The organism is Paraburkholderia caffeinilytica (assembly GCF_003368325.1).
In the GTDB taxonomy this organism is placed as follows: Bacteria; Pseudomonadota; Gammaproteobacteria; order Burkholderiales; family Burkholderiaceae; genus Paraburkholderia; species Paraburkholderia caffeinilytica.
This window is the reverse complement of sequence record NZ_CP031466.1, coordinates 2,007,224-2,064,894: the sequence shown is the minus strand read 5'-3', so window position 1 is coordinate 2,064,894 and position 57,671 is coordinate 2,007,224. Positions and strand designations below refer to the sequence as shown.

At 63.4% G+C, this 57,671-nt stretch carries 46 protein-coding genes (2 of these 46 running past the window's edge); 15 read left to right on the top strand and 31 right to left on the bottom strand.

What is annotated here, in order from left to right; all coding sequences use genetic code 11:
* Positions 1-114: the 3' end of a heavy metal response regulator transcription factor gene (locus DSC91_RS09185; protein WP_007176723.1), read on the top strand. It extends 573 nt beyond the left edge of the window; only the last 114 of its 687 coding nucleotides appear in the window; the start codon falls outside the window, past its left edge; it ends in the stop codon at positions 112-114.
* Positions 111-1,535 carry a heavy metal sensor histidine kinase gene (locus DSC91_RS09180; RefSeq protein WP_115777831.1) on the top strand — a complete coding sequence of 475 codons (1,425 nt, stop codon included), beginning with the start codon at positions 111-113 and terminating at the stop codon, positions 1,533-1,535. Before DSC91_RS09185 ends, DSC91_RS09180 begins: the two co-directional genes overlap by 4 nt.
* Here the strand turns inward: DSC91_RS09180 and dinB are convergent.
* From dinB to DSC91_RS09155, 5 genes are all read right to left on the bottom strand, one after another.
* Positions 1,532-2,698, bottom strand: coding sequence for a DNA polymerase IV (gene dinB, locus DSC91_RS09175; protein ID WP_115779765.1), 1,167 nt, complete (start codon positions 2,696-2,698; stop codon positions 1,532-1,534). The genes DSC91_RS09180 and dinB overlap by 4 nt on opposite strands.
* A 279-nt stretch (positions 2,699-2,977) precedes the next feature.
* Positions 2,978-3,631 carry a hypothetical protein gene (locus DSC91_RS09170; protein WP_115777830.1) on the bottom strand — a complete coding sequence of 218 codons (654 nt, stop codon included), beginning with the start codon at positions 3,629-3,631 and terminating at the stop codon, positions 2,978-2,980.
* A gap of 435 nt (positions 3,632-4,066) precedes the next feature.
* Complete coding sequence (locus DSC91_RS09165; protein WP_115777829.1) at positions 4,067-4,645, bottom strand: YceI family protein; 579 nt, start codon at positions 4,643-4,645, stop codon at positions 4,067-4,069.
* Between the two features lie 48 nt (positions 4,646-4,693).
* Positions 4,694-5,257: a YceI family protein gene (locus DSC91_RS09160; RefSeq protein WP_115777828.1), complete on the bottom strand. Its 564-nt coding sequence runs from the start codon at positions 5,255-5,257 to the stop codon at positions 4,694-4,696.
* A 120-nt stretch (positions 5,258-5,377) separates the two neighbouring features.
* Entirely contained in the window at positions 5,378-5,932 is a 555-nt protein-coding gene (locus DSC91_RS09155) for a cytochrome b (protein ID WP_115777827.1), read from the bottom strand.
* A gap of 270 nt (positions 5,933-6,202) precedes the next feature.
* Between DSC91_RS09155 and DSC91_RS09150 the strand changes: the two genes are divergently transcribed.
* Positions 6,203-7,453, top strand: coding sequence for an arsenic transporter (locus tag DSC91_RS09150; protein ID WP_115777826.1), 1,251 nt, complete (start codon positions 6,203-6,205; stop codon positions 7,451-7,453).
* A gap of 135 nt (positions 7,454-7,588) precedes the next feature.
* Here the strand turns inward: DSC91_RS09150 and DSC91_RS09145 are convergent, their stop codons facing one another.
* A complete protein-coding gene (locus DSC91_RS09145) occupies positions 7,589-7,879 on the bottom strand; it encodes a hypothetical protein (RefSeq protein ID WP_244218011.1) in 291 nt (96 codons plus the stop codon).
* A 528-nt stretch (positions 7,880-8,407) separates the two neighbouring features.
* Positions 8,408-8,746, bottom strand: a complete 339-nt coding sequence (locus tag DSC91_RS09140; protein WP_115777824.1) for a hypothetical protein — start codon at positions 8,744-8,746, stop codon at positions 8,408-8,410.
* Between the two features lie 427 nt (positions 8,747-9,173).
* Here DSC91_RS09140 and DSC91_RS09130 point away from each other — a divergent pair, with 427 nt between their 5' ends.
* Genes DSC91_RS09130 through DSC91_RS09105 form a run of 6 tightly spaced genes read left to right on the top strand, consistent with a single transcriptional unit; the run spans position 9,174 to position 17,563 of the window.
* Positions 9,174-9,467 carry an EF-hand domain-containing protein gene (locus DSC91_RS09130; RefSeq protein WP_115777822.1) on the top strand — a complete coding sequence of 98 codons (294 nt, stop codon included), beginning with the start codon at positions 9,174-9,176 and terminating at the stop codon, positions 9,465-9,467.
* A gap of 50 nt (positions 9,468-9,517) precedes the next feature.
* A complete protein-coding gene (locus DSC91_RS09125; protein ID WP_115777821.1) occupies positions 9,518-11,086 on the top strand; it encodes an efflux transporter outer membrane subunit in 1,569 nt (522 codons plus the stop codon).
* On the top strand, positions 11,076-12,296 hold the full coding sequence (locus DSC91_RS09120) for an efflux RND transporter periplasmic adaptor subunit (RefSeq protein ID WP_229758168.1): 1,221 nt from the start codon (positions 11,076-11,078) through the stop codon (positions 12,294-12,296). The genes DSC91_RS09125 and DSC91_RS09120 overlap by 11 nt, the downstream gene beginning before the upstream one ends.
* Positions 12,293-15,424, top strand: a complete 3,132-nt coding sequence (locus DSC91_RS09115) for an efflux RND transporter permease subunit (RefSeq protein WP_115777819.1) — start codon at positions 12,293-12,295, stop codon at positions 15,422-15,424. The genes DSC91_RS09120 and DSC91_RS09115 overlap by 4 nt, the downstream gene beginning before the upstream one ends.
* Before the next feature lie 16 nt (positions 15,425-15,440).
* Positions 15,441-16,154, top strand: a complete 714-nt coding sequence (locus DSC91_RS09110; RefSeq protein ID WP_115777818.1) for a response regulator — start codon at positions 15,441-15,443, stop codon at positions 16,152-16,154.
* Entirely contained in the window at positions 16,151-17,563 is a 1,413-nt protein-coding gene (locus DSC91_RS09105) for an ATP-binding protein (RefSeq protein WP_115777817.1), read from the top strand. The genes DSC91_RS09110 and DSC91_RS09105 overlap by 4 nt, the downstream gene beginning before the upstream one ends.
* Here DSC91_RS09105 and DSC91_RS09100 read toward each other — a convergent pair.
* Positions 17,490-17,756, bottom strand: a complete 267-nt coding sequence (locus DSC91_RS09100) for a hypothetical protein (protein WP_115777816.1) — start codon at positions 17,754-17,756, stop codon at positions 17,490-17,492. The genes DSC91_RS09105 and DSC91_RS09100 overlap by 74 nt on opposite strands.
* 23 nt (positions 17,757-17,779) lie before the next feature.
* Between DSC91_RS09100 and DSC91_RS09095 the strand changes: the two genes are divergently transcribed.
* Complete coding sequence (locus DSC91_RS09095; RefSeq protein ID WP_115777815.1) at positions 17,780-17,986, top strand: hypothetical protein; 207 nt, start codon at positions 17,780-17,782, stop codon at positions 17,984-17,986.
* Between the two features lie 106 nt (positions 17,987-18,092).
* On the opposite strand, the gene DSC91_RS09090 is transcribed toward DSC91_RS09095, so the two are convergent.
* The 9 genes from DSC91_RS09090 to bcsD form a co-directional block, all read right to left on the bottom strand.
* Positions 18,093-19,016 (bottom strand): DUF72 domain-containing protein, encoded by a 924-nt coding sequence (locus tag DSC91_RS09090; RefSeq protein WP_115777814.1) that lies wholly within the window; start codon positions 19,014-19,016, stop codon positions 18,093-18,095.
* 36 nt (positions 19,017-19,052) lie between these two features.
* The gene (locus DSC91_RS09085) at positions 19,053-21,737 is read right to left on the bottom strand and encodes a response regulator (RefSeq protein WP_115777813.1); all 2,685 of its coding nucleotides are present in this window, start codon (positions 21,735-21,737) and stop codon (positions 19,053-19,055) included.
* 1,433 nt (positions 21,738-23,170) lie between these two features.
* On the bottom strand, positions 23,171-27,991 hold the full coding sequence (locus tag DSC91_RS09075) for a cellulose synthase subunit BcsC-related outer membrane protein (RefSeq protein ID WP_115777811.1): 4,821 nt from the start codon (positions 27,989-27,991) through the stop codon (positions 23,171-23,173).
* Complete coding sequence (gene bcsZ, locus DSC91_RS09070) at positions 27,982-29,190, bottom strand: cellulose synthase complex periplasmic endoglucanase BcsZ (protein ID WP_115777810.1); 1,209 nt, start codon at positions 29,188-29,190, stop codon at positions 27,982-27,984. The genes DSC91_RS09075 and bcsZ overlap by 10 nt, the downstream gene beginning before the upstream one ends.
* A 10-nt stretch (positions 29,191-29,200) precedes the next feature.
* Complete coding sequence (bcsB, locus tag DSC91_RS09065) at positions 29,201-31,789, bottom strand: cellulose biosynthesis cyclic di-GMP-binding regulatory protein BcsB (RefSeq protein ID WP_115777809.1); 2,589 nt, start codon at positions 31,787-31,789, stop codon at positions 29,201-29,203.
* Between the two features lie 3 nt (positions 31,790-31,792).
* A complete protein-coding gene (bcsA, locus tag DSC91_RS09060; protein ID WP_115777808.1) occupies positions 31,793-33,994 on the bottom strand; it encodes a UDP-forming cellulose synthase catalytic subunit in 2,202 nt (733 codons plus the stop codon).
* Positions 33,991-34,779, bottom strand: a complete 789-nt coding sequence (bcsQ, locus tag DSC91_RS09055; RefSeq protein WP_115777807.1) for a cellulose biosynthesis protein BcsQ — start codon at positions 34,777-34,779, stop codon at positions 33,991-33,993. The genes bcsA and bcsQ overlap by 4 nt, the downstream gene beginning before the upstream one ends.
* Positions 34,776-35,960 carry a cellulose biosynthesis protein BcsP gene (gene bcsP / locus DSC91_RS09050; RefSeq protein WP_229758167.1) on the bottom strand — a complete coding sequence of 395 codons (1,185 nt, stop codon included), beginning with the start codon at positions 35,958-35,960 and terminating at the stop codon, positions 34,776-34,778. Before bcsP ends, bcsQ begins: the two co-directional genes overlap by 4 nt.
* A gap of 46 nt (positions 35,961-36,006) precedes the next feature.
* Positions 36,007-36,462, bottom strand: a complete 456-nt coding sequence (gene bcsD, locus DSC91_RS09045) for a cellulose biosynthesis protein BcsD (RefSeq protein ID WP_115777806.1) — start codon at positions 36,460-36,462, stop codon at positions 36,007-36,009.
* A 596-nt stretch (positions 36,463-37,058) separates the two neighbouring features.
* Here bcsD and DSC91_RS09040 point away from each other — a divergent pair.
* Positions 37,059-38,204, top strand: coding sequence for a GGDEF domain-containing protein (locus DSC91_RS09040; RefSeq protein WP_115777805.1), 1,146 nt, complete (start codon positions 37,059-37,061; stop codon positions 38,202-38,204).
* 110 nt (positions 38,205-38,314) lie between these two features.
* A complete protein-coding gene (locus DSC91_RS09035; protein WP_115777804.1) occupies positions 38,315-40,648 on the top strand; it encodes a bifunctional diguanylate cyclase/phosphodiesterase in 2,334 nt (777 codons plus the stop codon).
* 178 nt (positions 40,649-40,826) lie between these two features.
* Here DSC91_RS09035 and DSC91_RS09030 read toward each other — a convergent pair whose 3' ends face one another.
* From DSC91_RS09030 to DSC91_RS09020, 3 genes are all read right to left on the bottom strand, one after another.
* The gene (locus DSC91_RS09030) at positions 40,827-41,066 is read right to left on the bottom strand and encodes a hypothetical protein (protein WP_115777803.1); all 240 of its coding nucleotides are present in this window, start codon (positions 41,064-41,066) and stop codon (positions 40,827-40,829) included.
* 32 nt (positions 41,067-41,098) lie between these two features.
* Entirely contained in the window at positions 41,099-43,483 is a 2,385-nt protein-coding gene (locus tag DSC91_RS09025; protein ID WP_115777802.1) for a DUF6531 domain-containing protein, read from the bottom strand.
* 470 nt (positions 43,484-43,953) lie between these two features.
* Positions 43,954-45,033: an MDR/zinc-dependent alcohol dehydrogenase-like family protein gene (locus tag DSC91_RS09020; RefSeq protein WP_115777801.1), complete on the bottom strand. Its 1,080-nt coding sequence runs from the start codon at positions 45,031-45,033 to the stop codon at positions 43,954-43,956.
* Positions 45,034-45,145: 112 nt separating this feature from the next.
* On the opposite strand from DSC91_RS09020, the gene DSC91_RS09015 reads away from it, so the two are divergent.
* On the top strand, positions 45,146-45,946 hold the full coding sequence (locus DSC91_RS09015) for a helix-turn-helix transcriptional regulator (protein WP_115777800.1): 801 nt from the start codon (positions 45,146-45,148) through the stop codon (positions 45,944-45,946).
* A 304-nt stretch (positions 45,947-46,250) separates the two neighbouring features.
* On the opposite strand, the gene hpaI is transcribed toward DSC91_RS09015, so the two are convergent.
* The 7 genes from hpaI to DSC91_RS08980 all read right to left on the bottom strand — a co-directional run bounded on the left by hpaI (position 46,251) and on the right by DSC91_RS08980 (position 52,612).
* Positions 46,251-47,054, bottom strand: coding sequence for a 4-hydroxy-2-oxoheptanedioate aldolase (gene hpaI, locus DSC91_RS09010; RefSeq protein WP_115779764.1), 804 nt, complete (start codon positions 47,052-47,054; stop codon positions 46,251-46,253).
* 20 nt (positions 47,055-47,074) lie between these two features.
* Positions 47,075-47,878, bottom strand: coding sequence for a 2-oxo-hept-4-ene-1,7-dioate hydratase (hpaH, locus tag DSC91_RS09005; protein ID WP_115777799.1), 804 nt, complete (start codon positions 47,876-47,878; stop codon positions 47,075-47,077).
* Between the two features lie 122 nt (positions 47,879-48,000).
* Positions 48,001-48,399, bottom strand: a complete 399-nt coding sequence (locus DSC91_RS09000) for a 5-carboxymethyl-2-hydroxymuconate Delta-isomerase (protein WP_115777798.1) — start codon at positions 48,397-48,399, stop codon at positions 48,001-48,003.
* 21 nt (positions 48,400-48,420) lie between these two features.
* On the bottom strand, positions 48,421-49,284 hold the full coding sequence (hpaD, locus tag DSC91_RS08995) for a 3,4-dihydroxyphenylacetate 2,3-dioxygenase (protein ID WP_115777797.1): 864 nt from the start codon (positions 49,282-49,284) through the stop codon (positions 48,421-48,423).
* Positions 49,285-49,452: 168 nt separating this feature from the next.
* Positions 49,453-50,910 carry a 5-carboxymethyl-2-hydroxymuconate semialdehyde dehydrogenase gene (gene hpaE, locus DSC91_RS08990; protein ID WP_115777796.1) on the bottom strand — a complete coding sequence of 486 codons (1,458 nt, stop codon included), beginning with the start codon at positions 50,908-50,910 and terminating at the stop codon, positions 49,453-49,455.
* A 173-nt stretch (positions 50,911-51,083) separates the two neighbouring features.
* Positions 51,084-51,842 (bottom strand): fumarylacetoacetate hydrolase family protein, encoded by a 759-nt coding sequence (locus DSC91_RS08985; RefSeq protein WP_115777795.1) that lies wholly within the window; start codon positions 51,840-51,842, stop codon positions 51,084-51,086.
* Positions 51,839-52,612, bottom strand: coding sequence for a fumarylacetoacetate hydrolase family protein (locus DSC91_RS08980; protein WP_115777794.1), 774 nt, complete (start codon positions 52,610-52,612; stop codon positions 51,839-51,841). Before DSC91_RS08980 ends, DSC91_RS08985 begins: the two co-directional genes overlap by 4 nt.
* A 177-nt stretch (positions 52,613-52,789) precedes the next feature.
* Here DSC91_RS08980 and hpaR point away from each other — a divergent pair, with 177 nt between their 5' ends.
* The gene (gene hpaR, locus DSC91_RS08975) at positions 52,790-53,197 is read left to right on the top strand and encodes a homoprotocatechuate degradation operon regulator HpaR (RefSeq protein ID WP_042277081.1); all 408 of its coding nucleotides are present in this window, start codon (positions 52,790-52,792) and stop codon (positions 53,195-53,197) included.
* A gap of 48 nt (positions 53,198-53,245) precedes the next feature.
* Here hpaR and DSC91_RS08970 read toward each other — a convergent pair whose 3' ends face one another.
* From DSC91_RS08970 to DSC91_RS08960, 3 genes are all read right to left on the bottom strand, one after another.
* The gene (locus DSC91_RS08970) at positions 53,246-54,382 is read right to left on the bottom strand and encodes a DSD1 family PLP-dependent enzyme (protein ID WP_115777793.1); all 1,137 of its coding nucleotides are present in this window, start codon (positions 54,380-54,382) and stop codon (positions 53,246-53,248) included.
* A gap of 4 nt (positions 54,383-54,386) precedes the next feature.
* Entirely contained in the window at positions 54,387-55,064 is a 678-nt protein-coding gene (locus DSC91_RS08965; protein ID WP_115777792.1) for an HAD family hydrolase, read from the bottom strand.
* Between the two features lie 142 nt (positions 55,065-55,206).
* The gene (locus DSC91_RS08960; RefSeq protein WP_115777791.1) at positions 55,207-56,112 is read right to left on the bottom strand and encodes a LysR family transcriptional regulator; all 906 of its coding nucleotides are present in this window, start codon (positions 56,110-56,112) and stop codon (positions 55,207-55,209) included.
* A 293-nt stretch (positions 56,113-56,405) separates the two neighbouring features.
* On the opposite strand from DSC91_RS08960, the gene DSC91_RS08955 reads away from it, so the two are divergent.
* Positions 56,406-57,485 carry a hypothetical protein gene (locus DSC91_RS08955; protein ID WP_115777790.1) on the top strand — a complete coding sequence of 360 codons (1,080 nt, stop codon included), beginning with the start codon at positions 56,406-56,408 and terminating at the stop codon, positions 57,483-57,485.
* Positions 57,486-57,595: 110 nt separating this feature from the next.
* Here the strand turns inward: DSC91_RS08955 and DSC91_RS08950 are convergent, their stop codons facing one another.
* Positions 57,596-57,671, bottom strand: partial view of a Gfo/Idh/MocA family protein gene (locus tag DSC91_RS08950; protein WP_115777789.1) — the 3' end only. 995 nt of this gene lie beyond the right edge of the window; 76 of the gene's 1,071 nt are visible here — the last part of the coding sequence; its start codon lies beyond the right edge, outside the window; the stop codon is at positions 57,596-57,598.

Sequence of the window (57,671 nt, the reverse complement as noted above, 5' to 3'; positions counted from 1 at the left end):
GCGATCAAACGGCTGCGCGCCAAGCTCGACGGCCCGTTTCCCTCCAAGCTGCTGCACACCGTGCGCGGGATGGGCTACGTGCTCGAAGTGCGTGAAGAGGCAGAGCAATCATGAACCGTTCAATCGCGCGCCGTCTTGCGCTGATGTTCGCACTCGTGGCGCTATTGGTGTTCACGCTGGTCGGCACCGGGCTGTTCCTGATATTGCGCACGCAGCTCGAACACCATTTGCGCGAGTCGCTCGACGATCGCACCGAGATCGCGCGCATCATCGTCTATCACGCAGTGACGCCGGACAAGTGGCGCATGGCCCGCGAAAAGCTCACCGACATGATGCCGCACGACGGCAGCACCGTGTACGCGGTGTCGAGCAGCGATCCGTATTTCCACTATGGCAAGCCCGTCGAGGGGCCGGTGGTGTCGATCTGGCAAGGCGGCTACACGAAGATTTCGCCGCTCGGCGGCGGCGCGGACATGCTGACCATCAACGTGACGATACCGGCTTACGGCGCCCGCCCACCCGTGCAATTGCAGGTCGCCGCCAGTTGTTTGCCGAACACCCGCACCATGCGCGTGTTCGGCTCGGCGCTCGCCGCGCTGTCCGCATTGGGCAGTCTCGCCGTGCTGCTGCTGAGTTATTCGGTTACGCGGCTCGGTCTTGCGCCATTGACGCGCCTGACGAGAGATGCGTCCGCAGTGAGCCCGAATAACCGCTCGCAACGTCTGAACACGGCCTCGCTGCCGCTCGAATTGAACGATCTGGCCAACTCGTTCAACGGCGCGCTCGAACGTCTGGACGGCGCATACGGCCGCCTCGAATCGTTCAACGCGGACGTCGCCCATGAATTGCGCACGCCGGTGACGATTCTGATCGGCCAGACCGAAGTGGCGTTGACACGCAATCGTTCGGTCGACGATTTGCGCCACACGCTGCAATCGAATCTCGAAGAGTTCGAACGCATGCGCGCGATCATCAACGACATGCTGTTCCTCGCTCGCGCCGACCAGGGCGAACGCGCGACGGGCCTCGTCGAGGTGTCGCTGGCCGCGGAAGTGGCGCATACGCTGGAGTTTCTGGAGATTCCGCTGGAAGAAGCACGCGTGCATGCGCAATTGCGCGGCGATGCGGTGGCGCGTGTGAACCGCTCGCTGTTCGGCCGCGCCTGCACGAATCTGCTGATGAACGCGATCCAGCACTGCGCGCCCGGCGCGGCGATTACGGTGACGATCTCGGATGCAGCGGATCAGTTGCGCGTAGCGGTCGCCAACCCGGGCGAGCCGATCGAGCCGGCCGTGCTCGAACATCTGTTCGACCGGTTCTATCGCGCGGAAGTGTCGCGCACCAATAGCCGCGAAAACCACGGACTCGGTCTCGCGATCGTGAAGGCGATTGCCGAGATGCATCGCGGCACGGTGTCGGCGGAAAGCGCGAACGGCGTCAACACGTTTGCGTTTTCGATTGCGGCGCCGAGAGTGGAAGCCGGCTTGCCGGCGGCGCGCACGAATGCCGGGGTTCCTGCGGAAGCGGCAGGTTAATCGTCGCCGGTAAAAGGCAAGTCGGCCTGAACCGGTACGCGCTGCTTCACCGGCAGCGCATTGGCAGGCGTCAATGCGCTCACGCGCACGCCTAGCAGCCGCAGCTTGCGGGTCAGTTCCACCCGTTTCAGACACTCGGTTGCGGCGCGCCGGATCTCGGCGGCGTCGGCGGTCGGCTCGTCGAGCGTCAGATCGCGCGTGACGGTGCGGAAATCGTCGTAGCGCAGCTTGATGCCCACGGTGCGGCCCACATAGCCCTTCCTCACCAGATCTTCGGCGACCCGCACGCACAAGCCGGTAAACGAACTGGACAGGGCCGGGCGGTCATGGCGGGGATGCAGATCGCGTTCGAAGGTCGTCTCGCGGCTCATCGACTTGGGCTCCGATTCGACCACGACCGGCCGCTCGTCGTAGCCTTGGGCGACTTGCATGAGCCACGCCGAATAGCTGCGCCCGAAGTGGTCCTGCAGCAGACCTGCGTCCGCTGCCGCCAGATCGCCGACCGTGGCGAGGCCGAGCGCGGTCAATTTTTCCGCGGCCTTCGGCCCGATTCCATTGACCTTGCGCACCGGCAACGGCCACACGCGCAACGGCACATCCGCGGGCGTGAGGATCGTCAGGCCGTCGGGTTTGTCGAGTTCGGAACCGATCTTCGCCAGCAGCTTGTTCGGCGCCACGCAAATGGAGCAGGTGAGGCCGGTTGCCTGATTGACGGCCTGCTTGATGCGCGCGGCGATCTCGCGCGGCTCGCCCGGCACATCGGTGAGGTCGATATAGATTTCGTCGATGCCGCGGTCTTCGATCCGGTCGGTGAAGGTGGCGACCGCCGCTTTGAACAGCCTCGAGTAGTGGCGGTACGACTCGAAGTCGGTGGGCAGCAGAATCGCTTCCGGTGCGAGCGCGGCGGCTTTCATCATGCCCATCGCGGAGAACACGCCGAGCGCGCGGGCTTCATAGGTGGACGTGGTCACCACGCCGCGGCCCGCATAATCGCGCAGCTTCGCAAAGCGGCGGCTGCCGTCTTCAAGCGTTTGCGGCACGCCATTGCGGCCGCCGCCGATCACCACCGCCTTGCCGCGCAGTTCGGGATAGCGCAAGAGTTCGACGGACGCGTAGAACGCGTCCATGTCCAGGTGCGCGATGCGGCGGCTTGCAGAACTCATGGATGGCGGAAACGGGCGACGGTGCGTGCGGCATGCATCACAGTCGATGCGCGTGCCCGTCGCCTTGTCTTGTGGTTTGCTGCGCCGGGCGTTCGCTTGCAAGCAACGGGCATGCCGCTCGCCGGACGTCAAACCGTCATATTACCTTGCTCCGCCGCGCGAGGTGCCTGCGATATCGCACCGGGCAGTCATCTCCGATACGTCCCGGCAACTGGCGGCGTCGCGCAGGCGCACTACGTTCTGCCGTTACGTTAAAGACGAATCCGGAAAAGCGCCCGCTCAGAAACGGTAGCTCACGCCGATCTGCACGACCGGATACAGCTTGTAGCGCTCGACCTTGTTGCTGATGTTCTGTTCTTCCTGGTCGATGTTCGCCTGTGTCGTGAGTTGCGCGTAGATCTGCGGCACGTTGTACGTCGTGCGCGGGCGACCGTAGGCCACGCCGAGATCGAACGTCAGGCCGAAACCCTTCGAAACCGGCTTGTGGCCGTAACCGATGCCGAGGTAGGGCATGACGTGCGGCAGTGTGATGGTGGTGGACGGCGCGGCGCCCACGGCCGGCACGAAGTCGTCGCCGATCTTGTAGTTGCCTTGCGCGTTCGGCACTGCGTGGGCCGTCAGTTCGTCGTCGTTGATCAGGGCGCCGGCCGTCACGCGAAAACCGCTTGAGGAAAACGGAAACAGATCGAGATACAGGCCGCCTTGCAGCAGCTTGAGATGGCCGTCGTAGTCGTTGCCGCTGACGTTGACCGAATGCGAGAAGCCGAGCCCTTCGAATTCCGCGTGCACGCCGGCCCACGAGGCCAACGGCAGCGCCGCGCCGACACCCGCGCCGAGCGTGCCGCCGTGTACGTAGACTTCCTGTGCCTGCACCGATCCTGCGATCACTATCGACACTGCCGCGACCAGAGCCGCATTTTTCACCTGATTCACCGCACTGTCTCCAGTAAAGAGTCATTCCCGTGCTGGCGACTTTACGGTTTAACCTTGCGGTTCAAATCGGAGAAAAGCGGGCAGTTATGGCGACTCTTCGCGCTCAAGTTTTGGCGCGCGGAGAAACGGAGGAGTTGACCGGCCACTTCCCGCAAACAGGCAGCCAGACGCGGCCTATTGATCAGACGAGTCGTGTTTTTGAAGGGCTATTCGACGGATCGCGCGTATTGTCTGGACGAATCGACAGTCAGCACAACGGCGACGTTGAACGAGCAGACGGGGAGCGAGACGGAAAGCGCGGATGACCACCGTATTCCGGCGGGCGGCCGGGTGGGGACATGGCTTGGTGCGGATAGCGGGCGCGGGCTGCGGCAACGTGGCGGGTTCTCCACGCGTTGCCGCAACCGCCTGACGCAGGCTGCTGAGAGCTTGCTATTACTGCTTGATGCCTTCAGCCTGAATATGCAGCGTGGTCAGCATCTTGAAACCGTAGGTCTTGCCGAAGTCGACGCCGAAATCGTCGCGGTTGAACGTCGCGGTCGATTCGGTGCCGCACACTTCGCGCTTGAGCATCGGGTTCATGAAGCACTTGAACGAGTCGATCTTCAGGTTGACCGGCTTGGTCACGCCATGCATGGTCAGCGTGCCGATCACTTCCACCGGCTTGTCGCCGTCGAAGCGGACTTGCGTGCCCTTGTAGGTCGCGGTCGGGTACTTGGTTGCGTCGAAGAACTTGTCCGTGACCAGTTCCGAGTCGAGCTTGTCGTTACCGATATCCACCGAGCTCATATCGATCGTCACGTCCACCGTGCCGGTCTTCGCCACGCGGTCCAGCACCACGGCGCCGCTGCTCTTGTTGAACTTGCCGCGCCATGTCGACAGTCCGCCGAAGTGGTCGGTCTCGAAGCTCGGGTAGGTGTGCGTCGGGTCAAGCTGATACGTATCGATGGCCATTGCGTTGAACGACATGGCTGCGGCGAGTGCGCCGGCGGCGAGCAAAAGTTGTTTTTTCAAGGAGTTCTCCAGGGTTCAGACAGTGTTGTGATACTTCAGTGTGTTCCGTTACTTCTTCGAAGCGACGATGTGAAATTTGATGACGACTTCATCGGCGACCACCGACGTGTCTTTCCATTCGCCGGTGCCGACATCGAACTGCGAACGTTTGATCGGCAATGCGCCGTCGAAAGTTTGCGTGTTGCCCTGGCTGCCGATGGTGACCGGCACCACGACGGTCTGCGATTTACCTTTGATGGTGAGCTTGCCGGTGATCTTGTACTGATTGCCGCCGGCCGGCGCGATCGCGCTCGAGACGAAGGTCGCGGCCGGATAGGTCGCGCTATCGAACCATTCCTTGCCTTGGGCCTGCTTGTTGTAGTCGTCCGCACCGAGGTCGTAGCTGCCGGTGTCGATCGACACGTTGGCGCTGCCGGCGGTCGGCTTGGCCGGATCGAAATTCAGCTGCGCCGAGAACTTCTTGAACTTGCCGTCCACCGGCACGTTCATCTGCTTCGTCGTGGCGATGACGGTACTTTTGCCAGCGTCGACGTCGGCGTGCGCAAGGCCGGCGCCGAACAATGAGAAGGCGGCGACGCCGGCCAGAATGGAGTGATAAAAGTTTGATTTCATAGTGGTACGCATCCTATCGAACCCACGCGCGCGGATTGCGCACCGTTGGGAATTAGATTGCCAACAGGCTGTAGCCAATCGCCTGCTACTCGCCTCGGCTGCTTGCCTGCTACGCCTGTGTTATTTGAGGAACGGAATCATCCGCGCGAGTAGTCCGTCGCGATCGACAAACTGATGCTTGAGCGCCGCGAGTACATGCATGACGACGAGTGCCAGCAGCGTGTAGTTGAGCAGTATGTGGACCGTGCGCAGGCTTGCCTTGAGCGCCTGGTCCGGGCCGATGAAGGTGGGCAGCGGCACGATGCCGAGGTACACCACCTGAATGCCCGCGGCCGAGCTATAGAAGTAGCCGGACAGCGGAATCGCCAGCATCAGCACGTAGAGCACGCCGTGCACGAGATGGGCGGCGGCCTTCTGCCATGTGGGCGTTGCGCTGTCGAGCGTCGGTGCGCGGTGAGTGGCGCGCCACAGCACGCGCGCCACGGCCAGCACGAAGACCGTCACGCCGATCCATTTGTGCCATGAGAAATACTTCAGCTTGGTGGGCGTAAATCCGGGGATATCGGTCATGATCCAGCCGATATAGAAACCGCCGATGATCAGCAATGCGATTAGCCAGTGCAGCGCGACGGCTGGGCCGCTGTAGTGCTGGATATCTGAAGGACGGGGATTCATTGGTTCATGCTCACTATTCGTGGTGCTTGCCGCGTGCGGTATGTCGCGTGTAAATGCGGATAGTAGGGATGTCAATGAAAACTGAATAGACGGGCAGAAGAGAACAGATTGTTCTAGCGGTGACGCTAATGCGAATGAAATGAAGGCGCGTGGCGGCCTGAATGGTGTGGCACACAACTTGCCGGGTGCGGTCTCCGCTGCATTCCGGTCATGGGTTATGCTGCGCATCCGTACCACGCTCGCGCACAACCAGAATCCAGGACTTACCAGGTGCATTCCATTTTTCTATCTTGGGGTATTGCCCTAGCCGCCACGGCCGGCGTCATCACCCGGCCGTTCAAATGGCCCGAGGCCGTATGGGCCGTCGCCGGTGCGTTATTGCTCGTGTCGCTGCGCCTGCTTCCCGTCGATCTGGCACTCGAGGCAATCGGCAAAGGCACGGATGTCTACCTCTTCCTGTTCGGCATGATGCTGCTATCGGAAGTCGGGCGCCGCGAAGGTCTGTTCGACTGGGTCGCCGTGTTCGCGGTCAATCACGCCAAAGGCTCGCCGAGAAAGCTCTTTCTGCTGGTGTACCTGGTGGGCGTGGTCATCACCGCCTTCCTTTCCAATGACGCCACCGCGGTCGTCCTCACGCCGGCCGTTTTTGCCGCCGCCAAAAAAGCGAAGACGCATCCGTTGCCCTTACTCTTCATCTGCGCGTTCATTGCGAATGCCGCGAGCTTCGTGCTGCCGATCTCGAATCCGGCGAATATCGTGCTGTACGGCAATCACACGCCCGCGCTCGGCGCCTGGCTGATGCGCTTCACGCTGCCTTCATTGCTGTCGATCGTTGCGACCTACGTGCTGTTGCGCTGGACCCAGCGCGAAGCGCTCGCCGGCACCTGCGAGGCCGATCTCGAGCCGCTCGAGCTCTCGTCGAGCGGGCGCGTTGCGCTGGCGGGCATCGCGGTGACGGCCGTCGTGCTGTTGACCGTGTCCGCCTACGATGTTCCGCTTGGCCTGCCTACCGCGATACTCGGTGCGCTAACCGCCGCGGTCGTGCTGATCCAGGAGCGCAAATCGCCGCTGCCGATGATCCAGGACATATCGTGGAGCGTGCTGCCGCTGGTCGCCGCCCTGTTTGTGCTGGTCGAAATGCTCGATCACACGGGCGTCATCAGAACACTCGTCAATCTGCTGCAAGACGCGACGCAACACAGCGAAAGCACGACGGCCGGCTGGGCAGGCAGCCTCATTGCGATCGGCAGCAATCTGATGAACAACCTGCCGGCGGGTCTGATCGCCAGTTCGACGGTGACGCAGGCGCACAGTCCGGAGCGTGTGATCGATGCGCTCCTGATCGGCGTCGATCTGGGGCCGAACCTGTCGATCACCGGCTCGCTCGCCACGATCCTCTGGCTCAACGCCATTCGCCGCGAAGGCGAGGACGTGAGCTTCATGAAGTTCCTGAAGGTCGGGATTGTCGTGATGCTGCCGGCCCTCGCGCTCGCGCTGGCCGCGCGGATCCTGATTGCCTGAGGGGGCGAGCGCGGCATGCGGCGGCCGCCTCGCCTGGACGCCGGCGCGTGCTATTCGCACCCATGCGGCGATTGCCGCCGATCTCCGGTGCAATGACGGTCAGGCGCGTCGGCGCGCTGCCCGTCATTGCCTGCGTCATCGTCGGGTGCCCGTCGGACGCAGGGTCGGCCCGGCCGCCAGCCTTCGCGCGGCCTGCTCGAGTGAGCGCAGCGCGACTTCCAGCCGCGCAAGGCGTGCACGCTGTATCGGCATCAGCAATGTTTTGGGAAACCGGCTCAGCCGTTCGCGCCAATACGACAGCGGAATGCGATCGTTGGCGGAAATCAGCCTGAACACGTGTTCGAGATGGGTAATCTCTTTGTCGATATCCTGGTAGCTCATCGAAGGTTCCTGAAGAAGAGATGGATGGGCGATGAAGTGGTGCAAGCGAATGCCGTCAATTGAACAGATACGTCTAACTAATGGATACGCCTGACGGTGGTGATCAAACCAGCAAGCGCCGTGCCTCCCGTCCGCGGTGTTGGGCTAACAACACGCTTTCAGGTGCCGCATATTTGTCTGATATATCGACGCGGCACAGTCAGGGAGGGTCTCTGGAGAAGACGAGTTTTCCGCCTGTTTTAATCCGTGGAATACGTCGCGGAACGAAAAAAAAAGCGAGCCCGTCTCGCGTCTCTGCCAGTAAGAATCGTGCCGAAGAACAGAAAGCGACTGATCGCCTGGGATTCGGTACGCCGACGTACCGGTTCAAGGCGCGACCCAGCGCGCCGCGCAGGCAAGCAAAGTGCTTTCGCGCGCCGCGCCGGTCATTCGTCAGGACAACGGGAATTCACCAGGCATTCTTGCGGACAGCATGTCCTATGCTGATTCAACAGCTATTTTTGTAATCAATACGTCGGATACGGACACGCTGACAGCGCGGGGATGGTTTGCCGGGACTCGCATTCGGCACATTTAACGCGGCGCCACGATCACAGGTTGCGCGTAGGTGACGGCAGGGGCGGGCACGATCGCATAGCTGGTCGGCGCGGGCACCACGACCGTCGTGTACAGGGTGAGGGGTTTCGGCGGCAGCGGTACGGGCGTGCCGACCGCTACGGCAACGGGAACCGGTGCTGGCGGGGGCGCCACCACGTAGACCGGCTTGATCGGCGCGTAGTAATAGACAGGGCGCGGCGGCGGCGCGTAGACCACGGCGGCCGGCATGTAAACGACTACCCGGGCGAACGCCGTCGACGAGCAGGCGAGACCGAGGGCGGTGAAGGTAGAGGCGCAGACGAGACGAATACTCACTTGATACTCCCGAGACGTTGAGCGGCGCGGCGCGTCTTCCGGTGAAGAAGCCGCGCGACTGGTTCGGATTGCTTGAGAGCGCTTCCGAACCGTTGAGGCGCTTGCGGCACATGTGGCACACGTCGCACATGTGGCGTCGGCAGACGAAAGATACGCAAACCGACCTGGAAACGGCAGCGCGAACTTATTTCATTTCATGTCGCGCGACAGTGGGCAATGACATAGGCGCGCAGGCGTACTGAGCGCCTGGTGTGTTGCGGCGGCAGCGTCCATCTTCGCCATGCCGACGCTACGAAAAGCCATGACATAGGGCGACATGATTCTCAAATTGCCTTCCGGTGCCGCTTACTCAAGAATCCGGTCTGTCATCGAACGGATCGCGGCGGTTGGCAGGCGACGCACGATGGCTCAATCGAAGGAGTCAGTCATGAAAAAGTTTTTCGCCGTTGTGTTGCTGTGCTGCGCATCCACCGTCACGTTTGCCCAAACGGCCGCACCGCAGGGTGGCAATCCTCAGCGCATGGAACGCATGGCGCAACAGCTGCAAACGCGCTTCGCGAATGCCAACACCACGCACGACGGCAAGCTGACCCGGGAACAGGCCGCCGCGGGCATGCCGATGGTCGCCAAACATTTCGATGAAATCGACACGCAGAAAGCGGGCTACATCACGTTGCCGCAGATCGCGGCATTCATGCAGGAACGCGCGGCAGCGCACTGAGCCGCGCGGGCATCGGCGGGATCGTAGGATATTTGACGCCTCAATGCGCGATGAAACCTGTCCCGTCCTGCCGTCTGTCTATCGCCTGCGCGCTGATCGTATCGATGAGCATGGCGCTGCCAGGATGCGTGACAGTCGGCCCCGACTTCAAACAGCCGGACGCGACGCTTGAAAACCAGTGGCTCGAGAGCCTGGCCGGCGAGGCGCCGACCGCGCCCGGTGCTCAGGCGGCCTGGTGGACCGCATTCAACGATCCGGTGCTAAGCGCGCTGGAACAGCGTGCGTACGAGCGCAACCTGTCGCTGCAAGTGGCGGGTTTGCACATCTTCAAGGCGCGCGCGCAACTCGCGATCAGCGCGGAGAATCTGCTGCCGCAATCGGGCAGCGTGTCTGTTGGCGCGGACCATATCAACACGAGCGGCGTCGGTCCGTTTCCGCCGACGCATCTGTGGGCCGAGCATCTGCGTGTGAACGCCGGCTGGGAAATTGACTTCTGGGGCAAGTACCGCCGGCAGATCGAATCGGATCGCGCGCAACTGCGCGTGTCGGAAGCCGCTTATGACAACGCGCTCGTCTCGCTGTTCGCCGATGTCGCCAATGCCTACATCGATCTGCGTGCGCTGGAGCAGCGTATCGTGGTGGCGCAGCAAAACCTGAAGTCCGTGCAGCAGAGTCTCACGCTGACCCAGGTGCGTTACAAACGCGGCGCGGCGAGCCAGCTCGATGTCGAACAGGCGGCTACGCTGGTGGCCGAGACCGAGGCGCAGATTCCACCGCTCATCAAGGCGCGCGCGCAAGACCGCGACACGCTTGCCGTGCTGCTCGCCGATCCCCCCGACGCCGTCGATGCGCAGCTCAAAGGCGGCACGGCGATTCCGGTGCCGCCAACGCAGATCGATGTGGGCATTCCCGCCGATCTGCTGCGCCGCCGTCCCGACGTACGCCAGGCCGCGCTCAACGCGGCGGCGCAATCGGCGCTGATCGGCGCGGCCAAGGCGAAGCTGTATCCGTCGCTATCGTTGACGGGACTGTTCGGGCTTTCGTCGGGCGAACAGCATGGCATCGGACTGTCGCAGTGGGGCAGCAAGACGATCGGGCTCTTCTCCGCGGGTGTCACGCTGCCAATCTTCGATCGCGGTCAATTGAAAAACGCCGTGCGGATTCAGGACGCCGCTTTCCAGGAGGCCGTTCTCGACTATCAGAACACGGTGCTGCAAGCGCAGAAAGAAGTGGAGGATGCCATCGCCGCACTGCGGACCTCGCTCGATGCGCTGGCGGCGGCGTCGCGTGCGTCCGATGCGTCGCAACGCGCGTTGCGGCTCGCCAATGCCCAGTACCGCGCGGGATCGGTCACGTTCGACACGGTGCTCGACGCATCGCGTTCGATGTTGCGCGACGGCGATTCGCTCGCGCAGAACCAGGGGATCGCCGCGCTCGCGGCGGTGTCGTTGTATCGCGCGTTGGGCGGTGGCTGGGAGGTGGCGCAGGGGCAGCAGGTCGTGAGCGAACAGATTGCCGAACAGATGGCGCAGCGCACGGACTGGGGCCGCTTGCTGAACCCGCCTGCGAATTCCGCGCTGGCGCGCACCAGTGGAGACCGGCTCGAGAATGGGAAATAAGAACATGATGGAAACGAGCGCGAGCGGGGCACGCCACAGCGTGGCGAACAGGCGTGACGCAAGCCGGAGTGAGGCCAACCCGAGCGAGCCGACCCGGCGCCTTGGGGCGAGGCTTTGCATCGTGCTGGCCGTGGCAATGGCGCTGCCCGCATGCCGCGACGGCGGCGCGTCGGCAGTGCAATCGGCACAATCGGCGCAATCGGCGCAATCGGCACCCCTGCCGCAAGTGAGCGTGACGCGGCCGACGCCGCGCGAGGTGCGCGAGCAGCTCGATCTGAGCGGCACCGTCGCGCCCTCGGCGACGGTCACGCTAACCGCGCGCGTGCAGGGCGTGTTGAAGGAAATCGGCTTTACCGACGGTGCCTATGTCAAGCAAGGGCAGTTGCTGTTTCGCATCGAGCCGGATACGTATCGCGCGCAACTGACCTACGATCAGGCCGCGCTCGACAACGCCGACCAGGAATTGGTCCGGCAAAAGCAACTCACGTCCGACAACGCCACCTCCGAATCGACGCTGCAAAAAGCCCAGACCACACGCGACCAGGCGCTCGCCAAACGCGACATGTCGCGCATCAATCTTGGCTACACGGAAATACGCGCACCGTTTGCGGGCCGCATCGGCGCGCGTGCATTCGACGTCGGCAATCTGGTGGGCGCTTCTGACTCCACGAAGCTCGCCACGTTGGACCGTATCCAGCCGGTGTACGTGAATTTCACGCTCAACGAACGCGACGCGAACCGCATCGGGCTTTTCACGCAGCCGCCGCGCACGGTGCGCGTCAACGTGCTCGGCGCGGCCGCGGGCCAGGGGCAGCGGCAGGGTGAGGACGCCGCGCTCGAATTCGTCGACACGCGCGTCGATCCGAATAGCGGGGCGGTCAAGCTGCGCGCCGATATTGCCAATCGGGACGCGCATCTGATTCCAGGCATGTCGGTCGAAGTGCATATTCCCGCCGGTGCGCCGCAGAACGTGCTGCTGGTGCCGGACACCGCGCTGTTGCGCGATCAGGCGGGCGCATCGGTACTGATCGTGAACAGCGCGGGCGTGATCGAAAAACGCGCGGTGGCCACGGCTGGCCTGTACGGTTCGCAGCGGGCGGTCACCTCAGGTCTCACGGCGAGCGACCAGGTTGTGACCGGCGGCGCGCTGGCCGTCGCGCCCGGCGCGAAGGTGCAGGTGGTCGCCGCCGCGGCGCAGGGCCAGTCATGATCCGCTTCTTCGTCGAGCGCCCGGTCCTGGCCAATGTGATCGCGTTGATCGTAATGCTGCTCGGCGCCGTTGCGCTGATCAACTTGCCGATCGCGCAATATCCGCCGATCACGCCGCCGACCGTGCAGGTTGTCGCGCGTTTTCCGGGTGCGAGCGCCGCGACCGTGATCGACCGCGTGGCGCTGCCGATCGAAACGCAGGTCAACGGCGTGGAAAACGCGCTCTACATGCAGTCGACCAGCACCAATGACGGCACCTACACGCTCACGGTCACCTTCGCCGTCGGCACGGACGTCGATAAAGCGCAGGTGCTGGTGCAAAACCGCGTGTCGGCCGCCACCGCGCAATTGCCGCAAGCGGTGCAGCAACAGGGCGTGACCGTGCGCAAGCGGTCCACGGCGATCTTGCAGTTGTACACGCTGCAATCGCCTGATCCGAAATACGACTCGCTGTTTCTGAGCAATTACGCGGTGATCTATCTGCGCGACACGCTGGCGCGTTTGCCGGGTGTCGGCGACGTCACCGTGTTCGGCACCGGCCAGTACAGCATGCGCGTGTGGCTCGATCCGCAGAAGCTGAGCGAGCGCAATCTGACCGCCGCCGATGTGATGCAGGCGATTCAGAGCCAAAGCAAGGACGTGAGCGCCGGTCAGCTCGGTTCGGAGCCCAACGCCGGCGGCCAGGCGTTCCAGCTCACGGTCACGATGCAGGGCGCGCTGTCCGATCCGCACGAGTTCGACGACATCATCGTCAAAGCCGATCCGGACGACGGCGGCCGCTTCGTGCGCATTCGCGATGTCGGCCACACCGAACTGGGTTCATCGAGTTATGGTCAATTCTTCAATCTCGACGGCAAGCCTGCAGCGGGCATCGCGATCTATCAACTTCCCGAAGCCAACGCGCTGGAAGTCGGCAATGCCGTGAAGGCGACCATGGCGCGCCTGGCCAAAGACATGCCGAAGGGCGTCAGCTATCAATTGCCGTTCGATACGACGATCTTCGTGCGGCAGTCCGTGATCGACGTGTACAAGACGCTGTTCGAGGCCGCGCTGCTGGTGCTCGCGGTGATCCTGCTGTTCCTGCAGAACTGGCGCGCGATGCTCGTGCCCGCCACGACGATTCCAGTGACGATCATCGGTACGTTCGGTGCGATCTACATGCTCGGCTTCTCGATCAACCTGCTGACGCTGTTCGCCATCGTGCTGGCAATCGGCATCGTGGTGGACGACGCGATCGTGGTGGTGGAAGGGATTACGCAACATATCGAGCAGGGCAAGACGCCGAAGCAGGCCGCCATCGACGCGATGCACGAGTTGCTCGGGCCGATCGTCGGCATCACGCTGGTGCTGATCTCGGTGTTCCTGCCGTCGGCGTTTCTCGGCGGCGTCACCGGCCAGATGTACCGGCAGTTTGCGTTGGTCGTCGTTGCAACGACCATCATCAGCGCGATCAACGCGGTGACGCTCAAGCCCGTGCAAAGCGTGCGCTGGCTGCGGCATGCGCGGCCCGGCAAGCCGAACATCGTGTATCGCGTGTTCGACAAGGGGTACGCCCGCGTCGAAAAGGGCTATGTGCGCATCGTTTCCTGGTTTGTGCAGCGCTGCGGGCTGGCGCTCGTCATTGCGCTGGTGCTCGGGGCAGGGTCCGCGTTTCTGCTGACGCGTGTGCCGACCAGCTTCATTCCGCTAGAGGATCAGGGCTATATCCTGATCGCGGCGCAACTGGCGGATGCCGCTTCGCTCGGACGCACGCGCGAGGCGAGCACGCAGATAGAGAAGCGCATCGGGGCGATTCCCGGCGTGAGCCACGTGGTATCGATTGGTGGCATCTCGCCGCTCGACAACAACGCATCGCTGCCGAATTCCGCGCTGATCTACGTCACGCTCGACGACTGGAGCAAGCGCGGCAAGGGCGAGGATCTGCGCTCGTTGTATTTGCGCATGAATAGCGAACTCGCGAAACTGCCCGACGTGCGCTCCGTGGTGATCGTGCCGCCGCCGATTCAAGGTCTCGGCAATAGCGGCGGCGTGCAGATGCAGGTGATGCTCACGGACGGCTCGCAAAACTATCGGCGCTTGCAGGACGCCACCGACGCGCTGATCGCCGGCGTCTCGAAGCGGCCCGAGCTGCAGCGCGTGTTCAGTCCGTTTCGCGCATCGGTGCCGACCGTCGAACTCACGCTCGATCGCGCCAGGGCCGAATCGCTGCAGGTGCCGGTGGGTAATGTGTTCGACCTGCTGCAGGATTACGTCGGCTCGAGCTATGTGAACCAGTTCACCACGTTCAACCATACGTTCCCGGTGTTCGTGCAAGCCGACGGCGCGTTTCGCCGCGAAACCGCCGACATTCGCCGTTTGCAGATTCGCAGCAACAGCGGCCATATGGTGGAGCTGGGCACGTTCATCGATGCGCATACGAGCATAGGTCCCGCGGTGGCGACGCTGTATAACCTCGCGCCGGCCGCGGCCATCAACGGCAATCCGGCGAACGGCTACAGCACGGGCCAGGCGATCGCGGCGTTCGAGCAGGAAGCCGCACGTGTGCTGCCCCCGGGTATCGGTTACGAATGGACCGCGATGTCGTATCAGGAGAAACTGGTCGGCAATTCGGCCTATTGGGTGTTTGCCGTGGGCGTGTTGCTGGTGTTCTGCGTGCTGGCCGCCCAATACGAAAGCTGGTTGCTGCCGGTGGCGGTGGTGCTGGCCGTGCCGATGGCCTTGCTCGGCACAGCCGGTACGCTTGCCGCACTCGGCGCCGCCAACAATCTGTACACGCAGATTGGCCTCGTGCTGCTGATTGCGCTGTCGGCGAAGAACGCGATTCTGATCGTCGAGTTCGCGCGGCATCTTCGGGCACAAGGCGTGAGCATCGCCGAGGCCGCGGTCGAAGCCGCGCGCCTGCGGTTCCGGCCGATCATGATGACCTCGTTCGCGTTCATTCTCGGCGTGGTGCCGCTGGTGATCGCCACCGGCGCGAGTGCCAGCGCACGTCGTTCGCTGGGGATTGCGGTATTCTCGGGGATGCTCGCATCAACATGCATCGCCGTGTTGTTCATTCCGTCGTTCTACGTGCTGTTGCAGCGCCTGGCCGAACGGCACGCGGCGCGGCACGCGCGGTCGGACGCCTGAGCCGAGGAGCATGCATATGGATCGCCCCGCCAAAATCATCGTGCTCGACGACGAAGTCGAACTGCGCAACATGCTGCAGCGTTTTCTGCGCGGACACGACTTCGACGTGCGGGTCGCGGAGGACAGCAAGCGGCTCGACCGTTACCTGGAGCGCGAGCCGTTCGATCTGCTGGTGCTCGATCTGATGATCGGCGAAGAGGACGGCCTCGCCATCTGCGCCCGGTTGCGCGCGCAAGGGCAGACGCTGCCGATCCTGATGCTGACCGCGAAGGGCGATCCGCTCGACAGGGTGCTAGGTCTCGAAACCGGCGCCGACGACTACCTCGCCAAACCGTTCCTGCCGCGTGAACTCGTGGCGCGGATCAATGCGCTGCTGCGCCGCCAGAAGATCGCCTCGGGCGATGTCACCGTGACTTCGCAGAGCGTGCGCTTCGGCGATTTCAGCCTCGACGTCGGCAAGCAGCAATTGTCGCGTGCCGGCGAATTGCTGGAGATTCACTCGGCGCAGATGCTGCTGCTGGTCGCGCTGGCCTCGTCGCCGAACCGGCCGGTGAGCCGTGACAATCTGCTGGCGCGCGCCCGCGGGCGCGATCACGATGCGCTCGATCGCAGCATCGACGTGCAGGTGCTGCGGCTCAGGCAGATTATCGAGGACGATCCGTCGAAGCCGCGTTTCATCAAGACCGTGTGGGGCGTCGGCTACATGCTGGTCGCGGACGTCGGCTCATGACGCGCGCGTGGTTACGCAGAGCGCTGCCCAAAACACTATTGGCGCGCAATATCGCGTTGCTGATCGCGCTGGTGATGCTGAGCCAGGTATGCTCGCTCGGCGTGTTGCTGCACTATGTGCAGCGGCCTCGCGTCGAACGGGCCGCCGCCGTATTCGCCACTTATGTGACGACGCTCGATAGCCTGCTTCAGGCCACGCCGCTGGCTGCGCGCACCGAGTTGACAGCACGCCTCGACGCCCGCGCGCAACTTCCCGCCGAAGCCACCGTTGAGCCGCCGCTCAGTTTGATGGGCGCCTATCGCACGTTTCAGCGCAACGTGTTTCTCGACAGCTTGCGCGCGCATCTACCCGTCGACATGCCCGCGCTCTGGCAGTCCGAGGGCGGTCAACGGCTGTGGATTCGCATGCATGCGCCGGCCGATGCGCCGCGCGCGCCGTACTGGATCGCGCTGCCGATTCCCGAAGACGCGAAAGGCGCCGGACTCGACGCCGCGATTCTGTTGTCGCTCGGGTTGGGCGCACTGGCGGCGCTGACCGGCTACGTGATCCAGCGTCACCTCAACCAGCCGCTCCAGCAATTGACGCGGGCGGCGCGCCGCGTGAGTGCCGGCGAAACGCCCGCGCCGCTGCCGACCGACGGTCCTGGCGAGATCGCCGCGGTAAGCAGCGCATTCAATCAGATGACGCATGCGTTGCAGCAAGCCGAGGCGACGCGCGCACTGATGCTGGCGGGCATTTCGCACGACATCCGCACGCCGCTCACCAAGCTGCGGCTCTCGATGGCCATGGCGATGCCCGACGGCAGCGACAGCAGCTTCGTGGTTGCCGCCGAGTCATACCTGGACCAGATCGAGACGATCTTGCAGCAGTTCATGGACTACGCGGGCAGCGGCGAGCGTGAAGCGGCGGAGCCCGGCGATCTCAATGCGTTGATCGAACGGCTCGCCGGCGATTTCGCGGGGTTGGGCCATGAATTTGCGCTGTCGCTCGCGAGCTTGCCCACGGTGGCGTTTCGTCCGATCAGCATGATGCGGCTTTTGATGAACCTGATGCAGAACGCAATTGTCTACGGCGGTGGGACGGGACTCGCGGTGCGAAGCTGGGCCACGGGCGAAGCCGTGCATGTCGCCGTCGGCGATCGCGGCAAGGGGCTGTCGGCGGAGGAGTTGGAGCAGCTGAAAGCGCCGTTCCAGCGCGGCCGCAACGCTCGCGCGCACAGCGGCGGTACGGGCCTCGGGCTTGCGATTGTCGAACGGATCGCGCGGCTGCACGGCGGCAGCCTGCAGTTTCATGCGCGCGAGGGCGGTGGGCTCGAGGTGTGGGTGGTGTTGCCGCTCACCCCCGGTCCAGCCATGCATCCAGTCCCACCCGGAAAGCCACGCCCGCAATCACCGGCACGGTCAGCATGAGAATGATGCCGAAGTTGGGAATCTCGTCGCCGTAAGTGATCGGACCGTAGAGCACCACGGTCGCAACGATTGCGAAAACGATGACGCCGACCGTAACCATCAGAAGATTGCGCGCCACGATGGGCAGATCCTTGCGCTTTGCCTTGCCCGGCGTGGTGCTGGCAGTAGGGAGTTCGTCGTGTTGGGCGGGCATGATGGTTCTCGTGGCTGGAAGAAGTGCCGCGCAAAACGCGGCTGGAAATTCAATTACAAAACGTGACGATGAAATCGAACGCCTTCCGGCGCGCGATTGGCATCATACCAGGGGTCGTTCGCGCCGCACATATCGGGCCGCGCCGGCCGGTCATGCCGCTGCAACAATCGCAACATCAGGGCGGCAATCGCGCTGAACCGGCAGTCGTATCGATGCACGAACATCCTTAACATCAATATAAGCCGCATTTTCGGCAGCGGCATAAAAAGCGCGATGTCGACGGTCAGAATATGCGTGCCGGCTGGCGTCCCATGCGGTCAACCGCAATCGCCGGGACTAGGGAAGTGGGGCGAGATCGCTGCCCAGAATGCGCATCAGCGAACGCGCATTGCGCTGTCCCTGGTCCTCGAAGCAGTTATTGAAGATGACGTGGGTCCGGCCGGCTCGCGTCGCGATGGCGCGGATCGAGGGGGCCAGTCCGGTCAGCTCGTCGTCGCTGTAGTCGTAGTCGAAGCGATCGGCGGCGCTCGCCGCGCCCGTCGCGCTCCATGTCTGCGTATTGCGGCCGTGCAGACGCACCATCGCGAGCTGAGGATGGGTCGCTTCCCAAACGGTGTGCACGCGGCTCGTCACGTCCGGCGGTGCATCGACGATCACGTGGACAAGGCCGCGCTCGCGCAGAAAATCGAGCGTCCATGGTGCGTGCTGATCGTCGAACCAGGACTGATTGCGAAACTCGGCGGCCATCATGTATCCCGCCATGCGCGCCCGGCAATCTTCCACGAGTGCGAGACCGTCCGGGGCACGGGTGATCCACGGCGCGAACTGGAACAGCACTGCGCCAAGGCGGCCGCTCGCGCGCAACGGTTCCAGCGCTTCCCGATAGCGCCGCCACAGTTCGTCGAGGACCTCGGCGGGTATGTCACGGTAGTAGAGGTTTTTCTTGCGCGGACCCGTGATGCCTTCCGGCAATGCCATTGCAATGTCTTTGGGCAGCACGTCGGGCGAAGTCTGATGTCCGGTAAAAAGCCGAAACGCCTTGAAGTTGAACGTGAAGCCTTCCGGCGTGCGTTCGCTCCACAACTGCGCGTTGCTCGCCGACGGCATCGCGTAGTAGGCCGAATCGACTTCGAGCAACGGAAACTGCGATGCGTAAAAGCGCAGCCGCGCTTCGGCGCTGTTGCTGCCGCGCGGATAAAAGCGCTTGCACGCGATCAGCGTCTTGTCGGTCCAGCCCGCGGTGCCGCAGCGGATGTCCATCGGCGGAGTCGTGTTGGTTGCCGGGCGCAGGCGAGCCTAGGAAGCCGCCTCCGTGTGATCGAGCCACTCGGCGAGTTCGCGTCGCAGCTGCGAGATGTCGAGCGGTTTGCCGAGCAGCCGCGCGCCCGGGATGGCGTCGCCGATCTCGGCGCTCTTGCCATAGCCCGACACCAGCAACACGCGGATGTCCGGCTGCCGACTCAGCAGCGCGCGCGCCAGATTGTCGCCGGACATGCCGGGCAACGTCAGGTCCGTGAACAGGACGTCGAAACGTTGCATGGACACGAGCCGCAGCGCTTCTTCGGCGCTCGCGACCGCGGTGCAGGCCAGACCCAGCGCGCCGAGCAGGTCGCTGAGCGCATCGCGCGAATCGCTGTCGTCTTCGACCAGCAGCACGCGAGCCGGCGTGCCGGGTTGGTGCGACAGTGGGCTTTCCGGGCAATCCGTCAGCGAATCCGTTGGGGCGTTTGCGGGCGAATTTTCAGCGGAAAGGGCCGACTCGGGCTGGCTTGCGTGCGGATCGGACGCTTCGGCTGCACTGGCCGGATCGCAGACCGTGCGCGGCACGCAAGGGGAAATCGCCCCGTCGCTCGCTCTGGCGATGCCGGCGCCGCGCAGCACGCTGCGCACCTTGCGCGCAAGATCGTCGCGCCGGTAAGGCTTGGACAGCAGCGTGATGCCGGCGTCGAGCTTGCCGTGATGGACGATCTCATCGCGCGTGTAGCCCGAGGTGAAGAGCGTCGGCAGCGCAGGCGAGCGTGCCGCCGCGCGCTGCGCCAGTTCCACGCTTTTCACCTGGCCGGGCATCACGACATCCGTAAACAACAGATCGATTGACACGTCGCTGTCGATGAACTCGAGCGCAGCGTCGCCACTCGATGCCGTCAGCACTTTGTAGCCGAGTTGCGCGAGCATTTCGACCGCGGTCAGACGCACGTCCGCATCGTCTTCGACCACCAGAATCGTTTCGCCACCGCCCACCGGCGCCGAGATCTGATCGACCGCCTCGACTGTTTCCGGCTCGCTGCAGCGCGGGAAAAACAGCGAGACCGTGGTGCCTCGTCCCACTTCGCTGTCGATGACCGTATGGCCGCCGCTCTGCTTGACGAAGCCGAACACCATGCTTAGGCCCAGACCGGTGCCATGGCCGTCCGCTTTGGTCGTGAAGAACGGTTCGAACACCCGCTCCAGGATTTCGGGCTTCATGCCGGTACCCGTGTCGGTTACCGAGAACACCACGTACTCGCCAGGCGAGAGTTCCGGCTTGCTGCGGCAAAACGCAGAGTCCAGCACGCGGTTGGTCGCGCGAACGGTGAGCGTGCCGTCGGTTTGCATCGCGTCGCGTGCATTGATCGCAAGATTGAGCAGCGCATTTTCGAGTTGATTGCGATCGACCTGCACATGCCACAGATCGTCGCTTAATACTGTGTCGATCTTGACGGTTTCGCCGAGTGCACGATGCAGCATCTCGCTCATGCCGGCGAGCAGGCGGCGCGGGTTCAGCACGGTAGGCGAGAGCGGCTGGCGGCGCGCGAAGGCGAGCAGATGCGCGGCGAGTTTTGCGCCACGTTTGACGGCATCCGTCGCGGCGGACAAGCGCCGCAGCGTAGTCGGACTTTCACCGGCATCGGCGGCGAGCATCTGAAGATTGCCGTTGATGACTTGCAGCACATTGTTGAAGTCATGCGCGACGCCGCCTGTGAGGCTGCCGATCGCTTCCATTTTCTGTGCCTGGCGCAGTTGCTCTTCGGCGAGCGCCCGTGCCGCGACTTCATCGGCGACGCGTTGCTCGAGCGTTTCGGTCAGCTGGCGTAGCGATTGTTCGGCGATCTTGCGTTCGTGGATATCGATCAGCACGCCGGGAAAACGGGTCGGCTCGCCCTGTTCGTCGAACTCGCACTGGCCGTTCGCCTGCACCCACATATAGTCGCCATCGGGGCGTCGAATCCGGTACTCGGCGCGAAACGGCTCACCCGTGCGCATTGCCTCGATGGTCAGACGGTCGTTGAGCGCCTGGTCGTCGGGGTGGATCACCTGGGTCGCGGCATTGCGTTCGACCCCTTTCGCGGCCTCTTCGAGTGGAAACGAAAAGGTGCGCGCGAAACGCTCGTCGCCGGTAACCGTGCCCGTGCGCACATCGAGCACCCAGGTACCGAGCACCGCACCGGTGTTGAGCGCGAGTTGCAGCCGTTCATTGGTCTCGCGCAGTTCCGCCTGGGCACGTTGCCGCCAGCGCTCGGTCAGTACGCGTGCAGTGGTTTCGACGACCATCGCGACGACGCCCGCGGGCGCGCCGGTGTCGTCGGCAACCGGGCTGTAGTAGAGATCCATCCAGACGTCTTCGGGCTTGCCGTCGCGCAGCAGCACCAGTTCCTTGTCGCGATACGACAGGGTGCCGCCGGCGAGACATGTCTTCATCACATGACGGTTGAAATCGGCGACTTCCGGCCAGCCGCGTTCGACTGTACAGCCGAGCAGATACGGATGCCGTCCACCCGCGAATTTCGAGTAGGCGTCGTTGTAGATCATGTAGCCTGGTTTGCCCCACAGAAGCACGAGAGGCACGGGCGAGGCGAGCAGCATTTGAACGGTGGCGGTCAGACTGCGCTGCCAGTTTTCTATGGCGCCGAGGTCGGTAGCCGCCCAGTCGAATTCGCTGATGCGTCGCGCCATTTCCCCGTTCCAGCCGGGGCAGCCATGGTCTTGTGCCGGAAATGGCATTGCTGCGCTCCACAGAGGTCACGTCGATGAATGTGTCCCCACTCTGCCGGCGCGCATGACGCGCTTGGAGGTTTAGCAGGAGGCGGGATGATCTTCTGCCGTGCCCGCGGGCGCGAAGCGGCCACGCGGCAGCAATAATTGTAGGCCACAACGGTTGGGTGAAGACCTGGCTGTGTGTGCTATGCGGGTTTAGCCGAACGATGGGCGCGAAGGGGCTGGAAACTTTTACCTGGCTTATTCAGGTGGAGTGTTGAATAGCGGAAAGAAGATCTCTTGATGGTGGGTTTTGAGCGGGGTTCTATTGTTTCGGTGCGGCGGGTGAGGTGTCCTGTTGATCAGATTTGGTTTGGGTGCATGGTTGGTGCTTTTTGTCTGTTTTTTTGTTTTGTGTTTTTATGGGGGCTATTTTTTTGTTTGCCTGGGGGCGCTTATTGTCTGTGTTTTTATGGTGGTGGGGTTTTCTTGATCTGTTTGGCTACGGGGTGCTTGTTTGTCTGTGCGCTTCTTGTCTGTGTGCCCGCGGTGTTGGGCTTTCCTTGAATTGTCAGTGGTCTATTAGCGTTCGCCCCTGTGCGGGGCAGGCACCTACTTTTCTTTGCCGGCTGCAAAGAAAAGTAGGCAAAAGAAAGCAGCTCACACCGCTCATGCTAAGTGGGCGCCGTAGTTTGCACAGGGTAGTGGTGCATCTGGAATCCGTGTTCGCGCCTCTGCATGCGCTTGTGACAAGGGGCTCATCAGCTCCCACTCCGCACTGCGTGCGTCGCGGATGGGGCTGCCAGGGAAACCTGCGGCTTCGTTTGGGTGTGGTTGGGAGCCATCGGCTTCGCCTCGGCGATGCGCCTCCCACTCGCCGGGAATCCCCACTTCAATAATATGTCGGTGTACTGCAAATCCCGATCGGGATCCCGCTCCCGATTCCAGGCACAGGCACAGGCACAGGCATAGTTGCAGTTGCCATTCAAATCGCAATCACAATTGCGGTGGCGGTGGGGATTGTGATGGCGGTGCAATGACGAGCCACTGCACGATGGCGAAACGCGAGCATCAAAACGCAGCGGGTGGTTTTTAGAAGTGCTCTTCGGCGCGCGCAGCGCCGCCGGAAGAATGACGCCCTTGTCACTAGCCTATGCAGGTGTACGAACACAGATTCCAGATGCACCACTACCCGTTGTGAGCTGCGGGACCCGCTTAGCATGAGTGGCTTGAGCCGCTTTCTTTTGCCTACTTTTCTTTGCGGCCAGCAAAGAAAAGTAGGTGCCCGCCCCGCACAGGGGCGACGCTAATAAACCACTAGCAATTCAAGGAAAGTCCCAAAAGCCAGATCAAGGAAAAGCCAAAAAGCCAGATCAAGGAAAAGCCAAAAAGCCAGATCAAGAAAAGGCCGCCGCCGCAGGCAAACAAACACCCAAAGCCCCCCGCAGGCACCCCCCTCCTTAATTCGACAACGACAAATAAGGCGAACTGAGCGGCGTAGGCGGGAACGGCTGCAACCCCGTCTGCTTGCTAAAGCTATACCGCACATAAACGGCGGCAAGCCACTCACGATATTCATAAGCATTGCCGAGCGAGGCGGTCGCCCCAAACGCCAACTGCGGCGCCAGTTGATATTCCCCCACCGCGCTGAGCGAATAAGAAACCCCGGTCTTACTCTGCCCGGGATAAACCGCGCCACTATCGACACCCGTGCCGATAAGTTTGGCCTCCGCCGCCGCGTCACTTTGGCGGCTGGAACCATCGTTGAGCGGGAAATAATTCGACGCGTCCTGCCGATAATGCTGCACGCCAATCGACCCCTTCACGTCATAAGTAAACTGACCATTGCGCCCTGTCCACTCCACCGGCAGATTCAGGATCATGTACTGCTGCGGACTGAAGTAGCCACCCTGACCATAGGTGTAGTACGACAAGTTCTTGTTATAGGTCATCAGCGTCGTGTTCACACCGACAGTCAGCGTCTGATCGGCATCCTTGAACAGGCGCGTGTAGACACCGCCGCCGCCTTTGACTGCGTTATTGCTCGCGACGTTATAGCCCATGTAGTGCTGGTACGCGGCATTCACATACAGGCCGTTGGTGCCGTCATCCCATGCAAGGCTCGCGAGGCCGCCGTTGGACGTGACACCGCCCCACTCGAGGCCGGAGGCCGAGTCGCGCGCGCCGGCATACGACAGCAAGCTATCCGTCACCGCGCGGCGTGCAATGGCCAGCGAATACGACACCTTGTCTGTGATGGCGCCGTTGTATTGCAAGCCGCCCACGATGTTCTTCTCGGGAAAACCGAGCGGCGTCACGCCGATATCGCCGCTAAAGCTGCGGCCTTCGTAGCCGACTGACAACCCCACGCCGCTGGCAGTCTGGCTGCCGTAGTTGTTCGTGCCGGCAACCGCCGCCGTCGCAGACGTGCTGGTGGACAGCCCCGCGCCGAAGCGCGCGAGCGTCGACAGATTGCTCGCGGCGGTGCCGGCATCCAGCGTCACCGGGGTCGCCGTCACGACGATGTGGCCGTTGCCGGCCTTGATGCGCCCCTGAACCGGCGCTTCGATATCGGTCAACGTCGACAGGCCGTCCTCGCCCGTGCGGTTGCGGAACACGATCCCGCCCGACACGGTGCTCGCCTGCTCGCGATTGACCTGCGCCAGTTCTTCAGCCACGCCGAGCGTCTGCGTATTGGCCACGTTCGGCTGCGGGTAACTACCGCCGTTGCCATTCGCGCCGGGTTGCTGCGCGTAGTAGGGCTGCGCATAACCGGTCGGCGGTTGCGGGATGTACGGCTGCTGTTGCTGAGCGTAATAACCGGAGCCCTGGTTCGGATACGCCTGATAAGCCTGCTGACCGTAGGCCTGTTGCGGCGGAACCGGCTGATAAGGCTGCTGGGCGTAGGCCTGTTGCGGCGGAACCGGTTGGTAAGGCTGCTGCGCATAACCCTGCTGCTGCGGATAAGGCTGCTGGCCGTAATAGGGTTGTTGCTGCTGCGGATAGCCTTGACCCTGCCCATACGGCGCCTGCGCATAGGCCTGCGCGTTGCGGTTGCTCTTCGACGCGCTTTGCTTCTTGTTCGTCGGACGTTTCGTGCTCGTGGCCGAACCCGTGTAACGTGGCTGTTGCATCGAACCGGCATTGGCCTGTGCTTCGCGCGCGGCGGGCGACATCGGCCACGGCGTGGTCGCATAGCCGTCCGGCTGCTGCGGATACGGCGCCTGCTGCGGATATTGCGCCTGTTGAGGATACCCACCTTGTTGCGGATAGCCGCTTTGCTGCGGATACGCCGGGCTGTACTGCTGTTGCGGAGCCTGCTGCGTCGGCGGCATCTGCGCCTGGCCTTGACCCGGATACGGCTGCAACGGCGCGCCCGACTGGCTCGACCCGTTGGTCTCCTGGCCGTAGCCATCCGTGTCGGCGCCGGGGCGTGGCACGTTGTAGGGAACGGCAGTAGGCGCGGCGTTCGGCACATACGGTTGTGCAGGCGCGGTATAAGGCGCGACGTACGGCACGGGCTGGGAGGGCGGCGGATAGTTCGGCACGGTCTGTGACGGCAAGGAGGACTGCGAGTACGGAAGCGACGCACGCGCGGCATTGAAGCCGCTCTGGCCAAGCGCAGCGTTGTCGGCGTCGGTCGGCGTGATCGTGGCGGTTTTGCCTTCGAAGGGGTTGGTGCCCGGCAACGGCGTCGCGCCGATCCGGCGCATCGCGACTTCCCAGCCGCGCGGCACGTTGCCCGGCGCATTGGCGCGCGGGCCGTTGGCCATCAGCGGGGTATTGGCCGCGACCAGCGAGCGTTGCAGATAGGTCGACGCGAGCGACAGCTTGCCTTCGGCGCGATACATGCGGCCGACCGTCGCCAGCACGCCGGGGTCGCCAGGCGCCGCAGCGAGCGCCTGATTGGCGAGCGACTCGGCGTAGCTGAACTGTTTCGCGCCGGCCGCGGCGGAGATCGTCGCTTGCAGCAGATTCAGGTCGTCGGGCTTGCGCTGCAGCGCGACGCGGTAGCTGGCGAGCGCATTGCGGTCGTCGCCGGCGCTCGAATAGAGGCGGCCGAGGGCGGCTTGCAGATCGGGATTGTCGGGCATCGCCGCGAGCCACGGCGCAATCACGTCGTAGGCGCTGGCGAGATCGCCGCGCTGACGCACCGCGTCGCATTGCTTGATGACGATCCCCAGATTCAGATTGCCGAAATCCGTGCGCTGCTGCGGTGTCAATTGCATCGACGCGAGCCGCCGCATCACCATGCCGAGTTCGGCTTCCTGCTGCGTGGCGGACAGAATGCCCGCATATTGCAGCAGCAAATCGGTGTTGCCGGGCGCCGCGTTCATCGCACTGCGCACGAGGCTCAACGCGCGATTCGGGTCGCCCGCCTGCTGATACGCGGCGGCGATCACGCCGATCAGTTCGGGACTGTTGCCGGCGACCGGTTCGGCGGCGCGCAACGTCGCCAGCGCTTGTTGCGACTGGCCGTTGCGCGCCATCCGCGTGGCGAGGTCGGCCTGCTGATGCACCCACAAGCGGTGCTGCAAGGTCGTCATCGCGTCGGTGCGCTGCGCGGCCGGAATCCGTTCGAGTTGCGCGAGACCCGCGGCCCAGTCCTGCGTTTCCGCCGACAGCAGCGCGCTCGCATACAGCGCGTCGGTCATGTCGGGATGTGCGGCAAGCAGTCCGTCCATCATGCTGCGGGCATTCGCGACGGCGCCTTGGCGCACGTAAATGCGCGCGAGGTCGAGGCGCAGCCAGGGATCGTCGGGATCGTTCAGCAACGCGTCTTCGAACAGGCTGCGCGCGCTGCCGAGATCGCCGCGCGCTTCGGCCGCGCGTGCCTGCGCGGCCTGCGCTTCGCCGCGCAGACGGTTGATGCCGCCGGCCTTCGATTGTTGTTCGGTGTTCAGCTGATTGGCGAATTGCAGCGCTTCGTCGCCACGGCCTTGCGCGGCGAGCGCGCCCACAAGGCCGCGAATCGCGTCGGGGTTGTCGGCCTGGCGGCGCAACGCCATCCGGTAGGCCTGTTCCGCGCCGGCCGGATCGCCGTTCGACAGCAGCATTTCGCCGAGCAGCACCTGCGCGGTGACGTCGGACGGATTCAGCGCGATCGCGCGTTCGAACAGCGACTTCGCCTTCGCGAACTCGCCGTTGCTGCGCGCGCCGATGGCGTCGCTGGTATAGGTCCAGTAGGTCGCGCTATCGAGCGCGGTTTTCCAGCGCGCCGGATTGCCGCTGCGCGACGCGCGTTCCAGATAGTTGCGGGCTTCGGCGAAATGCTCCTGCTTCAACGCGGCGATACCCATGCCGCCGAGCGCGTCGGTGTCGTTCGGACTCGTCGCCAGTACTGACGAAAACTTCGCGCGCGCCGTGCCGAGGTCGCCACGATCGAGCGCGGCGAAACCGTCGGCGATGGTGCGGCCGCGGGCATCGACGGCGGCATTTTCCTGGGCGCGGTCACGCGCCGTCCTGTCCTGCTGAACCATCGACTCGAAGCGCGCCTTGACCGCGGCGTCGTCGGTTGCGCCTTGCAGATAGGCTTCGTAGAGCGCGGCGTCGGAGGGCCGCGCGTCGAGCCACAACAGCGCCTGCCGCCAGCTCTTTTTCGCCGACGCGCCGACCGTGCTGTCACCCGCGAGCTTCTGCAGCCGCGCGATGCCGTCGCGGCGCGTCGAGTCGCGATACGTCAGATGCTGGGCGTAGGCAAGGGCGTAGCGCGGGTCGTCGGGGTTGTCGCGGGCGAGCTGCTCCAGACCGCGGCGCGCCTGATCCCAGCCTTGCGGCGTGGCGGAGAGCGCCTGGTAATACTCGAGTTGCAGTTCGGGCGTGGCCGGTTTGCCGTTCAGCGCGCGCTGATACTCCTCGACCGCGCTCGCGCTCTGACCGCTTTGCGCAAGCCGCCGCGCGTCGTTGACGGTCTGGTCGCGCAGACTCGATTCGCCGAGACGCCGGCCCAGTTCGTCCAGATTCGGATAGGACGGCGCGACTGCTTTCAGCCGCGCGAGGTATTGCTGCGCGCCGGCGCCGTCCTTGCGGTCGGCGAGCACCATGCCCATGCCGTAGAGCGCATCGGGCTGCTTCGGGTCGATGCGCAATACTTTCTGCCACGCCTGCTCGGCGAGGTCGCCGCGGTGATGCGATTGCCAGTACTTGCCCTGGTCGATCAGCACGTTCAACGGATCTTTCGACGCCTGCGCCAACGCGTCAGGCGAAGCCATCGCCACGCAGCAGACGGCCGTGAGGCTCAGCGCGAACCGCAATGAAAACGCGAGGGCGCTCAATCGCATGCATTTCTCCAACTCGGCACGAGACGGCCGGCTTCGTCGAAACGATAGCGGCCGTCGATGAATCCGGTGCCGAACAAGCCCAGCACACGATCGTAATAAACAGGTTCGCGGCCCGGCACATGGGTGTCGAGCGCCGTGAGATGCGTACGCGCGAGGCCGAGCCCGCGCTCGTCGTCGAGCGCCTTGAAGTACGGCGCGAGCGCGCCCCAGTAGCTCAACGGTCCTTCGCCGCTCGCCGTGCCGGTGGTCGACGACACCTTCTCGGGCGGAATGCCGGTTTGCGCAACTTTCGCGCGCATGCCGCCGAGCGCCGCGAGCCAGGGTTTCGCTAGCGGGTCGGCGGGCGAGGCGAGCCCGGCCCACAGATAGACGCGGATCGCGTCGTAGCTGCCGGTGTCGCCTTCTTTCGGATCGACCATGAACTGGCCGTTCTGCCACGCTGCCCAGTCGGGCGCGAAGCCTTGCGGCGCGGTGGTCTTGATTAGCTTGTAGGTGCTGTCCGCGAGCTTGGCCCACGGACCGTTCGGCAGGTCTTTGGCAAGCGCGCGCAGCACCGGCAACGGCAGGTAGCTCGGATTCAGACGCGTCACGCCGCCATTCCTGAAGCCTTGCGGGCCGGGCAGGAGCATCGGGCCGACGCCCGGCAGCGTGGTCATTTCCTGGCGCGCGATTTGTGCGGCGAGCGCCTCGCCGAGTTGCGTATAACTCGCCTCATGCCACAGACGGCCGGCTTGCAGCAGATCGTAGGCGATCCACAGGTCGGAGTCGGACGCGGAATTCTGGTCGAGCACGCCGAACGAGCCGTCCGGCTTCTTGCCCCAGAGCCACGCTGGCAGCCGCACGTTTTGCGGATCGAACTGATTGCCCGCGAGATTGGTGCGGGTCCAGTTCAGGAGCCGGTCGAAGGTCGCGCGGTCGTTCGCGACCAGCGCGAAGAACAGGCCGTACGACTGGCCTTCCGAGGTGGTTTTCAGCGTCGGCGAGGAGTAATCGATTACGCGGCCATCGGCCTGCACGAAGTGTTCGACGAAGATGCGATACGCCGGCCAGTCGGTGTTGCACGCCCCTCCCTGGGCCGGCGTCGACGTGGCCTGGGTCACTTTGGTGATATTGGCAAAACACGTGGCCGCCGCGAGGACGAGGCCAAAGCCAAGCCCGAGTGTCAGCGCCACGCGTGTCTTGTTGATTCGAACCCGCATACCCGTCCTATCAGTCCTTGAGGCGGCGCGCGGCGATCGACCGCAGCGTCCGGTAGAAGAGACCCGCGATGATCAGCGCGGCGAGCACGCCGCCCAGCATCAGCAACAGCGGATGCGACGACAGCGCCCAGCGCAGATACTCCTGCGGCGACAAATGGCCGACATAGTACGCTTCGCCGTTCGATGTGATGGTGACGGTGCGGTCGTGGATCACGGCCATCGCGCCTTGAATCTCCTGCAGCACGTCGGCGTCGAGCAGGGCGGCGGACAGATCGGCGTCCGACTGGCCGGCCGCGCTCACCAGCGCGACGGCGCTGCGGTTCTTCTGCAGCGGCGATTCGAAACCGGTGAGGAGCGCATCGCCGTTCGAACTCACGAGCGTCAGGTCGGCGCGTGCCGGCGAGCGTTCGACACCGCGCTCGCCATGCCACCAGTCCTCGAGCTTGAAGACCACGTCGGAGAGCGAGAAGGTGCGCGAATCGCCGTCGCTGGAGAACGGCATGGACTTGGCCCAGCGCTGCAGCAGCGGTTGCTTGCCCGGCGAGCCGAAAATCAGCAGGTCCTTGTTGGCGTACTTGTCGACGTCGTCGGCGGTGCCGACGGTGACGCCGTTCACCGGATAACCCGTCGATGCGCCCATGCGGCCCATGGTCAGCAGAAACAGGCTGTAGTCGCTCGAATCGGCCTCGTTCGGCAAGACCACCGCGGTCTCGGAGAGGTCGGCCATCCGCGTGAACGGGAAGCCGCTGTTGGCGAATGCCGCCAGATCGGGCAGCGCCATGTAATGCGGGAACGACGACAGGTCGATGCTCGAGTTCGGATCGATGGCGCCGACCACGTTTTCCAGCAGACGGCCGTGGCATTCGCCGGTGTTCGGAATGTCGTAGAAGAAATGCAGGCGCACCTGGGCGCGCGGCGTCAGCAGCAGCGGCGGAATATGGACCGTGCGACGCGCCTCGGCGGTCCCGTCCGGCAAGACACGCGCGAAGTAATGGCTCAGCTCGAACACGGAGGCGGACTCGGCCGGAATCGGCAACGCCTGCACGAAGCCGTCGTTGACGCTGACGTTCAGCGATGAACGGTCCCGCAGCGGCCGCACCGTATAGCGGTAGCGCAGATCGATCGGTGCGCCCTGGGTGTGCCACATGAACAGATCGGGCGGCACGCGCAGATTGACGCGCACGGCGTCGGCGTCGTAGCCGGACACGGTCAGGTCGCGCGGGTCGGCGAGTTCGCCGAAACGCACCGGACGGTTGGTCGGCAGCCAGTTTGGCGCGTCGTACGGCGCGCGCGGCATGAGTTCGTTCAGCTGCGTGATTGTCGCGCTGGGGCCGGTCAGGGTGTTCTGGCCGATGCCGAGCGCCTTGGCGGCGGTCTTCAGTTCGGCCTCGGTGCGGCCGAGCACGAGCAGCAGCTTGCCGCGCGCCGGCGCTTGGCGATCCACCACCGCGATGGTCGGGCCGGAAATCGCCGGAATCGTCACGCCGGCCGGGCGCTGGTCGTCGGTTGCGAACACCACCGCGTTGCCCGACAGCGGCGCGTTATCCAGTTGCGCCGGAAACACCGCGCCGCGATAGCCGGCGAGCGCGCCGAACCAGGAGGCGACGATGCCGCCGGCTTCGAGCGTCGCGGCGCCGGGTTTTTGCGGGAACACGAACGGCAGCTCGAGACGGCGCACGTCGCGGCGGTCGAAGAACGGCTGCGGCAGGGCCGCCAGGTCCGGCTTGCTGGCGAGCGACGCGTAGGTCAGATCGAGCGAGCTCGCATTGCTGACGGTGGCCCATAGCGAGGAATTCGCCGGGTCCTCGCAACTCGTCGTGTAGTGACCGATCAACTGCACGTTCAGGTGGTTGAATTCGGTGATGAAACGCGGATCGATCGAGACGTCGCGCGCCACCAGCATGCCGGCCTGTTCGTGCGGCACGGGCAGCGTCGCGGCGACTTCGCCGTTCACCAGCACTTTCAGCTGGGAAATATTCGAGAGCAGCGCGGGCGAGTAGCTGTAGACCAGATGCAGGATCGCGCCGGTCACCACTTCGTCGCCGCGCACGGAGAACGCGACGCCGTTCTGCCCGTCGGTGCCGCGCAGTTGCAGCGGGTCGCGCGCGCCAAGGGCGGCGAACGTGAGCGTTTGACGGCGGCCGCCAGGCACCAGCGTGCCCGGTTCGGCGGTGGTCGGCGTCTTGATGCCCAAGGCTTTTACCGACGACGCAGCGAGCGCCGGCGTGGGCGTGGCCAGTTGCGCTTGCGCGATCGCGCCCGGATCGTAGGGAACGGCCGCGCTTGGCGCGGGCACGCTGCCCACGCCGGTGGCGACGCGCGCTGCCGGCGCGCCCTGGGTCGCTGTTTGCTGGCCGGCTTGTGACGCACCCGCGCCGCCGGACGACATGCCGGCTGCCGCGGTTGTCGCAGTCGCTGCGATTGCTTCGGCCGCCGAGGCCAGCGGCGCCGCCAGCGCGGTCTGCAACGCGAGCCAGCAGGCAAGCCCGCGCATCAGTCGTTGCGAACGGGGGCGCCCAGACAGACGCGCCTCCGTTTCCATCCCGTTGCGCTCGTGATTCGAGCGTTCGACGTTTTCCTTCGCCATCCTGTTGCGCATAGATCAGTCTTTGGTTTTTAGCTTCTTGACGTCCACCGGACGGCTTTTCATCGAGCTTCGAAGGTCGGCGTAAAGATGCTCGAAGAGTCCCACGATGCCGCGTGCGCCGACCGTCAGCACATGCGACAGGCCGCGCAGCGGCGTGTCCTGCTGACGCCCTTCGGCCCAGCCGGTCCACGCGTCGGCGCGCGCAAAGGTCGTCTTGACGAACTCGTATTCCTGCTCGCGCGTCAGCGCCGAGAAGCGCAGGCCCACGCGGCCCGGCTCCGTGAAACCGACGGTGGCGGGGAACGCGTATTCCTCGTCGCCGCGAAACAGCGACACGGTCACGCGTTCGTGCATCGGCACTTCGATCTTCGCGGGGAGCGCCACGCCGACGCCGCCTTCCGAGTAGTCGATGGTCTCGCAGGCGAGCGTGCGGCCGGTCGAGAACCTCAGCATCACCGGCATCGTCATCGCCACGCGGTGCACCGCGCGAATCTGCCGGCGCTCGCTGGCGGCGGCCACGCTCGCGCCGAGAATCAGCATGTTGTAGGTGGTCCAGCCGAGGTTCAGGATCGTCGTGTTCACCACGCTGCGGGTGTGCCAGTTCAGATAGATATGCACGATGCCGACCACGAAGCCGATCAGGTTCAGCAACAGCAGGAACAGATACGGCCGCGAGATCGCCCAGTCGAAGTAGTTCTTCTCGATCTGACCGCCTTTGGCCGTCACGTTGAACTTGCCGAGTTTCGGGTTGATCAGCGCGAGCAGCGTCGGCGCGGTGATGTACGACGCGAGCACCGATTCATAGACCTCCGCCCAGAACGAATGGCGGAACGAGCGCTGCATGCGCGAGTTGGTGATGCTCGCATGCATCATGTGCGGCAGGGCGTAGATCGCGATCGTGCTGGCGGCGGCTTCGATCACGTGCGCGCCGAAGAACAGATACGACAGCGGCGCCGTGAGAAATACGAGGCGCGGGATGCCGTAGAAGAAGTGCATCATCGCGTTCAGATAACACAGCCGCTGGCCGATTTTCAAGCCTTTGCCGGTCAGCGGATTGTCGATGCGGAAAATCTGCGTCATGCCGCGCGCCCAGCGAATCCGCTGGCCGATGTGACCGGAGAGGCTTTCGGTGGCGAGACCCGCGGCCTGCGGGATCGCCAGATAGGCGGTGGTGTAGCCGAGGCGGTGCAGCTTCAACGCGGTGTGCGCGTCTTCGGTGACGGTTTCCACCGCGATGCCGCCGATCTCTTCGACCATGGTCCGGCGCAGCAGCGCGCACGAGCCGCAGAAGAAGGTCGCATTCCACAGATCGTTGCCGTCCTGCACGAGGCCGTAGAACAGTTCGCCTTCGTTCGGCACCTTGCGGAAGGTGCCGAGATTGCGTTCGAACGGATCGGCCGAGAAGAAGTGGTGCGGCGTTTGCAGCATCGACAGCAGCTTGTCGCGCAGGAACCAGCCGAGGCCGATCTGCAGGAACGAGCGGGTCGGAATGTGATCGCAGTCGAAGATCGCGAGGTACTCGCCCTGGGTGATCTTCAGGGCTTCGTTGATGTTGCCGGCCTTCGCGTGACGGTTGTGCGTGCGGATCGTCCAGTTGACGCCGACTTCCTCGCAGAACGCCTTGAACTCGGGCCGGCGGCCGTCGTCGAGTACGTGGATCGAAATCTTGTCGGCCGGGTAGTCGAGCGCGAGGGCGGCGTAGATGGTCGGCTTCACCACCGAGAGCGGCTCGTTGTAAGTCGGGATGAAGACGTCGACGGTTGGCCACAGGTCGCGCGAGGCGGGCAGCGGCATCGGCTTGCGCTTGAGCGGCCAGGCGGTCTGGAAGTAGCCGAGCATCAGCACGACGGTCGAATAGACTTCGGCCGACACCAGCAGCAGGCCCCACGCGGCGTCGAGCGGATGTTCCCAGTACGTGGTGGAGGTCAGCCGCCAGTACATATAGCGGCCCGACGTGACCACCGAAAGCATGATCATCACCATCGTCGCGTAACGGCTGGGCAGGCGGCGGAACAGCAGCGCGGTGACGAAGCAGCAGGTCGCGAACGTCAGTTGCTCGTAGAACGCGAGCGGCACCGTGAAGACGAAGTACAGCATCGTCAGCGCGAACAGCGTGACCAGAACCGTCACGATCCGGCTGTTCCAGAAACCGGCGTCGACGAAGCGTTCGAGCCGCGATGGGCCGGCCTCGAGGTCCTGCGACTGGGGCGTGCTCATGCGACGTTCCTCGGCGAGACGGCGATCGCATCGACCGCCGCCATGAGCCAGTTGCCGCACGAGCGAAAATCGGCGGCCGCCTGGCTGAGTGGATCGTAGTGAATCAGGGTGGTGTCGCACGCGAGCGCTTCGCTCACGCCTTCGTCCAGATGGATCACACCCGGGAAGAGCTTGTCGCCGAGCATCTGGCGCAGAACCTTGAGGACGTCTTTGGTCAACTGGCGCGACTGGTCGATCTGGTTGACCACGTAACCTTCGCCGCCGAACTCGCGGCGCGGCGCAGCATACGCTGCAATCAGCCGTTCCATCAACGGAATGGCGGCGTACGAAGCCGCGTCGGCGAGCACCACGTTCAGCGCGAACGTGGCCGCGCACAACGCAGTGCGTACATACACGGATGAACCCGGCGGCGTATCGATGACGACGACGTCGGACGCGTCGAGCCGCAGCGCTTGCAGCGATTGTGCGAGCCACCTCGGCTCCAGGTCGATGTGCGCCTCGAAGCGGCGGCGATCTTCCTCGAGCACCGCGCCGTAGGGCAGCACGGTCACCCCGTCCACGCCGTCGAACATGACCGATTGCCACGGGTCGCCGGTCAACGTGGCGCGCGACAAACCGTCGATGCTGTCGAGCGGCACGCCGAAATGCAGACGCAGTGCGTTTTGCGGATCGAGGTCGAGGGCAATCACGCGCCGGCCGCTGGCGGCCAGTACGGAAGCGAGATTGGCGGCGAGGGTGGTTTTACCGACCCCGCCTTTGGCGGACACGACCGCAATGACTTTCATGAGCGACGAGGGCCGTTGACCAGCCACGAGTTGGAGGCGGCCGGCGGGGCGGCGCGCGGCGCGGCGGCCGGCACGGCAGCCGTTTGAGCAGGCGTGCCGCGCAGACGGTTGAAGACCGATTGCAGCGGCGCGGATTCGCCGGCGGGCGCGGCGGGCGCCTGTGCGAGGTTGGGTTCCCGGGCGAACAGTTTGCCGAGGATCGAAGCGGGCGGCTTCGGTGCCGCCGGCGCAGTTGTGTGGGTGGGGGCTTGCGCCCATGCTGGGGCGGGCGCCTGGGCGGGGGCTTGCGCCCATGCCGGGGCGGGCGCTTGTGTCCATGTCGGCGCGGGTGCGGAGGCGGGTGCTTGCGCCCACGTCGGTGCGGATGCGGAGACCGGTGCCTGCGCCCACGTCGGTGCGGATGCGGAGACCGGTGCCTGCGTCCACGTCGGTGTGGGTGCGGAGACGGGTGCTTGCGCCCATGTCGGCGCGGATGCGGAGACGGGCGCTTGCGCCCATGTCGGCGCGGGTTCGGAGATCGGTGCCGGTGCAATGGCGCGTGGCGTGAGGGCAGGGATGTCGGCGTGCGGCGTTGCTGCGGTCGACGGCGTGTTCGCCATAGGTTGCGACGCCGGCATCGCCGGCGTGCGGAACTGGGCTACCGGCGGAATACTCGCCGTCGGCATAACGGGCGGAATCGGCGCGGCGGCAACCGGCGCCATCTGTGCCGGGGCGAGGCTGGCCGCAGCCTCCGTGGCCACCGGCGTCACCGCCTCGATCCCCGCTGCCGCCGGCGCGGCTTGTGCAACTGGCGCCGCGGCGTCATCGTTCGTTTCGAGCGCGCCGAAACGCGAGGCGCCGCGCGGCGCGGCGGGCTGAACGGAGACGGCGACCGGCGGAATGTCCCGCCGATGCGAGCGCGTGAACAGCGGTGCTTTCGCACGCGTGACCGAAGCGGCGTCTTTGGGCGTCGTGTCCTGACGGTCGACGGCAGGCGCCGTGTCTTGCGCCGATGCCTCGCCGACAACCTCCCGGCGTCGCACGATGGCCGGAATCGCCGGCGGTGTCAGATCCAGCGTCACCAGCAACGGCCAGCGTGTGCGCGCCGACCGCGCTTCGTTTTCGCGGCCGATTTCCTGGTACGCGCTGGCGTCGCCGCCAAAATGGTCGAATAGTTTTTCGATGTCGCTCGATGAACTCATAGTGCCGCCGACTTTTTAATGACTTGCCTTGCCCTGACCGGTCCGCTCAAACAGGATGCCGCCCGAGCCGGAACTCGATCGCGGTGTCCGTGCCGTATGCGCTCGTTTGCGCCACCGAGAGGCCCTGTGCGCCCAACGCGCTCAACCACGTCTGATAGACGCCTTCGAGAAACGCCGGGGTCCATGCGAGCGCCGCGTTGCCGAATGCCTGCAGCGGCGCACAGTAATGAACGATGCGCAGAGACTCCGCTTCGTCGGACAGTTCGACGTAGCCCCAGTCCATGTCGTGCCAGCGCAGATTCAACGCCTGCGCGAGCTCGGCCGTCGACCCGCAGGCGGGCAGTTGATGCGCCGCGGCAAACCGGCAGCCGACGCGGTACATCAGTTGACGAAGCTCGCCGGGACCAATCTGCGCTTCGAACTCTGTCGCGAGCGCAGTCAGCATGCCGCGCCATTGTGGCGAGATTTGGCGTTCCAGCAGGTAATCGAGAATTGGGACCATGTTTTCCGGGAAATAGCCGTTGCCTCAGACCGCGTACAAGAACGGGCGCCGACGGCCGAACAATTGAAAGTGTTACGGGAAGGCGCGCGTTGCACGCGTCCTAGGTTACTTTTACCGAGTTTGTCTGCTCTATCCGCCACACTTCGGAGGAGTCTACTTAAGACATTAACTTTTAGCCACTTTACATTCGTCTGCTTTATAAGCGCAAACGATTGCCGCAGAAGTTTATTCGCCATGTAATTTTTCCTGCCTGAAATGGCTTGCTTGCTGTGCCACCGTGGAGGTCCGCCGCGAAGATGTTTTCGATAGATTGATTAACGGTAGATTGCGCCGATGTTTTAGCTTTTCGGTTTCGTGCTAAATGCAACGGTTTGAGTCGGGTTGCACGGGATGCGCCGCGCATTTGCCGCCGCCGGGGGCGCCTCGCGAATCTTTCAGGGTCACTGTGCCCCCAACGTCTGTCCAGACCAGTAAACTGACGCACTGGCGCCGCCTGGCCATGCGAGCGCCAACGCAAGGGGCGCAGAAGGTCAGCGCGCACGGGCACACGCAGGGGCGTGGTGCGCTATGGCGAGGCCGTTCGACTCAAAACAACAATGCTCAATCCACTCACTGTTCTCGCCGTTACGGTTTTGTCGGGCGCCATGGGGATCGCCGTGCTCGGCTCGCTATGGCGTGCGGCGATACCCGGCGTCGGCTACTGGATCTCGGCCAATGCTGTCGCGATCGTGGCGCTGCTTGCCTTTGCATTGCAAGGGCACGCGCCGCGCTGGCTGAGTTTCGTGGCGGCCAACGAGCTGCTGGCCATTTCGCTGCTGTTGGTGGTCGAAGGCTGCTACCGCTTTCTGGGGCGCCGCACGCGCCCTTGGGCTGCCTACGCCGGCGCACTTCTTGTGTTGATCGGCATTGTCTACTGGACCTTCGTCACGCCGGACTTCAACGCGCGGGTGGCGGTGAGTTCGGCGTTTCACGCGGGCCTCTACGCCATGCTCGCCGTGACGATGCTGCGCGGTCGTCCTTCGAACCGGCCACGCTACAGCTATTACTTTCTCGCCGTAGCGGCGGCGCTGTTATGCGTCGGGCATGTCTCGCGCGGCGTCCTGTACAGCTTCGGCACGCTGTTGCAGTCCGGCTTGATGCAGGTCACGCCGAGCAATGTCGCTTTTCTCGCACTGGGTATCCTCGCGCCACCGTGCCTTTCGATCGGTGTAGTGATGCTGGCGCACGATCGCCTCGCCGAGCGGCTCGAGCGGCTCGCCAATGTGGACGACCTGACGGGCGCGTTGTCGCGCCGGGCATTTCTCGCGATCGGCGACGCGTTGCTGAAGACGTCGCTGAGCAGCCGCTCGCCGGTGGCGATGGCGATCATCGACATCGATTCGTTCAAGGCGGTCAACGACGGCTACGGTCACGCTACCGGCGACCAGGTGCTGAGCCACTTCGCGGCCTTTATCAGCCGCAATCTGCGGGTCGGCGACGTGTTCGGGCGGCTGGGCGGCGAGGAGTTCGGCGTGCTGTGCCCGGCGACGACCGCGGCCGAAGCGGTGCGCCTGATGGATCGTCTGCGGGTCCGGCTCGCGGCGGCCGCGCCGGCCGAGTTGCCGTGCGAGTTGAGGTACACCTTCAGCGTCGGCGTGGACCAGCATCGGCGCAATGAATCGCTCGCCCAGTTGATGGCGCGTGCCGACAGCGCGTTGTACGCCGCCAAGGCCTCGGGCCGTGACCGCGTGATGGCGGCGTAGCGCTTACGGGGCGGGGCGCCACGTTATTTGCGGACAGAGCATAAATATTTGTCAGACGGTTGCCGTTATACATCGGTGGAGTAACCGGAGCCAGCCTGATATCTATCAATATGCTTTCCACGCCAACGAAGCAATTGTCCGATCCCGGTTTGCGCGATCGTTTTCATCGACGATCGCTGGAGCACCAGCGTCCCCTTTCGACGGTGACGATGGCGTTTACGGTTGTCGCGTTCCTGTGTTTCGTGGGGGCACGCAACATGGTCGACGGCCCGGCGGCCCCGCTCGCCTACCGGCTCGCCTGTGCGCTGGTGCTTGCCCTGCTGGTGATGGCGATTCCACGCGCCGATTCGACCTGGAGCTTCGGTGCAATCGGTATCGCGTACTCCGTGGTGCTGGTGGTGGGTCTCGCGCTGAACGTCTCCGGTGTCGAGCAGCCGCTGCTGTGGGTGCTGCCCGCCATGGTGGTGATCCCCGTCTGCGCCGCGCCGCTGTGGCTCACGCCGCTGCATTTCTTCATCGGCAGCGCGCTTTTCTACGGTGCGGCGTTTGCCTTTCTGTTCGGCGAGCCGCGCGCGCACGAGGTCGACGTCGTTCTGTGGATGTGGATCGTGGCGATCGGCATACCGACTTCCGTTGTGTTTCACTTCGGCTTCTACCGGTTCCGGCGCAACCACTTTCTGCTCGAGAGCCAACTGGCGCAGCTGGCCGCAACCGATCCGCTGACCGGCCTGCAAAACCGCCGCGCGTTCGTGAAGCAGGGCGAGCGCCGCCTCGAAACCCTGACACCCGAGGCGCGGGTCAGCGCGATTTTCCTCGACATCGACAGTTTCAAATCGCTGAACGACCGCTTTGGCCACGCGGTCGGCGACCATGCGTTGTACCAGGTCGCCCAGGTGCTGATGGAGGAGACCTCCGCGGCCGACAGCGTGAGCCGGATCGGCGGCGAGGAGTTCGCCGTGCTGCTGCGCGACGGTCTGGCCGGCGCCCTGGCGCTGGCCGAGCGCCTGCGCGTCGCGATTGCCGCGATCGAGCGCCCTGACGGCCATCTGACCGCGAGCTTCGGTGTGGCCGAGCATCGGAGCGGCGAAAGCATCATGGTGCTGCTCGATCGCGCCGACGAAGCCCTGCTGCGCGCCAAGCACTCAGGCAGAAACCGCGTGTGCGCCGAACGCGCGCTGCCGATCGAGCCGCTGCAGCTGCTTTCCGGCGATGTGTTCGCGGAGGACGGTGCGGTGGCGCCGCGGCATCGATGGGAGGACTATTACCTGACCTCGCACTTCCAGCCGCTCTACAGTTTGTCGCATCAGAAGCAGGTGGGATTCGAGGCCTTGCTGCGAGGCGAGCAGGACGACGGCACGCTGGTGCCGCCCGTGGTGCTGTTCGCGCCGAAGCCGTCCAGCGATGAAGGCGTGCTCGATCGCGCGAGCCACGCCGTGCATCTGGCCAATGCGCGCAAGGTGCTGCCCGGTGACGCGTGGCTGTTCCTCAACATTCTGCCTGCTACGTTTGTCGCCGAGGGTTATGCGGATCAGCTCGCCATGGTCGTGCGGGCGGTCGGACTCGAGCCTGAGCGCGTGATTCTCGAGATTCTCGAATCGCATGGCGGCAGCGTCGACGACATGTCGCGGGCGGCGGCTTTGTACCGCGAGCATGGCTTCCTGATCGCCGTCGACGATTTCGGTGCGGGTCAATCGAATCTCGACCGGTTGCTGCGGATTCGCCCGGATCTCGTGAAGCTCGACGGCGAACTGATTCGCGCGACCGGTCACGGCACTGAGCAGCCGATCTTGCCGAAGCTCGTTTCGTTGCTGCATCAGGCTGGGATGCTGGTTGTCGTGGAGGGCGTGGAGACCACCGAAGAGTTGATTCTTGCTGTCGAGTCCAATGTGGACTTCGCGCAGGGCTTTTTGCTCGGGCGGCCGGCGGCCGAGATTGCGCCGCCGGAGTCGGTGCATCGGCGGATCGACGATGCTTTCGATGTGATTGCCCAGGGAAGGGCACATCAGTATGCGTTGTTCGAGTCGGAAGTCGAGCCTTATCGGGCTGCTTTGAGGCTTGCCGCCGATGCGTTGCTGGCGGGTGTTCCGATGGGAGAGGCGTTTGCTTTTCTGGCTACGTTCGATCGCTGTATCAGCTGCTTTATTCTCGACGATTCGGGGCGGCAGATCGGACATGAGTTGCGGGGGCCGGCGTGGAGTAGCGATGGGGCTTCGCTGCAGCCGGTGGCGAATCCGCGGGATGCGCGGTGGGATCATCGGCCTTATTTTCGCAATGCGGTTTTGTTGCCTGGGGTGGTTGTGGCTAGTAATCCTTATCTTTCTTTGGCTAGCGGGCGGCCTTGTATTGCGGTTACTTTGGCTTTGCAGTTTGCTGATGAGCGGTCGGTTGTTGGGGTGGAGCTGGATTGGTCGGTGGTGGGGTTGCCTTGGCCGGCGGGAGAGTGATTGGGGCGACTTCGGCAGATGCGCGACCGGCGATCTCAGCGGCACGACCACGAATGGTGTCTTCTGCGCGCAGCATTGCGGCCGCCACGCTGCGGCAAGGAAGGCGCGAGAGGCTCCGCGCCTTTCTCATTTCAATTTTGCGACTATTCCGCGTTTTTCATAAACATCGCTGACTCAACTAGCGTTTGATCCCGTCGAGAGTTTCCCCTTCGGGTATCAAGTCCGGGTGTTGTCTGCAAATTGGAACGATTGCCTTCTCAAAGAGTTCGTAGATTACGTCTGCCATTCCGCGCCGGAAAGTAGAGAAAACCTCTGGTGAGCAGTTCACTTGCACGATCCTGATTGCATCATTGACGGACTTGCTTGCATCGTATAGTCGCGCAATCACTTCCGTGGCCGTTTCCTTATTTTCGATCATTTTGTTCGACTCCATGGGGTTTGTAGCTAGTGTTAAATCCGGGGGCACCCGTGCAGTTCTGCGCAATCGTTCACACAATTCCAGTACTTGAATCCGACGTTCGCACTTGTTGGCAGTACAGCATCGCATTTCTCACGACACATGGTTCTCACCCGTGCGCAATCTCCGGAGTCCTTGCATTTGACGAACCCCGAAGAATCGTTTGCATCGCTTGCGAACATCTTCGCATAGAGCATCGTCCGTTTTGAAAGGTTGGGAGCCAGCACCGGAAACGGCAACTGGTTCTGCGCCGCGATCTGGATTTCAACGGGATCGTCCTCGATAGGTTTGCCCGTCTGCGCGCTGAAGTAAAGGTCGTGAAGGAACAGTGGCCATGCAAGACGAGCTTGAATGAACCCGCAATCCACGCACACCGGGCTGATGACAGGTGATGCGTCTGACGTGATCGACCGCAACCAGCCAGGACGGGAGGCCGGGGGGCCTACGGGATCAAGACCTGCCTGGTAGTTATCGAGCCATTTGTCGGTGTCGTCACTGCTGATGCCGACCGCAGCCCCTCCACTGGTTGCGACCGTACCGTTACGGGATACCACGCGACCATCGGGCGAGTAACCGTAATCTACGGTCAGTAGACGACGAACCCGGCCTGTTTCGACTATTGGCTGTTCATCGTATGTAAAACGGGTGACTCGCCCTCTGAAGTCGTATGCGATTCGAGCTTCGCGATAGTTGCCGGTTTGCCAGGTGACGCGGTGGGCCGCATCGCGATCCTGATTGGTAAAGAGCCAACCCGAGACAAGGTTTTGTGCGCTGTTGAGATTGCCGGTGAAGTCGTAGAAGTAGACCCAGTCCGCAACCTTAGCGTTGTTTGCGTAGATGATCGCCTCGGCCAGACGGTTGAACCGGTCATATCGAGCACCGATAGTCCGTTGTTGCTGTCCGTTCCATGTGGCATTGAAACCTGCCTCACCCGTCAGATCGTTCGTGACACGTTCGCTATAGCCCGTGACGTTGCCATTGCCGTCGTAAACGAATGACATTAACTTGCCCGGCATGGCGACGGACGCAGGATGGAGGCTCGTCGCATCTGCATACATCACCGAAGTGACAGAGACGCTGGAGGAAGTCCGCACACTCGCTTTCACCGGGCGGCCGGTGTCGTCGTATGTGTAGACGGCATTGCGTGCCGGTGTAGTCGTCGCCAGAAGATTGCCCGACGTATCCCACGTCAATCCGCTTGACGTTGAACCGCTGCTGCCAGTTGGGCGAACCGCGCCATCTGTGGTCGAGAAAGAAAGTGTCCTTGAACCATTGCTATCCGCGACAGTGGTCGCCGCCGGTCCATAGGCAAACTGTACGTTCCTTGATGTATCGGGATGGCTAACGGTAGTTGCTCTGCCTTGTGCGTCGTATGTCCACGTTGCGATGCGCGACCCAGTCTCATCAATGATTCCAGTCAGCGCGCGCCGAGATTGAGCATCGGTATACACGTATTGGCGCACGTTTCCGTCCGGCCAGATGACGGAAATGAGATTGCCCCAAAGACCGTACCTATATTGTGTTATGCCGCCGGCAGGATCTGTCAGTCGTGCGAGGCGACCGTTCTGGTCATATTCGAACCGAATGGTCAGGTCGTAGACAGCATTGGTTCCAGGACCGTGTTGAGTGATCGCGGAAAGCCGCCCCGATCCATCGTAGGATAGCGTCCTGACGAACCCGGTCTTGGTTGTCTCTGATAGCAGAACACCTTGCGCAGAATAGGTTTCCACTGCCTCCGTCACAAGGTCGGTGAGCGACCATCCCGTGCCATTCCAGGCAAGTGTCAAGCCGCTAAAGGTCGGCGTTCGCCACGCGCCGTTCGCCACTGTGAAGGTTATCGGCTCCCCGTTTGCGCGGTATGCATTGATCTTTTGGGCACTGGCTCCAATGCCAACGATGCCCAGTTTTCGCTGCCAGTTATGAATCCAGTTTGCGCCGACAGCATTCGTGTTTAATGGGTAGGGCGTAGATCGGTAGGTGCGCGCGAATGTGATGGGGACCTCATCGCCGCTGACAAAGTCATTCTCTGTTGTGGTGACAATACCGCTAGCGGCGAATACAGGGTCACTTATCGGACAGGTAGCGTCTGGCGGAGCACCGCCTGTCGCACCAGCACAGTAGTCCGGTATGTAGTGTCCGCAGTTATAGTAATTTATTGGATTGTAGGGATCGTCTGGCCCGTCGGTCGGGGGCATAGTGCCCGCGACATCCATTGCGCAACTTGGGGTGCCAGGAATCCCTGAGGACTTCAAAAAAAGGCGCATGCATTGGTCTTCTGTCGCCGCATTTGTGTAGGCAACAGAGGTCAGCAGGCCAGACGCGACAATCAGGCGGGCAAGTGTGCCCGTCAATCTGCTACGGAGTTTCCACGCTTTCATGTTTCTCCTTTGAGTTTTTGTTCGCCCAGAAGGGCTTAGCAACTCTTAAGGAGATTGAAATATTTTGAAATCCGACAATTCCGAAAAATCCGATGGCGTTGAAATCGATCATGCCGTCCATGCCTGGATACTGTTAACGCAGTCAATCAGCGGATTCCGAAACGTTTTGGGTTGGTCGACCAGTCAATACACTGGACGGTATCGTCGATCCGTGTGGACGGGATACGGATGTGGGCGACCGCGCATAGTGCGGGCGCAAAAACGCCTGCTGGGTGGCGGGCTTCCTTAGAGGCCTGTTCGAAAACCTCTTGAGGGGTTGTTTACTTTCCCGGTTAGCTTGTAGAGTTGAGCACCTGAGCACCTGAGCACCTGAGCACCTGAGCACCTGAGCACCTGAGCACCTGAGCACCTGAGCACCTGAGAGACGGAAGCGGAACGATTGCTGGCTGCCGGGACACCGCACGTCAAGGCTATGGCATTATCACGGTCATCCTGAACGGCCCGCCGTTCGCCGCCGCATGAGCGACCGCCTCGTTTGCATCATCCAGTGCGAAAGTCGTCACATCGAAATGCCCCAGGTCCAGCAGCCCAGCGCGGATGAGACCCGTCATCAGCGTCACCGCTTCCTTCGGGTACATCCACTTGCCGCGCAGCGTGATGTCGTTGCGCATGATCCACGGATACGGCAACTCGAGTCCAGGACCGCCCAGCATGCCGACTCCGCCCATCAGCACCACGCGCCCATACGGGCGGACCGCCATCACTGCAGCACGCACCGTTGTCGCGGGCACGGACGGCGGCATCAGATCCATCACGCAATCGATCGGTCCCGGCGCCGCCTGCTGCATGTGTTTGCGATCCGTGGTTTCGTCGCCGGTCAGCGCAACGGTGTGCACACGTTCGCCGAAGCGGCGCTTGAGATCCGCGAGCGCCTGTGCGTTGCGGCCGGGCGCGACCACGCACCGCGCGCCCATCGCAAGCGCCACCGCGACGCACGCGCTGCCGAAGTTGCCGGTCGCGCCGCTGACGAGCAGGATCTCGCCCGCACGCAGATCGGACGCGAGCAAGCCGCCATACGGTACGAGTAGCGTGTTGAGCGCACACCAGCGCGTGGCGTCAGCCGGTTCGATTTCGCCGATGCGCACCGCGTTCTCAGTCGGCACCCGCATCCGCTCCGCAAACGGGCCATCGTGAAAGTAGCGCTGCAGCAGCTTGCCACCCTCGCCGCGCGAGCTCCAGCCTTGCAGCACGATGTCGGGCATCAGCGCATCGTCGCGCGAGCGCACGGTTGGATCGCAGAACACCCAGTCACCCGGCTGTAGCTGCGTCGCATCCGGACCGGTCGTCCTGACGCGGCCAACCGCGCCGCAGCCGGGCACGATCGGCAGCTCGATTGGATAGCGGCGCTCGCCGCTGAACACCTCCAATGCATAGGACAAGACCGGCGCCGCGACGACGTCCACGATAACCTCGCCGGTGCCGGCCAACGGATCAGAGATCGGCTCGATCGCGAGCGGAACGCCGAGCGTCTTTAGAAGCGCAGCTTTCATGGTTTTTCCATTGAGGGTGGGAATGGGGCGATTCTGGCAGGCTTAGAATGGGCAACAAGGACCGGTACGCTCCCAGGATTGCCCAATACCCCTCTCTGCACACAACCAACCGATGACCGCCACGACTCGAACCCAGTTCGGCGACTTTCTGCGCTCCCGACGCAGGAAGCTGACACCGGATGCCGCAGGCCTGAGCGGCGGCCGCCGCCGACGTACCCCCGGCCTGCGGCGTGAAGAGGTTGCGGAACTGGCAGGCATCGGTGTCGATTGGTACGTGCGGCTGGAACAGGGGCGCGCCGTCAGCCCTTCGGAGGCGACGCTCGATGCGCTTGCGCAGGCGTTGCGGCTCGACAAGGCCGAAGCAGCCCATCTGCGCGCGCTCGCGCGGCGCGACGAAGCGCATGAGTTCGTGCGGGAGAGCGTGCCGCCCGCCGTCGAGCGGCTCGTCGCAAGTCTCGACCTGCCCGCTTATGTGAGCGGCCGGCGCTGGGACCTCCTCGCGTGGAATGCCGCCGCGGCGGACCTGTTCGGCTTCGATCGCCTCGCCGAAGCGAACCGCAACATCCTGATCTACATGTTCGTAGAGCCCGAAGCGCGGCGGCTCTTCGCTGCGAACTGGTCCGACGAGGCGCGCCGCATGATCGCGCTGTTTCGCGCGAGCCACGATCTCCATGCGGGCGACCCGGCGTTCGTCGCACTGGTGGAGCGCCTGTGCGCAAACAGCCGCGAGTTCGCGAATTGGTGGAGCACGCACGACGTGCGCAGCGGCGTGTCGGGGCAGAAAGTGATCGTGCATGCGCAGCGTGGCACGCAGCGCTACGAGTACGCGACGTTTCAGGCGAACGACGATCCCGCGCTAAAGCTCGCGATCTATACGCCGGTTAGCGCCGATGCCGGCGCCAGCAGCGAGTAAGCTCGCGGGTGCGAAAAACTACCGACGGTCCACGTAACGGCAGCAGTAAGCCGTGTTATCCGAGAGGCCAGCTCAAAGCGCGTGCTTTGCCTACGAGTGTGGTAGCGGGGGCCAGGTGCTGCGATTTGATATCAAAATGGAGTGTGTATCAGTGGACACGAGGCCCATGGAACCGACGAAAATGGTCCACTGTCGATCTGTAGCAATCTGTTTTCTCGCGCATTGGGTGGTAGTGACAGAGGTGTCATGCCTCCGGCAGCGCTGCGGGCGCTGAAGATCACGTCTTGGAACCTCGAGGCTTTCGCTAATAACCACCTTTTGCGGGCGCCGCTGCTCCCGCAGTCTTCTTATATGCTGCCGCCAGATCTGCTGCTGCCCGGCTCAACAACCCCGTGTCTGTTCCTACCGCCACAAACGTTGCGCCCGCCGTCAGATATTCGGCGGCTATCCCCGAATCAGGTGCAAGCACGCCCGCTGCTTTGCCCGCGTTCCGCACTTTCCCTATGCCGTTGCAAATCGCTTCGCGTACGCTCGCGTCCCCCGGCTTGCCCAGCAAGCCCATCGATGCGCTCAGGTCCGCGGGTCCGAAAAATACGCCGTCAACACCTTCCACCGCAGCAATCGCCGACAGATTCTCCATCCCCTGCACGGTTTCCACCTGGACCAGTACGCACAACTCGTCTGCCGCCGTGTTCAGGTAGTCCGGTATCCGGTTCCAGCGCGATGCCCGCGCCAACGCACTCCCCACGCCGCGAATGCCCTGCGGCGGGTAGCGCGTCGCCGCGACGGCTTCGGTGGCCTGGTCCGCCGTGTCGATCATCGGCAGCAACAAGGTCTGTGCGCCTATGTCGAGCAATTGCTTGATCAGCGCGCTGTCGCTGCGCACCGGTCGCACCACCGGATGCGATGCGTAGGCAGCCACAGCCTGCAATTGCGCCAGCGTGCTGCGGACATCGTTTGGAGCGTGCTCGTTGTCGATCAACAACCAGTCGAAGCCGGCCGTGGCGAGCAGTTCGGTCACGTACGCATCGGCAAGCGCCGCCCATAAGCCGAATTGCGGCTTGCCCTCGGCTAGCGCGCGCTTGAATGTGTTTTGCGGTAGAGACATGTCGGTCAACTCAAATGCGCTCAAATGAAATTCAAACCAATGCCGCCGAGCGGACCATAGTCGACATGGAACGTGTCGCCCGCTCGCGCCGGAATCGGGCTCGTGAAGGAGCCGCTCAGAATCACGTCGTTTGCGTTCAGCACTTCGTCGTATGGGGCAATCTTGTTGGCGAGCCAGGCAACGCCCGTCGCCGGGTGATTCAGCACCGCGGCAGCGAGTCCACTTTCTTCCACGGCGCCGTTCTTGTAAAGCAAAGCGCCAACCCAGCGAAGGTCGACGTCCAGCGGCCGCACCGGACGGCCACCCAATACGATGCCGGCATTGGCTGCGAAGTCCGAGATGGTGTCGTAGACCTTGCGCGGCGCCTTCGTCTCGCGGTCGAATTGTTCGATGCGTGCGTCGATAATCTCCACGGCGGGGGTCACGTAAGCCGTGGCGTCCAGAACGTCGAATAATGTGACGCCCGGACCCTTCAACGGTTTGCTCAACACGAAAGCCAGTTCGACTTCCACTCGCGGCGCAATGAAACGGTCGGCGCGGATGTCCTGGCCGCTTTCGATGAACATGCTGTCGAGCAGCGGCGCATAGTCGGGTTCGTCGATCTGCGACGAACGCTGCATCGCGCGCGACGTCAGGCCGATCTTGCGGCCCTTGATCACATGGCCCTCGGCTAGTTTGAGCTTCACCCACTCGCGTTGGATCGCATAACCGTCCTGTACGGTCATCTCCGGATACTTGGCCGAAAAGTGGCGCAACTGGGTGCGCGTTTTCTCGGCGTTGTCGAGTTGCGCCGCGAGATCGCGGATTGTCTGTTCGTCTAGCATGATGGATTCTCTTTAAGCGGCTGCCAGGCCCAGCTACCGGGTCGGAATATTCGGCTGGAGCGTCAAGCCCGGGTCTCAGGCCGGAGCCTCAAGCCTCAAGCCTCAAGCTTCAAGCCCGGGTATCAGGTCTTCAGTCGCGCGTGCAAATTGTTGTGTTTCCACGTGCCCGCTTCGCTGAATTCATTGATCTCCAGCGATAGCGCCAGGCCGTGTTGTTCAAACTCGGCGGCGAAGTGCTGTTTGATCGCTTCAAACAGCGCGTCGCCGGTCGCCTTTTTAGCGGCGTCCGAGCGGCCTGCGGCGATCTTCAGGTTCGCATGCAGGAAGGCGGCGCCGGGCCGGCCGTCGGCAACGCAGTACTGCTCGCAGCGCAAGGCGCGTACGCGGATGCCGCCGAGCGGAAAAACGCGTTGGCCGTTCTCGCGCTGTGCGTCAAGGCAAGCCGCGAGCGATGTGCAAAGCTGCCCAATGTTTGCTTCATCAGCAAGATTGGCGCTGTACTCGAGTGTCAAATGGGGCATGGCGAGCTCCTTTCCCAGGACTTAAGCGGGCAGGGGCGTCACGGGGAAGATCGCATTGATCTGGCCGGTGCCCGAACTGCCGAAATAGGGCGTGACGACTTCAACCTTGCCGTCGTAACGATCCCAACCGAGCGCGCCGAGCAGCATCGCGGTGTCGTGCATGCCGCCTTCGCCCCAGCATTTCTCGTTGTAAAGCGGCAGCATCTCGCAGAAGGTTTTCCAGTCGCCTGCCTCCCACAACTCGACCACCTTGCGATCCATCTGTTCGAGGAACGGGCTCCACACCTTGTGCATGAACTGCTCGGCAGTGCCGTTGTTGGCGAAGTGGTGGCTTAACGAACCGCTCGCCAGAATCGCCACGGTGCCGTCATAACGTTCCTCGATGGCCTTGCGTACCGCGAGGCCGAAGCGCGAGCTGGTTTCGAGGTCGTGCCACATGCACCAGCCGGCTACCGAGACGGTCCTGAAGTGCTGGTCGCTATTCATATAGCGCATCGGCACCAGCGTGCCGTACTCGAGTTCGAGCGTGGTTTCGCTGTGCGCGCGGCTCTTCACGCCCATCTCATTCGCAACTTCCGCGATCAGATCGCCGAGTCCGACATTGCCGGGATACGCGTACGGCATGTTCTTGATGAAATGCGGCAGTTCGTTGCTCGTATAGACGCCCTCGAATTTCGGCGCGCAATTGATGTGGTATTCGCTGTTCACCAGCCAATGCACGTCGAAGACGACGATCGTATCCACGCCCAATTCGCGGCAGCGCCTGCCGATTTCATGGTGGCCGTCGATGGCGGCTTGACGGCAGCCCTTATGCGGACCGTCGAGCTCCGATAGATATAACGACGGCACGTGAGTGACTTTTGCTGCCAACGCGAGTTTGCCCATCACGTTCTCCTGTGTCGACCAGAGTTGGCGCTTTAGCGCCTTACTCTGGTCCCATGCAAGGCGTTCGACCAGAGTTGGTACTTTAGCGCCTTACTCTGGTCCCCTAAAAGTTAGCCACAGCCCCATACGCCCCCGGGCGCGATGCCCCCCGCGCAAATAACCCGAGTCTCAAACACCCCAGCGCGGGATGTGATGAGAGCCGAGCGATACGCACACGTTCTTGGGTTCGAGGAATACTTCGTAGCTCCACGTACCGCCTTCACGGCCAACGCCCGATGCCTTGGTGCCGCCGAACGGCTGGCGCAGATCGCGCACGTTCTGACTGTTGACGAAGCACATTCCCGCTTCCACGGCTGCGGCGACACGAAGCGCGCGGCCGGTGCTCTCGGTCCAGATGTAGCTCGACAGGCCATAGGAAATATCGTTGGCGAGTTTGATCGCGTCGGCTTCGTCGTCGAACGGAATCAGGCAGGCGACCGGGCCGAAGATCTCTTCCTGCGCGATTCGCATGCGGTTGTCGACGTCGACGAACACCGTGGGCTGGACGAAATTGCCTTTGCGCATGGCTTCGGGCAAGTCGGGCGTGTCGAGTCCGCCGCACGCGAGGGTGGCGCCTTCTTTCGGACCCAGTTCGATGTAGCTGCGCACTTTGGCCAGGTGCCCCTGGCTGATCATCGGGCCGACGATCGTGCTATCGGCCAGCGGATCGCCCACCGTCAAGCGTTTGGCGCGTTCGATGAAACGCTCGGCAAAACGCGCGTAAATCGAACGTTGCACGAGGATGCGCGAACCCGCTGTGCAGCGTTCGCCATTGTTCGAGAAGATCATGAACACGGCGGCATCGAGCGCACGTTCGAAATCGGCGTCGTCAAAAATCACGAATGGCGACTTGCCGCCCAGTTCCATCGAAAACTTTTTCAGGCCCGCAGTCTGCACGATGCGGTTGCCGGTTGCCGTCGATCCGGTAAACGACACCGCATGCACATCCGGGTGCGCGACCAGGGGTTCGCCGGTGTCCTTGCCGAAACCGTGCACGACGTTCAGCACGCCTGCGGGGATACCGGCTTCGAGCGCGAGATTGCCGAGCATCGAGGCAGTGAGCGGCGACAGCTCGCTCATCTTCAGCACGGCGGTGTTACCGAACGCGAGGCAGGGTGCGACTTTCCACGTTGCCGTCATGAACGGTACGTTCCACGGCGAGATCAGCGCGCAGACGCCGACAGGATGGAACAGCGTGTAGTTCAGGTGCGTATCGGTGGGATACGTGTGACCGTCGACGCGCGTGCACATCTCCGCGAAATAGCTGAAGTTGTCGGCGGCGCGCGGCACGAGTTGCTTGCGCGTCTGCGAGATCGTCTGGCCGGTGTCCTTCGTCTCGGTCTCCGAGATATCCGGCACGTTCTTTGCGATCAGCTCGCCGAGCTTGCGGATGATTTTTGCGCGTTCCGTTGCGGGCTTGCCGGCCCATGCGGGAAACGCTTCCTTGGCCGCGCGTACGGCAGCGTCGACTTCTTCCGCTCCGCCACGCGCCACTTCAGCGATTACGTCTTGCGTCGCCGGATTGACGGTTTCGAAATAATCCTTCGCGGCGCTCGACTTGCCGTTGATCAGATGTTCGATTCGCATTGTGTTGTCCTTTCTCTCTCTAGCTGTCGACCGGACTTGGCGCTTTAGCGCTTACTCCAGCCCCATAGCGCGTTACTCCGGTCTCGTGCATAGCGCTTACTCTGGTCCCATGCAAAGCTGTCGGCCAAAGTTGGCTCTTCAGCGCTTACTCCAATCCCACGCAAAGCAGTCGATCAGGCGCGGCCGAAGTCCGCGTCGGATGCAATCGTATTGACGAGATGGCCAAGGCCGTCGATTTCGCAAACCACTTCGTCGCCGGCGTTGACGTTGACGATGCCTTCCGGCGTGCCGGTCAGAATCACGTCGCCGGGTGCGAGGGTCATGAAGCTGCTCAGGTATTCGATCAACGCCGGGATATCGGTGACGAGATCGCGTGTGTTGCCGTGTTGCTGCCGCGTACCGTTGACGAACGTGCGTAGTTCGAGCTGCGTGACGTCTTCGATATCGGCGGCATCGACGAACCAGGGGCCGAGCACCGTGCCGCCGTCGCGATTTTTCACGCGCAGGTTGGGGCGGTAATAGTTTTCCAGGTAGTCGCGGATCGCGTAATCGTTGGCGATCATGTAGCCGGCCACGTGCTGCATGGCGTCTTCGCGCTTGACGTTCCGCGCGGTTTGGCCGATCACGACAGCCAGTTCGCATTCGTAGTGCATGAAGGTGACGTCTGCGGGGCGGCGCGTGAAGCCACGGTGGCCGATAACCGCGCCCGGACCTTTTAGAAAGACCAGGGGCTCTTCCTGCTTGTTGAACTGCAATTCCTTCGCATGCTCCGCGTAGTTCAAGCCGAGCGCGAAGATCGTGCCGACCTCGATCGGCGCGAGCCACACCACTTCATCCTCGCGACGCACGCGGCCATCGGCGAGGCGCACGCCATGGGTGTCCGGATAGGCTTCATGAATCGCCCCTGCATACGCAACACGGCCGCGCATCATGGCTGTTCTCCCTCTTGTTCTTCTGCACCGACAAACGACACCTCGAGCGGCGGCAATCCGCCAATCGATAGCGTGGCCGTGTCGCCGATATGGGCAACCGGCGAACCATGCGGCACGCCGAGCGTAATCACGTCACCGGCACTGAGGGTCATGAAATCGGTTACGTCCGCGATCAATTGCGCCACGTTGCGTACCGACGACGCAGTAGTCGCAGTGAAGACCTCGTGTCCAGGAAGCGAAACCGTGATTGCCAGATCGTCCGGCGTAGCAATATGACGCGCTGCAACCACCGCCGGTCCGATCGCGCAAAAGCCGTCGCGCGCCCGGAATCGTACTGAGGGCCGGTACACGCTTGCATGCGGCACGCTCAGATCGGCCACCGGGGTGTAACCGGCAATGTAGTGGAACGCCTGGTCCGCGCGGACGCGTGTTGCGGTGCGACCGATGACGATACCCAGCGAAGCGCCGACTTGCACGCCCAACGCATTGTCCGGCACGACAACACGCGCGCGATGACCGGCGAACGTATTGCGCGGTTTCAGATAGAGAATCGGCGCTTTGGGCGGGGCTTTATAGGGTGCGGCATGAACCGCGTCGCCCAACGCCTCCAAAGCGGCCCGGTCGTTCAGCAAGGTTCCATAAATAGCGCCGGAAACCGGCGCACGGCAGGCAGCGCCGCGTGCGAGCAGCGCGGCAACGGTGTGCGCATCCACGTCGCGAGATAGCGCGTCGCCTTCAAGATGCAGCAGGTGATCGGCAAGTGCAAACATGAATCAGCTGTCTCCCGGAGAAAACACTAACATGTTAGTATTATTGCGCTTGATATCATCCACGGTCAATAGCCTGTCGGCCGATCGCGGGTTTTCCCTTAAGCTTCGACGGCTGCTTTTAACTTATCCGCCATGTCCGCATCCGCTTCTACCCGAGTTTTGCACCGCAACCTGCCAATGTTGTTGCTGCGCGCCAGAGAAAAAATGATGGAGCGTTTCCGGCCATTGATTACCGCGCACGGACTGACCGAGCAGCAATGGCGCGTGATTCGCGCGCTCAATGAGCATGGGCCGATGGAGCCGCGCCACATTTCCGATATCTGCACGATTTCGAGCCCGAGCATGGCCGGCGTGCTCGCGCGCATGGAGAGCATGGAGCTGGTGACCAAGGAGCGTTTCGCGGAAGACCAGCGCCGTGTGCTGGTGTCGCTCACCGATACGAGCGTGGAGCTGGTGCGCGTGATCTCGAAGGATCTCGAGGCACACTATCGCGAGCTGGAGCGCAAGGTCGGGCCGGAGATCGTCGAGCGCGTGTATCGTGCGGTCGACGATCTGCTTGCCGGCCTCGAAGAAGAGGATGAGTGAAGCAGCCGTTCAATCGCCCTGGGCGGGCGACGGTTTTACACGTGCTGGTCACCAGCCCTGGAAACGCCTCCACTCGACACTCCCGCCATCCGCCGAAACCGCGTGATATTCGGGGAATTGAGCACCGGTCGCGCATGCATGATTGGGCAGGATGCGCAGCTTCATACCGATCGGAAACCGCTGCGCGATGTCGTCGACATGCGCGCCTTCTTCCGACGACGACAGGATCCCATGCTCCTGATTGGCGCTGCTCACCAAAAACCCGCCAAGCGGTGTGCCGTTCAGCAAACAGGGCTGGCCGTAGCCGAAATCGTGCGACTGCTTCGAGGTGCCGCGATCACGGCTCATCGCCATCCAGCCGGCGTCGAGAATCGCCCAGCCTTTATCCGCCTGATGGCCGATCACGGTGGCGAGCACACTGAGCGCGATATCCTCGAGCGCGCACACGCCGACGTTGTGCATGACCAGATCGAAGAAAACGTAGACGCCCGCTCGCACTTCGGTCACGCCGTCCAGTTGTTCGGCGGCGAGGGCCGTGGGCGTCGAGCCGACGCTGACAACCGGGCAGGGAATGCCCGCATCGCGCAGCCGTTGCGCCGCGCGCACGCAGCCGGCGCGTTCCTGTTCCGCCAGCGCGGCGAGCGCCTCCGGCGTATGCAGCTCGTAGCTGGAACCCGCGTGGGTCATCACGCCGCCGACCTTGACGCCGTTCTCGTGCAGGATCCGGCCGACTTCGAGCAGCGTGTCCTGCTCCGGCGTGATACCGGAGCGGTGGCCGTCAGTGTCCACCTCGATCCACACCTCGAAGGATTCGCCGTGCTGGTCCGCAAATGCGGCGATGGCTGCGGCGGCGGTTGGATTGTCGACCACCAGCTTCAGATCGCAACCCTGGCGGCGCAACGCCAGCGCTCGCGGCAGTTTTGAAGGGGCGATGCTGACCGCGTAGAGGATATCGCCGACGCCGGCCGCGAAGAACGCCTCCGCCTCTTTCAAGGTGGAGACCGTGATGCCGCGCGCACCGGCGGCAATCTGCGCACGGACCACGTCGATGCATTTGGTGGTCTTGACGTGGGGACGGAATGCCACGCCCAGTGCGTTCATATGCCCCTGCATTCGCGCGATGTTTTTCTGCATCCGGGGGATGTCGATCAGCGCGGCGGGAGTGTCGAGGTGCTCGAGTTTCATGGTTTCACCGGGGAATTGAGTTGCTTGCAGTCTGGCCGAACTGGCTGAGCCACGGATCCAGCGAGTCGAGCGTCGGCGCCTCGATCTCGGGCGGCTGTGCTCCCGCCACCAGCGGCAGACCCACGCGGTTGTGCCAGTATGTCCGCAGCCCGACAGCGGCAGTGCCGAACATGTCGTAGCTCGAGCCGGCCACGAATGCGGCCTCATGCGCATCTACACCAAGTTTGCCGAGCGCGAGCCGGTAAGGCAACGGATCCGGCTTGTACATGCCGGCTTCTTCGGCGGTGACGACGGCGTCCCAGTGGATCGGGAAAAGCGCGGCCGCCTGCCTGCCGAGGTGGATGGAGCAGTTGGTGACGATCGCCAGTTTGCAATGCGGCCGGAGCTTCTGCAAGGCGTCGAGGGCGCCGCTCCAGGGCGCAAGTTTCAGCCAGCCGGCCTCGAGCGCGAGCGCGGCGGATTCCGGCAGCCCAACTTCGGCCGCCGCTTCGCGCACCAGCTGTTCATACGCAATGTATCGGCCGCAACCATAGGTCAGGCGCAAATAGGCGGCGCGCCACGCACGGCCCGCCTGCTCGGAGCCCGCGGCGTGATTCCATGATGTCCACGAGTCGAGCAGGGCGGTCAGGAGGTCGAAGAGGACCGCCTTCGGGTAGGCGGCAGGGGGCGATAGGGAGGTCATGATTTAACCGGCGGTGGACGGTGAGCCGATTATAAAGTTTCATCGTGCGAGCAGCGTTCAACCAGGCTAACTCTAAAATTCAGTTTGAGTGAATCGGCCATTCGTGACGTGATTCGCGATGTGATTCGCCACGTGCCGCGCGTTACCTTCGCCACGGCGGCGATGGCCTGAATCTAGCCTGCAAATACTGCATGAAATGGCGCGTGCGCGCCGGTAGTCCCGCTCGCTGATGCGTGAGCGCGATCACGTTGGCATCGGGCGCTTTCCAGCCGGTCAGCAAGCGCACGAGCCTTCCCTTCGCGATGTCGTCCGCCACATCCCATTCGGAGCGCAGGATCACGCCGCGGCCTTCGCAAGCCCACTGGCGGATCACGTCGCCGTCGTTGCAACTCAAATGCGGAGAAACGCGCACGCTGCGACGGGTGCGGCCCTTGCTGAACTGCCAGAGCGAGACGTCCTCATTGTTCTCGCGCAGCACGATGCACGGCAGCTTGCTCAATTCTTCCGGCGACTCGGGTTGAGGAATACGCTTGAGCAACGCAGGCGCGGCGCATACGAAGCGCGCATTCGGTGCAATCGCGTAACCGACCAGATTCGAGACCGGCAACTCGCCGATATGCACGACGATGTCGAAACGGTCCATCGTCTCGGTCAGCGGCTGGTCGGACAGCGTGAGCGCCACGTCGATATCGGGGTTGTGCTGCTGGAAGTCCGCGATGGCGGGCGCCAGGTGACGCCGGCCGAATCCCAGTGGCGCATTGATTTTCAGCGTGCCGATCAGACCGCCCCGGCGCGTCTGCAAGTCGTCGAACAGCGAGTCGAACTGCTGGACCAGTTCGGCGCCGCGTTCGCACAGGAGCGTGCCTTCTTCCGTGAACTGCAAACGGCGCGCCGTGCGGTTCACCAGCAGCGTGCCCAGTTTCTTTTCGAGCTGCTGCAGGCGCTGGGTCACCGCCGAGGGCGACAGCCCCAGTTTTCGCGCCGCGGCGATCAGGCTGCCGCTTTCGCGGATGGCCAGCAGAAACCGGATATCGGCCGAGTCGTTCATGGCAGAGACTTTTGAGTTCGGGAGTCTGGCAGCTTAAAGCGTTTGGAGGTGCTGTTCCAGCGCATCATAAGAGGTTGTTGCAAGGTAAACTGATGCGTCCGCTGGTACGTCCGCTGGTACGGCCGTCACGAAGCCGACAGCCTCGCCGGCTAAAGTGCGAGTTTGAGCCAGGCAGGGCGGGCAGCGTCCGCCGTCCGTCGAATCGTTGTTGCTTCCATTTGAAGAGAAGTCCTATGCCGCTGTCACAGGAACCGTCGAGCGGTCCCTCAAGTACCGCTGACGGGTCGACCCGCATGTCGAACGACCCGGCCGGCAGTCCGGGTCGCGCCGCGCAACAAACTGCCTTGAAACAGGGGGTTTTCCTGCACACGGGCTGGCGCAGCGCGGGAACATGGATCTGGTCGCGTCTGCGCGCACTCGATTCCGTGACGGGATTCTATGAACCGTTCAGCAATGTGCTCGCCGATCTGAGCCTCGCCGACGTTTCCGCGTCCCGTCCGACCTTGACTTCTGGACACCCGCCGCTCGCCGCACCGTATTTCGAGGAGTACCGGCCGTTTCTCCTGGAAGGCGCGCGCGGCGTGGCCGGCTACAGGAGGCGCTTTGGCACCGATCGCTTCGCAAATGCGCCTGACCCGGAATTCCCCGCTTTGCAAGCCTATCTGGCCAACCTGTGCGAACGCACCGCCGAGCACGGCAGCGTACCCGTCTTCAAGTTTTGCCGGTCATCGGGCCGGTTGCCGTGGCTCAAGCACGCTTTCCCGCAGGTCATGCATGCGGCCGTGTTGCGCAATCCCGCGTCGCAATTTGCTTCGGGGTGGCTGCTCAATCAGCAATGGAGCAACCCGTTTTTCGTGGCCGCGCCGTTTCGCGTGCTGGGTTTGAACCAGTCGGAGCCGGTGGTTCGCCAGGCCATCGAAATCTGCGGCGTGAGCTTGCCGCCTGCCGTACCTACCTCGGACGACGCCTACGCCATGGCGTGCGAGCAATACGCGCGCTCGGCGGAAGGCAACAACGCGTATCGGGCGTTCGTCGCGTTATGGATTCTCTGTGCGTTGCGCATGGCGGACGGCGTCGATCTGATGATCGACGTCGACCGGCTGGGACAGTCGCGCGACTATGCGGCCGGATTGCGCGCCGGGTTCCAGGCGCAGACCGGCTTGTCGCCCGACTTCGGCAGCGCGCGCGATCTGGTCGAGGAAACGCGTCGCAGCGCGGCGCGTATGGTTGGGATCGACGGCCGGTCGATGCGGGCCGTTCATTCCGCGGCGCTGAAGTTCCTCAAGACGCAGAACGGCGCGGACGCTGCCTTTGTGGAACTGGTCCGCGAGAAGATGGTGCTGGCCAATGAATTGACCGAGCAATGGCGCTGAGTGTCTGCTGCCAGCGCGGCGATGCGGTTCGCTACGCAGCTGAATGAATATTGATTGGATCGCAGCCGTCAGTCCCTCATGCCAATCGCCGGCGGCAGGCCGCGGCGGCGTCAGTGGGCCGTGGCCGCCCCGGCGAACGTCGTATCGACAATCGAACCCAGCCTGGCGGCCTCGGCAATGGCTTCG

Excerpts from the sequence above, each read along its gene's own strand:
- DSC91_RS09180 (WP_115777831.1), top strand. The coding sequence starts at position 111 with ATGAACCGTTCAATCGCGCGCCGTCTTGCGCTGATGTTCGCACTCGTG.
- dinB (WP_115779765.1), bottom strand. The coding sequence starts at position 2,698 with ATGAGTTCTGCAAGCCGCCGCATCGCGCACCTGGACATGGACGCGTTC.
- DSC91_RS09160 (WP_115777828.1), bottom strand. The coding sequence starts at position 5,257 with ATGAAATCAAACTTTTATCACTCCATTCTGGCCGGCGTCGCCGCCTTC.
- DSC91_RS09155 (WP_115777827.1), bottom strand. The coding sequence starts at position 5,932 with ATGAATCCCCGTCCTTCAGATATCCAGCACTACAGCGGCCCAGCCGTC.
- DSC91_RS09130 (WP_115777822.1), top strand. The coding sequence starts at position 9,174 with ATGAAAAAGTTTTTCGCCGTTGTGTTGCTGTGCTGCGCATCCACCGTC.
- DSC91_RS09125 (WP_115777821.1), top strand. The coding sequence starts at position 9,518 with ATGAAACCTGTCCCGTCCTGCCGTCTGTCTATCGCCTGCGCGCTGATC.
- DSC91_RS09120 (WP_229758168.1), top strand. The coding sequence starts at position 11,076 with ATGGGAAATAAGAACATGATGGAAACGAGCGCGAGCGGGGCACGCCAC.
- DSC91_RS09115 (WP_115777819.1), top strand. The coding sequence starts at position 12,293 with ATGATCCGCTTCTTCGTCGAGCGCCCGGTCCTGGCCAATGTGATCGCG.
- DSC91_RS09110 (WP_115777818.1), top strand. The coding sequence starts at position 15,441 with ATGGATCGCCCCGCCAAAATCATCGTGCTCGACGACGAAGTCGAACTG.
- DSC91_RS09105 (WP_115777817.1), top strand. The coding sequence starts at position 16,151 with ATGACGCGCGCGTGGTTACGCAGAGCGCTGCCCAAAACACTATTGGCG.
- DSC91_RS09100 (WP_115777816.1), bottom strand. The coding sequence starts at position 17,756 with ATGCCCGCCCAACACGACGAACTCCCTACTGCCAGCACCACGCCGGGC.
- DSC91_RS09090 (WP_115777814.1), bottom strand. The coding sequence starts at position 19,016 with ATGGACATCCGCTGCGGCACCGCGGGCTGGACCGACAAGACGCTGATC.
- DSC91_RS09085 (WP_115777813.1), bottom strand. The coding sequence starts at position 21,737 with ATGCCATTTCCGGCACAAGACCATGGCTGCCCCGGCTGGAACGGGGAA.
- DSC91_RS09075 (WP_115777811.1), bottom strand. The coding sequence starts at position 27,991 with ATGCGATTGAGCGCCCTCGCGTTTTCATTGCGGTTCGCGCTGAGCCTC.
- bcsZ (WP_115777810.1), bottom strand. The coding sequence starts at position 29,190 with ATGCGGGTTCGAATCAACAAGACACGCGTGGCGCTGACACTCGGGCTT.
- bcsB (WP_115777809.1), bottom strand. The coding sequence starts at position 31,789 with ATGCGCAACAGGATGGCGAAGGAAAACGTCGAACGCTCGAATCACGAG.
- bcsA (WP_115777808.1), bottom strand. The coding sequence starts at position 33,994 with ATGAGCACGCCCCAGTCGCAGGACCTCGAGGCCGGCCCATCGCGGCTC.
- bcsQ (WP_115777807.1), bottom strand. The coding sequence starts at position 34,779 with ATGAAAGTCATTGCGGTCGTGTCCGCCAAAGGCGGGGTCGGTAAAACC.
- bcsP (WP_229758167.1), bottom strand. The coding sequence starts at position 35,960 with ATGAGTTCATCGAGCGACATCGAAAAACTATTCGACCATTTTGGCGGC.
- bcsD (WP_115777806.1), bottom strand. The coding sequence starts at position 36,462 with ATGGTCCCAATTCTCGATTACCTGCTGGAACGCCAAATCTCGCCACAA.
- DSC91_RS09040 (WP_115777805.1), top strand. The coding sequence starts at position 37,059 with ATGCTCAATCCACTCACTGTTCTCGCCGTTACGGTTTTGTCGGGCGCC.
- DSC91_RS09035 (WP_115777804.1), top strand. The coding sequence starts at position 38,315 with ATGCTTTCCACGCCAACGAAGCAATTGTCCGATCCCGGTTTGCGCGAT.
- DSC91_RS09030 (WP_115777803.1), bottom strand. The coding sequence starts at position 41,066 with ATGATCGAAAATAAGGAAACGGCCACGGAAGTGATTGCGCGACTATAC.
- DSC91_RS09025 (WP_115777802.1), bottom strand. The coding sequence starts at position 43,483 with ATGAAAGCGTGGAAACTCCGTAGCAGATTGACGGGCACACTTGCCCGC.
- DSC91_RS09020 (WP_115777801.1), bottom strand. The coding sequence starts at position 45,033 with ATGAAAGCTGCGCTTCTAAAGACGCTCGGCGTTCCGCTCGCGATCGAG.
- DSC91_RS09015 (WP_115777800.1), top strand. The coding sequence starts at position 45,146 with ATGACCGCCACGACTCGAACCCAGTTCGGCGACTTTCTGCGCTCCCGA.
- hpaI (WP_115779764.1), bottom strand. The coding sequence starts at position 47,054 with ATGTCTCTACCGCAAAACACATTCAAGCGCGCGCTAGCCGAGGGCAAG.
- hpaH (WP_115777799.1), bottom strand. The coding sequence starts at position 47,878 with ATGCTAGACGAACAGACAATCCGCGATCTCGCGGCGCAACTCGACAAC.
- DSC91_RS09000 (WP_115777798.1), bottom strand. The coding sequence starts at position 48,399 with ATGCCCCATTTGACACTCGAGTACAGCGCCAATCTTGCTGATGAAGCA.
- hpaD (WP_115777797.1), bottom strand. The coding sequence starts at position 49,284 with ATGGGCAAACTCGCGTTGGCAGCAAAAGTCACTCACGTGCCGTCGTTA.
- hpaE (WP_115777796.1), bottom strand. The coding sequence starts at position 50,910 with ATGCGAATCGAACATCTGATCAACGGCAAGTCGAGCGCCGCGAAGGAT.
- DSC91_RS08985 (WP_115777795.1), bottom strand. The coding sequence starts at position 51,842 with ATGATGCGCGGCCGTGTTGCGTATGCAGGGGCGATTCATGAAGCCTAT.
- DSC91_RS08980 (WP_115777794.1), bottom strand. The coding sequence starts at position 52,612 with ATGTTTGCACTTGCCGATCACCTGCTGCATCTTGAAGGCGACGCGCTA.
- hpaR (WP_042277081.1), top strand. The coding sequence starts at position 52,790 with ATGTTGTTGCTGCGCGCCAGAGAAAAAATGATGGAGCGTTTCCGGCCA.
- DSC91_RS08970 (WP_115777793.1), bottom strand. The coding sequence starts at position 54,382 with ATGAAACTCGAGCACCTCGACACTCCCGCCGCGCTGATCGACATCCCC.
- DSC91_RS08965 (WP_115777792.1), bottom strand. The coding sequence starts at position 55,064 with ATGACCTCCCTATCGCCCCCTGCCGCCTACCCGAAGGCGGTCCTCTTC.
- DSC91_RS08960 (WP_115777791.1), bottom strand. The coding sequence starts at position 56,112 with ATGAACGACTCGGCCGATATCCGGTTTCTGCTGGCCATCCGCGAAAGC.
- DSC91_RS08955 (WP_115777790.1), top strand. The coding sequence starts at position 56,406 with ATGTCGAACGACCCGGCCGGCAGTCCGGGTCGCGCCGCGCAACAAACT.